The organism is Olsenella sp. SW781, assembly GCF_012027725.1.
Classification (GTDB): domain Bacteria; phylum Actinomycetota; class Coriobacteriia; order Coriobacteriales; family Atopobiaceae; genus Thermophilibacter.
Map to the genome: position 1 here is coordinate 1 of NZ_SJOU01000018.1, position 50,166 is coordinate 50,166.

Consider the following 50,166-nt stretch of genomic DNA (forward strand, 5'->3'; position numbering starts at 1 on the left):
AGACGCGAGGCTGGCGGCGATGTCGGGCCTTCTGGACGAGCTCTTCTCGTATGCGCGTGCAGCAGATCCGGATACCGTGCTTGAGCTGGGGCCCATTGCCCTGAGGCCCCTGCTGGAACAGGTTCTTCTCGGCCACTATCCCGAGTTTGAGGCGCGTGGCTGGGAGCCCACGCTGGACTGCGAGGGCGTGACCGTCGAGGCAAACGCCGAGGCGCTCTCGCGCATCGTGGAGAACCTCGTGGCCAACGCCCTGCGGCACGGCTCGGGGCCGCTCTCGGTGCGCGCGCGGGCGGCGGGGGCGCCAGGGGGCGAGAGGGACGGCGTCGTCGTGGAGTTCTCCAACCCCGTTGCCGACCCCTCGGTCATCGACGCCGACCGCCTCTTCGAGCGCTTCTATCAGGCGGATGCCTCGCGCGCCACGGTGGGCTCGGGCCTCGGCCTCTCCGTCGCCGCGAAGCTCGCCGAGGCCCAGGGGATGGACCTCTCGGCCCGCCTCGAAGGGGCCGAGCTTGTCGTTACGCTTGTCGCACGAACCGTCTGAAGGAGGACGCCATGATTGTCACCACCACCAACTCCGTTGAGGGCTATCAGATCACGGACTACCTCGGCATCGTTACCGGTGAGGCCGTGAGCGGCATCAACATGTTCCGCGACATCGGGGCGAGCGTGCGCAACATCTTTGGTGGCCGCTCTGCCGGCTACGAGGACGAGCTCCAGAGCGCTCGTAACGAGGTGCTCGAAGAGATGCAGGCCCGTGCCGACGCGCTCGGGGCTGACGCGATCGTGGGTGCCTCCATCGGCTACGAGACCTTCGAGGGCATGATCATGACCTGCTGCTCCGGCACCGCCGTCCGCCTTCGCCGCGCGTGATTCAAAAGGGGACAGACCCCTTTTGAATCATTTGATGAGATCGTCGAGACGGGGCGCGAGCAGGGGCTCGATGGCTTCGGGCGTCTCGCCGAGAAGGGCGAGCGGCTCGGTGAGCGTGGCGCCGGGAAGCGCCTCCCGCATGTCCGTGAGCAGTGCGTCTCCGACCTCGCCCGTGCTGTCGGCAAGCGTGATGACGGGCAGCACGGTGATGCCCGCAAGGTCGTACGGGCCAAACTTCGTGAGCGCCTCGGTGACGATGCCCGGAAGACGTCCGTCAAAGACGGGCGTGGCGAGCACGATGGACTCGTGATACTTGATGACGTCCTTCATGACCGGCCAGGTCTCGAGGCCTCTCCGAAGCGAGGAGATCTCGCTAATCTCCAGCCGGCTCAAGCAGCGCCTCCCGGGAGAAAAGAGCCGCGCCGTGAGGTGCTTCGCGGCAACCTCGGCCACAACGGAGGCAGGGGAGGACTCGGCCTCGACGGGCCGCTTGTCCGGGCCCATCACAAACCCCGCGCGCGAGAGCCAGATGACGCAGACGTGTCGGTCGTCCGGCGTGGGCTTTGAGTCGATGAGGTACATGACGGCCTCCCGTCTTTGCGCCTTGCCCGATTTCTGTGACAATCTGCTCTGAGCAGATTGTCACACTAAAGGAGAGCTGCTTGAGCGACAAAGTTGAGGTCCGAGAGCTTTTGCCCAGCGAGCGGGATTCGCGGTTCATCGAGATTCTCGCCCTGTACGAGACGGTCGGCTGGACGAACTACACTAATCGCCCTGAGAGGCTGCGCACGGGGTATGCGGGCTCCCTCGCGGTCTGGGGCGCCTTTGCGGGCGATAAGCTCGTAGGGATCGCACGTGCCGTGGGCGACGGAGCCACGATCGTCTTTGTGCAGGACCTGATCGTTGTGCCGTCGTATCAGCGCAGAGGCATTGGGAAGCAGCTCATGCAGGCCGTCATTGAGCGATTCTCGGGCGTCTACCAGATGGAGCTCCTCACGGACGATGGATCGGCGGCCTGCACGCTCTACGAGAGGCTCGGATTTACCTGCAGTGACGCGATGGGGTGCGTCGCCTATATCAGGGTCTCCCATAATTGGGGCGCATGAGGACAAGGTGCGCAAAGACGTCGTTCTCTGATTGACATGCCCTTCTGTAGGGTACAATGAGCTCGACGGCGGCCTACGCGTGGTGGCCTAGGCAGCGTCGTCTTTGGGTTCGGGGCCGCTAGTGCAAGCGCTTGCGGCCCCTCGCCGTTTTACGTCGTTGACTACGCACTTTGGGAAGGGTGCCCACCACCGCGGCCGCAAGCCCGACAAGAGCGGTCAGGAGCTTGAGGATTTGAATGGCGAGGTCCATTGGCAACTCACCTCCTTTCGCAAGGAGTGGCGCTGCCTAGTGCGCGGTCCCGCCGCCGAGCGTATGGGTGAGTCTACCCGTATACAGAAAACTTGATTCAGCCAACATTATCGAATGGAGCATTGCTGTGCGTGACTACAGTCCCCGCCGCCAGCGCGTCCCGCGCTCCGTGCGCTCGTAGGGCTCAAAGCCGGCGGCCGAGAAGCACCGCTGGGACGCGACGTTCCAGTCGTAGATCTCGCCCACGAGGACCTCGCGCCAGCCGAGGCCGCGTGCCCGCTCGCAGAGCGCCTCGACCACGCGCCGCCCGACGTGGCGCGACCGCAGGTCCTTCTCGCCTATGACGATGGGGAGGTCATTCGAGCGGAGCGTGACGTCGCCGATCGCTCGCCAACCGCTCTCCGCGCCCTCGTCACGTACCTCGATGTACCAGAGCTCGCCGTGCTCCGTTTGGGTTGTCACGTTTCACGCGCGGCCGTGTGTAGTAGGTGACGGGATGGCGGCCGCATCCCGGATACGAGAGATGAACGTGCGGAGTCGCAGCCTCGGCGTTCTTCTCGACAGAGTCCTGAGCGCTGGAAGCGTCGAGAAGGATTGCCCGACGAGCCCCCCTCGTCGAGGGCTCCGGGGCATGGCGTCTCCGCGTCGGTCGCACCCTGACGGTGCGGTCAAGTGCCACTCTTGTGCCGAAAGACCAGTTCGGTCTCCTCCATGGGCCCCTCGTCGAAGGTGACCCCAGTTCTCACGAACCCTACGTGTTCGTAGAAACCGAGCGCGGCGGCGTTCGAGGAGAACGCGCTCAGCACGACGTCCCGCTCGCCGATGCACCTGAGGGCGGCGTCAAGGAGCGCGCGGCCGACGCCTCGGCCCTGGAATTCCCGGAGAACATAGAGGTTGCCGACCTCGGCCGCTCCGTCGACGCTGAAGTGCTCGCGGCACCGGTCCGACCAGCTGATGTATCCGACGATTCTCCCGTCGATCTTCGCCACGAGCGTGCGAAGGCTGGTGAGCCGGCGCGTGACGTCCTCGGCGAACTGCGGCGTGATTGTGTCGTTGAGCTCGTCCGGCAGCAGTCCCCGATAGGTCTCCTGCCACGTCTGCGCATGGACTGCCGCCTTCTCCGGAATGTCTTCTGGGGCAAGGGGGAGTGTCTGAATCATGGGTGTTCCCTTCGACGCGTCAATCATAGTGAAGGAAAGGCGTTTGGTAACGCCTGCCGGTGGAAGGTCGCTGTGCGGCCGACACATATGAGTGTCGGCAGGTAGCCATTCTGCCGCACGCCTCCACTGGCCGAGCAGGACTTGCCAGTGTCGGAGCTGCATTGTAGGGTGGTAGCGTACTGTACCCGGCGAAGGATCGTCATGCTCTAGGTCCTTCTCGACATATCAGTTCCGCCTGATAGGAGAAGACCATGAAGTCGACCATGTCTGCCGCCGCGCGCGACTACGTCCGCGCGTTCTATCGTGATAACCGTCTCAACCTTGCCGCCGCCCTCGCGCTCACGGTGCTCGACGTGCCCGCCGCGCTCGTGGGATCATGGCTGCTCGGCCGCATCATCGACGTCATCGGCACCGGCGACGCCTCCGCGCTCGCGCACCTGGCCGCGCTCTGCGGCGTGTTCCTCGTCGCGTCGCTCGCCGTGAGCCTGGGGATGTACCGCGCCAAGTGCGCCTTTGTCTACCGCGCGCTCGAGCAGTACAAGTCGCTCGCGTTCGAGCGCCTCTCAGAGAAGGGCGTGCGCGCCTTCGCCCGCGAGAACACGGGCAGCTACCTCTCGCTGCTCACCAACGACGTGGCCTCCATCGAGGAGGGCTACCTCAAGCGCGGCTTCCTCATCGTCTACCACGCGCTTTTGCTCGCGGGGTCGCTCGCGATGATGCTCGCGCTCTCGGCGCAGCTCACGGCGGTGGCCGTGGCGCTCAGCGCGGCGCCGCTCGCGGTGTCCGTTGCCATGGGGCGCGAGATGGGGGAGCGCGAGCGGGCGGTCTCGGCCGGCAACGAGCGCTTCGTCTCCCGCCTGCGCGACCTGCTCGCGGGCTTCTCCGTGGTCAAGGCCTTCCGCGCGGAGGCCGAGGCGCGCCGTCTCTTCGACGCGGCCAACGCCGAGGTTGAGGGCCTCAAGCGACGCCGCTACTGGTGGGAGTGCCTGATCGGCGCGGTGAGCGAGAACCTCTGCGGGTCGCTCCTGCAGTTCGGCGTCTTCCTCGCGGGCGCGTGGCTCGCCGTCACAGGCGAGGTCACGGCCGGCACGGTGCTCGTCTTCGTGAACCTGTGCAACTACATCGTCATGCCCATCAACGTGCTGCCGCAGTTCCTGGCGAGCCGCCGGGCCGCCGCCGGCCTCATCGAGAAGCTCGCGAAGGCTGCCGAGAAGAACGAGGCGCGCCGGGGCGAGAGGGTCGGGCGCGACCTCGCGGGCGGCGTCGTGCTGGACCACGTGGGCTTTGCCTACGACGGCGGGGAGCCGGTGCTCTCTGACGTGAGCCTCACGCTCGCCCTGGGCGGGCGCTACGCTCTCGTGGGCGCATCCGGAAGCGGAAAGTCCACACTGCTTAACCTCCTCATGGGCGGGGAGGACGGCTACGCGGGCAGCATCCGCGTGGGCGGACACGAGCTGCGCGACGTCGACGCGGGGAGTCTCTGCGACCTCATGGGCCTCATCGACCAGCAGGTATTCCTCTTCGACGACACGCTCGGAAACAACGTGACGATGTTCCGGGACTTCCCCGAGGCCACCGTGCTGGATGCGTGCCGCCGCGCCGGCCTGGGCGAGCTCGTCGCCGAGAAGGGCCTGGGGTACGAATGCGGCGAGGGCGGCACCAACCTCTCGGGAGGGGAGCGGCAGCGCGTCTCCATCGCGCGGGCGCTGCTGCGAAAGACACCGGTCCTTCTCGTCGACGAGGCGACGTCGGCGCTGGACGCGAGGACGGCCTCCGAGGTGGCAGGAGCGATCCTGGACCTCGAGGGGCCCACGCGCCTGGTGGTGACGCACCGGCTGGAGCCGGCGCTGCTCGCGCGCTACGACGAGATCTTCGTCCTGCGCGAGGGCCACGTGGTCGAGCGGGGCACCTACGCCGCGCTCACGGCCGCGGGTGGCTACTTCGCCGGCCTCTGCGCCGTGGCGGGGTGATAGCGGGTCTTCGGGGGCTCGTTGTCCGGGCTGATTCTCGCCGGGGAAAATAGATTACAAATTTATTACATGGAAAACCATGTAGCAATCGGGGCCAAATGGGCGGAATCGCCCCCTGGGGGCCTGTTGCTACATGGTTTTGAATGTAATGAATATTCCAATTAACCGAGACGAGGGGATGGAGGACGGTGCTGACGAGAAGGACGATGTGTCCGGAGGATATCAGCCCGAGCCCGCGTGTCGCCAACCGTGCAAAGGGGACAGTCCCCTTTGCACGGTCAAACGATTTCGTGACAAGCTGCCTCAGTGTTCCTGTCACAACCGTGCGACGGAGGCGCTCCTCGTGCATCTCGCGCGGAAAACCATGCAACTCGTGCGGAATCTCGCCGCGCCCGCCTCGCGCGCCGTATCACATACTGGAGGTGAAAGGATGTGATACGACGTGCAAGAGACGAAAGCTGCTGTGGAGGCTCAACGCCGCTACGGCTTTGGGAGCAACGTCGCGAAGCTCCTTCGCTGGCTTGTCCGCATCTGCGGACCGCGTGCGCTTGCCGTGTGCGCGCTGGACGTTGCCGCAGGCGTGACGCAGCCCTTCCTTGCGGCCGCGCTCCCCAGCGTCGTGGTCGCGGCGCTCACGTCCGGCGCGGAGCCGCTCGTCGCGCTTGCGTTCGTGGCCGGCGCGGCTGCCCTGCTCCAGGCGCTCGTTGTGCTCAAGACCTGGACGCAGGCCAAGTCAAACTGGTACTACGTGTTCACTCGCGTCTGGGGCGGTCTCGACCTCTGCCGGGACGCGCTTGCTGCGGACTACCGCTACATAGAGAGCGACGAGGCGCACAAGAAGCTCGACCTCGCCACCCGCGCGTTTTTCAACGACAGCTCCATGGGCGTTGAGGAGGCGCTGCGCCGGCTCTTTGCAGCAGTTGGTGGGGCGCTCGGCATGGTGGCGTACGCGGCTGTCATCGGCGCGTTTGTCCCGTGGCTGCTCGTGCCGCTCGTGCTGCTCACCGTTGCCTCCATCGCGGCAAACCGCTGGGCAAACGAGAAGAGCTATGCCGTCATGGACGACGAGTTCGCCGCAAGCGAGGCCTTCGAGTACCTCAGACGGCAGGCGCTCGATCCCGCCAACGGCAAGGACATCCGCCTCTACCGCATGAGCGCGTGGTTCAAGCGCGCCTTCGCTCAGGTGCTCGATCGCAACGTGGAGCTCAGGGACATCGAGTACGGGGCCTTCGAGCGGGCGGGGTACGTGGCGGCAACCTGTGCCCTCGTCCGCGACGGCGTCTCCTATGCCGCGCTCATCTGGCTTCTCTTTGCGGGTCTGATTGGCCTTCCGGAGTTTCTGCTGCTCGCGGGCATGGTCTCCGGCTTTGGCACCTGGATGCAGGCCGCCTTTGACAGCCTCTCAGAGCTCACGGTCCAGCTGCGTCACGTAAGTGCCTATCGAGAGGTCCACGACGACTGCATCCCCGCCGTCAGCGGCACAAATGCCGCCCCCAATCCCGGACGGGCGCATGAGATTCGTCTCGACCACGTGTCCTTCTCATATGACGGCAAGGCGGACGCGGTACATGACCTCACCCTCACCATCCACTCTGGCGAGAAGATCGCCCTCGTGGGCGTCAACGGCGCGGGCAAGACTACGCTCGTGAAGCTTCTCTGCGGGCTCTATCGTCCCACGTCCGGTGCCATCTACCTCGACGGCGCCGACGTTGCCTCCATCGACTCCCGGAGCCTGTGGCGCGAGTTCTCGGTGGTCTTCCAGGACTGCTTTCCCTTCTCGTTCACGGTCGCGGACAACGTGAGCTGCTCGTCGAGCGAGAAGGACGTGGACTTCGCGCGCTTGGACGCGTGCCTTGCCCACGCGGACCTCGCCGAGAAGGTCGCGGGACTGCCGCACGGCACTGCAACCTACCTTGGGCAGGACGTGGACCCCGAGGGCGTCTCGCTCTCCGGCGGCGAGACCCAGCGGCTCATGCTTTCCCGCGCGCTCTACAAGGACGCGCCCGTGGTCCTTCTCGACGAGCCGACCGCGGCGCTTGACCCCCTGGCAGAGCGTCAGATGTACGAGCGCTACGACGAGCTCACGGCGGGCAAGACGAGCGTCTTCATCTCTCACCGGCTCTCGTCCACGCGCTTCTGCGAGCGGATTCTCTACATGGAGGGCGGGCACGTGGCCGAGCAGGGCACGCACGACGAGCTCATGGCCGCTGATGGCGGCTACGCCCGCATGTTCGAGACCCAGGCGCGCTACTACGAGGACGGCGTGCAAAAGGGACAGTCACTTTTGCACGGGGGAGGCGACGAGGATGCTGAGTAGTCTGGCGTTTCACAGGACGGGCCTTCGGCTGCTCGCCCTCGTGCGCAAGATCGACCCGGCGCTGTTGCCGGTGAGTCTCATCTACGCGCTCACTCAGGTGGCGGGCATCTACGTGGGACTTGCGCTCACGGCTGGGCTCGTGGACGCGCTCGTGGCGCTTGAGCTCCGCAGGACCGTGGTCTATGCTGCGGCGCTCGTGGTGACGTCCTTTGTGATCTCATGCGTCTGCGCGCGCTGCAGGCGACGTGCGACGGTCGGTGGGATGCGGTGTGCCTGGCGCTTCAGCCTCATGCTGCGCGAGAAGGCTCTCTCGCTCTCTTACGAGACCGCCGAGGACCCCAAGCTCGCTGAGCGCATTGCCTACATCGAGCGGACCGCCCAGATGCACGGCAGCATTGGCACGCTCCCGCGCTTTTATCGCGACCTCATTGGGGCCGCCGTCAACATGCTCACCTGCGTTTCGCTCGTGGTGGCGCTTGCGTTTGCGCAGCCCGTGTCGACGGGCGTGCTCGGCGTCGTTGCCTCGCCCGCGGTCTCGGTGCTGTTGCTGGCGCTCGTCCTTCTTGTTGCGCTCGGCGGAAACACGCTGGTGGGCCGCTTTCGCGCGCGTCTTTTGGACTGGGTCACGAGCACGCACTCCTCCGTAGAGAACCGCATCAGGTACCTGCTCAACCTCGTGCTCTTTGACCGGCGCGTCCCCAAGGTGGCCCGCATCTATGACATGGGTGACATGCTTATGCGCAATCTCGAGAAGAACCAGCGGGCCTCGCTGGAGTACTTCGATCGGTGGATTTCCAGTGAGCGACGAATCGACGTGGGGACGAGTGCTGTCAACGCCGTATTCACGGTGGCGTCCTATGCGCTCGTTGCGGTGAAGGTCCTTGCGGGCGCCATCACCGTAGGCGCCTTCACGCAGTACGCGGGAGCGCTCGCGCAGTTTGGCGCGGCGTACACGGCGCTCGTGTCCAACAACGGGGACCTGCGCCAGTGCTGCGGCTACCTGCAGGAGTTTCTCGACTTCATGGACATGGAGGACCCGCGCCCCGCAGGCTCCATCCCGCCGGAGAAGCGCGACGACGGGCAGTTCGAGCTCGCCTTCGAGCACGTGAGCTTCCGCTATCCGGGGACGGACGCCTGGGTGCTGCGCGACGTCAACCTCAGGATTGACACGCTGGGCAAGCTCGCCGTGGTGGGCCCCAACGGCGCGGGCAAGACGACCTTCATCAAGCTGCTCTGCCGTCTCTACGACCCCACGGAGGGGCGCATCACGCTGAACGGCGTGGACATCCGCAAGTACGACGAGGAGGAGTACCGCGACCTCTTTGGCGTGGTCTTCCAGGACTTCAAGCTCTTTGCGTTTCCCGTGTGGGAGAACCTTGCTGCGGGCTATGGGCGCGATGAAGCGCGCCTGTGGAAGGCGCTCGCTCAGGCGGGGGCGGGCGGCTTCGTGCGCGCGTGGCCCGAGGGGCTGGAGACGCGCCTCTACAAGGACCTGGGCGACGGCGTGACGCCGTCGGGCGGCGAGGCACAGAAGCTCGCGCTGGCCCGCGCGCTCTACAAGGACGCGCCGGTCGTGATCCTGGACGAGCCCACGGCGGCACTCGACCCCATCTCCGAGGCAGAGGTCTACGCGGGGTTTGACCGCATGGTTGAGGGTCGTACGGCAATCTACATCTCGCACCGCATGAGCAGCTGCCGGTTCTGCGACGACATCATCGTCTTTGACGGCGGATGCGTCGTGGAGCGCGGCTCGCACGAGGAGCTTCTTGCCGAGCATGGACTCTACGCCCAGCTCTGGGACGCCCAAGCGAGCTACTATGTGTGAAAAGGGGACGTGTTTTTTCGCGCAGAGTTTTTGGGACAGGTCGGCAGGGCGCACGCCACGCTGAACTCCGAGCAAAAACCTGTCCCAAAAACTCTGCGCGAAAAAACACGTCCCCTTTTCACAGGTCGTGAGGGGAGGGGAGAAGGACGTGCTGCGCGTTGCCGTCGTCGATGACGAGGAAGCGGCCCGAGAGCTTTACGGCGCGCTCACGCGTGACTGGGCTCGGCACCGCGGCGTTGAGGCGGAGATCGTGGCCTTTGCGTCCGCCGAGCAGCTGCTCTTCTCGCTCGACGACGCGTCGTGCGACATCGCGCTCCTCGACATCGAGATGCCCGGGCTAGACGGCATGGCCCTCGCCCGCGAGCTGCGTTCCCGCGGCGAGCGCGCGCAGATCGTGTTCGTGACCGGCATCATCGACCACGCGCTCGACGGCTACGACGTGGACGCCGTCTCCTACCTCCTCAAGCCCGTGCGGTCCGAGAAGCTCGACGCGGCGCTCGACCGGGCGCTCGACCGCGTGGGGCGAGAAGAGCCCGTGCTCGTGGTCGAGTCGGCGGGCGAGACGAGCCGCGTTCCCCTCACGCGCGTCTGCTTCCTCGAGGCGCGCGGTCACGACACGCTGGTCACGCTCGCGGACGGCACGCGACTCGTCTCCATGCGGGGCATCGCCCGGCTGGAGGTCGAGCTCTCTCGGATGTCGGGCCTCTTTCTCAAGACGCACCGCTCCTACCTCGTGAACCTCCCGCACGTGCGGCGCATCACGCGACGTGACGTGGAGATGGACACGGGCGACATGCTCCCCATCGCGCGCGGGCGCTGGGAGGAGCTCAATCGTGCGTGGCTCGCGTGGTGTCGGGGGACGCTCGCATGATCGCGCTCGCGGCACAGGTGGCGCTGCTTGTCGTGTACGCCGCATACGTTCGCGGGCTCGGACGCCTTCATGCGGGGCGTTGCGCGTGGGCGGTCGCGCTTGCCATCTGCGCGGCCGCGCTTGCCTGCGGATGGTTTGGCGGTGAGCTCTGGTCCTGGGTGCTCACGGGCACGGCCGCGGACCCGCTCGCCGGCGGCGTCCCCTGGGGCGTCCCCGTCGCATGGGCCGTGACGACGCTTGTCCTCACGCTGCTCGACGCCTTCTTCGACGAGGAGCCCTTCTCGCTCATGTGGGCTCCCGTCGCGGCGCCGGGCGCGCTGGTCTGCGTCCTTCTCGCCTGCGCCGTCGGCCTGGGCGGGGGCGTCGCGTCGGCCGATGTTGCCGCAGCGCTCGTTGGCGCGCCGCTCTGGCTGATGTTCGCGCTCGGCGCGCGCCGGCGGGGGAGCGCGAGCCTCCGCGAGACGGTCCTTCTCGCCTGCGTGCTCGCGCTCTGCTCGGTCGCGGTCGCCCTGGCAGGGCCCATGGTCGCGGCGGGCGCGCTCGCGGTGGAGCTTCTCGTCTACCTGCTGCTCACGGGTGGCTTCGAGCGTCTGCGCCGCGGCTTCGAGACCTCGACGGAGCGCTTCCAGCAGGAGGTCCTCTCGCGCCAGTACGACGAGATCCGCGGCATCTACCTGGACATGCGCGGCTGGCGGCACGACTATCACAACCACCTGCAGGTCATGAAGGCCGACCTTGCGGCGGGGCACCTCGACAAGCTCTCCGCCTACCTTGACGACCTCGAGCGCGACCTCGATCGCGTGGACACCTACGTCAAGTCCGGCAACCTCATGGTGGACGCCATCCTGAACTCCAAGCTCAGCCTTGCCGAGAAGGGCGGCGTGGGCGTGACCTGCAAGGCCGTGGTTCCCGAGTCGCTCACGGTTGACGACGTGGACCTCTGCGTGATCTTGGGGAACCTCCTCGATAATGCGCTCGAGTCCTGCGCGAAGCTGCCTGCGGGCGAGCGCTGGCTGCGCGTCTACCTGGCCGCGCGGGGCGCGCAGCTCTACGTGAGCATCCAGAACTCCGCCGTGGAGGATCCCAGCTTCAACGCGCGCAACTACATCTCGGAGAAGCGCGGCAACCACGGCCTGGGCATGAAGCGCGTGGCGGCCGTCGTAGACAAGTACGAGGGGTTCCTCAACCTGGCCAACGAGCCCGGCATCTTTGCCGCTGAGGTCAGCCTTCCGCTGTAGCGAGCGTTGCCAGTGCGAAACGATGCGGATGATGGCGGTAGCATCGAATCATTTTTTATTACATGGAAAACCATGTAGCAATCGGGGCCAAATGGGCGGAATCGCCCGGCTGGGGCCTGTTGCTACATGGTTTTGAATGTAATAAATTACGCAACCAGCTGAGGGGAGGGGCGGAGGACGGCGGCGGGCGGAGGGCGGCGCCGACGGGAGGACGCCGCCGACGGGAGGGCGGCGCCGAGCGGAGGGCGGCGCTGACGAGAAGGGCGACGCGTCCGGAGGATGCAACCCTGATCCCGCGCGTCGCCAACCGGGCGGTACGGCGTGTGCGACAGTCTTCTCGAGGCGGTCGGCTTGGACTGCCGAGAGGGACCTAGGGGTGACCGTCATGGAGCTGACGAGGAGCCACCGTCGGGTGGTTGTTGCCGCGCTCTGCGGGCTGGCCGCGCTCGCGTGCCTTGTCTGGTGCGTCGCGTCTCCGGTCCGCCGTCCGCTCGAGGACCTCCGCGTCGACGAGGTGGCGTCCGTGCGCCTCACGGATAACCACGGCCTCACCGAGGTCACGCTTGGCAACGAGGACCGCGAGTACGTCGCCGGCCTGATCTCGGACCTGGCGGGCACGCGCTTTGGCGGGCGGCTGCGGGACATGTCCGGCACCGAGCCCGTCTTCATCGTCGAGACCACGACGAGGGGCACGATCGAGGTGACTGTCGTCGCTGGGTTGTCCTACTTCACGGTCGGAGGGACGCCGTATCACGAGGCCTTCGGGATGTCTGTGGTCCAGAGGCTCGAAGAGGTATACCGGAGGTACTGCGACTGGTAGGCGGCACCTATACGTGCCGGCAGGGAGTGCCGGCCGAATTGACGCAAGGCGACGAGAAGTGCCGGGTTCTTCTCGTCATTTGTCGAGAAGTGCCGGCTTGAGGTGCCCGGCATGCCGACACTCATACGTGCCGGCGGGGGCGGCCTGCATGCTGGCGGATGGTCGCCGGGCTGTCGGCACGGGGTGTCGTCCGTGGTGTCGTCCGTGGCGGGTCTCGCGAGAAAGGCTGTCAGGTTCTGCCGGGGCGCGTGTGGTATAGGTGACGGGGCAACACCGGTTGCGCCCCGCCGGCCGTATCCGAAGACCCGAATGAAGGAGGTGGGCCGTGACCGACGTGCCCGCCGCGCCAGACCGCGACCCAGAGCGGCTCGTGCGCGCCTATGCGGACCTCGTGCTGCGGGTGTGCTACACCTACCTGCGCTCGACGGCCGATGCCGAGGACGTCTGCCAGGACACCCTCATCAAGCTGGTGTGCCGCGAGGAGCCGTTCCGGGATCTCGACCACGAGCGCGCCTGGGTGGTGCGCGTGGCGTCCAACGCGTGCAAGAACCTGCTGCGCGACCGCGGTGCCCATCCGGAGGTGAACCTGGACGAGGTGCCCGAGCCGCCCTCCGGCGACGCGGTCGACGAGAGGGCGCTCCGACGGCGCGACGGCCGAGTGCTCGACGCCGTCATGGCGCTCCCGCTGCCGCAGCGCGAGGCCGTGTTCCTGCACTACTACGCGGGCTATGGGGCCCGTGCCATTTCCGAGCTGGCGGGCGTGAGCGAGAACGCCGTCCACCAGCGCCTGAGCCGCGCGAGGGCGCAGCTCAGGGAGACCCTGAAGGGAGACTACGATGAGTTCCCCGCTTGATTCCTACACCTCGTCCCTCGACGAGCTCCGCTTTTCCAATGAGGCCAAGGCTCGCATGGCCGACGACCTGCGCGCCGTCGCCTGCGAGCGCGACGCCCGGTCCGGGCGCGCGGCGGAGGTGCTGAGCATGCCCGCCGCGCCCCGCGCCCATCGTCGCGGCCGCTGGCTGCGCGTCGCCGCCGTGCTCGCCCTGGCGCTCGTGCTGGGCGGGGGAGGGACCGTCGCCGTGGCGGCGGGCGTCATCCCGAACCCCGCCAACGTGCTCTCCGACATATTCGGAGGCGCGCCGGCCCAGACCGAGCTACTCGACGACGTGGGGCATCCCATCGGCGCGAGCGCGACCTCCAATGGCGTCACCGTCACCGCGGAGGCCGTGATCGGCGACCGGGCCAACTACACCGTCGTCTACGCCATCGAGCTCGACGACCCCTCCGTGCTGGAGGGCCTGACGCCCAACGAGAACGGCCTGCTCCCCCTCATCGCCGACGCGTCGACCTACGTGGACGGAGCCATGTCGGGCGGCGGAGGTGCCTACTTCTACGATGCCGACCCCTCGGACAACGTCATCCAGTACGTCGAGACGATGTCCGTCAACACGTGGGACGGCTCCGGGATCATCGGGCGCACGGCGCGCTTCTCGATGCGCGGCATCCGCGCCTTCACCGAGGAGGGCGACAAGGGCACCATCGCGTCCGGCGAGTGGGACCTCAAGTTCGAGATGAACTACGTGGACACCACCGTCGACCTGCCCGCGGGGCAGACGACCACCTGGCAGGGATCCGACGTCACGGTCGACGCCGTGACGGTCTCCGCCGTCGGCGTCACCGTGGACTACACGATCGACCGGCAGATGGGCGACCTCGGCCCCTCGGGGCAGCTGAGCGACGCCGCGGAGGCGGAGCAGGACGCGGTCATCGGGCTTCCCATCATGGTGACCTTCGCGGACGGCAGCACGTTCGACGCCACGGGCGCCAGCTCCACCGCCGAGAAGCGCGACGACGGCACGAGCGCCGTCGCGAAGAGCGCCACCTACGACCGCATCGTGGCCGCGGACGACATCGTGAGCGTGACGGTGGGCGACGTGGTGATCCCCGTCGGCGCGGCGTAGCGCATCCGGTCGCGGGCGGGCCGTCCTTCTCGGCCCGCCCGCACTTCTCGCCCGCTCCTCTCTTCGCGTCGAGCGGGCCAACATCAAATCTCTCCGCGGCGTTCTGGCACTTTCGGGGTCTCCTGCGGCCTTGAAAGTGCCAGAACGCCGCGGAGAGATTTGATGCGCCGGACCGGGCGCGCGGCGAGAAGAACGTGGAGACGCGTGAATTATCCAGCGCTGACGGGGTATCCTCTAGAAGTTTGGTATATTCATAAGGCTGTGCAACCTGCGGGCGTGGTGGAACTGGTAGACACGCTGGATTTAGGTTCCAGTGGGGGAGACCCCGTGAAGGTTCGAGTCCTTTCGCCCGCACCAGCACAAACGGCACGCACGGCGGGGCAAGCCCGCCCGCACGAGACACTGGAGGAACGTTGAAGATCACCGTCACCGCTGAGAAGCCGATCGACGACAAGATGGCCGCCACGGTCACCGTCCCGGCTGCCGATGTCGACAAGGCCATCGCCAAGACCTACAAGGACATCGCCAAGAAGTACAACTTCCAGGGCTTCCGCCGCGGCCACGCGCCGCGCCCGGTGATCGACGGCATCATCGGCCGCGAGTCCGTGCTCGCCCAGGCCACCAACGACCTGCTGAACGTCGTTGAGCCCATGATGCTCGAGGAGCTCGACGTCACCCCCGTCGGCCGTGTGAGCTTCGGCGAGGAGGGCGCTGACCCCCAGCTCGCCTCCCAGGGCTCCGACTACGTCATCACCGCCACCATCGGCGTGCGCCCGACCTGCGAGCTCGAGAGCTATGACGCCCCCGAGATCAACCTCCCGCCCGAGGAGGCCACCGAGGCCGAGATCGACTGGCAGATCAACCAGCTCCTCACCTATCAGGTGACCTACGAGGACGTCGAGGAGGACCGCGCCGCCGAGCCCGGCGACGTCGTCTCCGTTGACATCGAGAACGTCGATGGCGCGGGGCACCTCGCGGGCAAGAACCGCCTGCTCGCGCTTGACGGCCAGCAGGTTCCCGAGCAGCTCCAGGAGGGCATCGTCGGGATGAAGAAGGGCGAGGAGAAGGCCATCGAGTGGACGCACACCCACGTCCACGAGGGCGAGGAGCACTCCCACACCTTCTCCGTCAAGGTGACCCTCAACGGCATCAAGAAGGCCGTCACCCCCGAGCTCGACGACGAGGTCGCCAAGAAGTTCGGCTTCGATGACGTCGCCGCGTTCCGCGCCGCCGTCAAGGAGGAGATCGAGGGCGACAAGAAGACCACGATCCCCAACCTCAAGGAGGACCGCGTCGTCGAGGCCATGGGCAAGGTGCTCAAGCTCGAGACCGTGCCCGAGGCCTATCAGAACGAGATCTTCAACGAGCTCGCCTCCGAGTTCCTCGCCCAGCTCCAGCGCCAGAACGTCTCCCTCGACATGTTCCTGCGCGCCCGCGGCCTGAAGTCCGACGACTTCATCGCCGACCTGCGCGTCCAGGCCGAGGAGCGCGCCCGCCAGTCGCTCGCCCTCGACGCCGTGGCCGCCAAGCTCGGCCTCGAGGCCACCGAGGACGACGTCCGCGCCGAGTTCGAGCGCGCGGGCGTGGAGGACGTCGACGCCTCCGTCAAGCAGTGGCGCGAGGAGGGCCGCCTCCCGGCCATCCGCGACTCCATCCGCCGCACCAAGGCCCTCGACTGGCTCGTCGAGAACGCCAAGGTGAACGTCGTTGACGAGGTTGCCGAGCGCGCCGCGGAGGGCGAGAAGGACGACGAGGCCGCCGACGCCGAGTAAGTCCCGCTCATCAGGCATCGAAGCGCCCCGGGCGAGCACGCCTCGTCCGGGGCCTTCTACAAGAAACGGAGACCACATGCACCAGCCCACCAACATCCCGCTCATCCCGTACGTGGTCGAGCAGACCCCGCGCGGCGAGCGCAGCTACGACATCTACTCGCGCCTGCTCAACGACCGCATCGTGTTTCTCGGCGAGGAGGTCACGCGCGACTCGGCGAACCTCGTGATCGCCCAGCTCCTGCATCTCGAGAGCCAGGACCCCGACAAGGACATCGCGCTCTACATCGACTCCCCGGGCGGCGACGTCTACGCCGGCCTTGGCATCATCGACACGATGAACTTCATCAAGCCCGACGTCTCCACCATCTGCGTGGGCATGGCCGCCTCCATGGGCGCCGCCATCCTGGCCTGCGGCGCCAAGGGCAAGCGCCTGGCGCTCCCCAACTCGATGGTCCTCATCCACCAGCCGAGCTCGGGCGTCTCCGGTCAGCAGACCGACATCCAGATCGTCGCCGACGAGACCCGCTGGATCCGCCAGCGCCTGAACGAGATCCTCTCGGAGGCCACGGGCCAGCCCATCGAGAAGGTCAACGCCGACACGGAGCGCGACAACTACATGCGTGCCTCCGAGGCGTGCGCCTACGGCCTCGTCGACAAGGTCATCTCGTCCCGCGCCGACCAGACCCAGGAGTAGCTCGATGCCTAGCTTTGATCAGGGAGGCCCCGGCTTCTCCAACGAGATGCACTGCTCGTTCTGCGGCAAGAGCCGCAGCCAGGTGAGCAAGCTCATCGCCGGCCCGGGCGGCGTCTTCATCTGCGACGAGTGCGTGCACGCGTGCACCGACATGATCGACGAGGCCGACGTCGAGGCCGCGGAGGCCCTCGAGGAGGTGCCCGAGGAGGCTCCGATCAAGAACCTCCCCACGCCGCATGAGATCTACGACGAGCTCTCGCAGTACGTCATGGGCCAGGAGCAGGCCAAGCGCGCCATGAGCGTGGCGGTCTACAACCACTACCGCCGCATCCTCTCCGGAAACGACGAGGTCGCCGAGGGCGAGGAGGAGGTCGAGATCGCCAAGAGCAACATCTTGCTCCTGGGCCCCACGGGCACCGGCAAGACGCTGCTCGCGCAGACGCTCGCGCGCTTTCTCGAGGTGCCCTTCGCCATCGCCGACGCCACCACCCTCACCGAGGCCGGCTACGTGGGCGAGGACGTGGAGAACATCCTGCTCAAGCTCATCACCGCCGCCGACGGCGACGTGGAGCGCGCGCAGGTGGGCATCGTCTACGTGGACGAGATCGACAAGATCGCCCGCAAGGCCGAGAACCTCTCCATCACGCGCGACGTCTCGGGCGAGGGCGTGCAGCAGGCGCTCCTCAAGATCCTCGAGGGCACCGAGGCGAGCGTTCCCCCGCAGGGCGGCCGCAAGCACCCCCAGCAGGAGCTCATCCGCATCGACACCACGAACATCCTCTTCATCTGCGGCGGCGCCTTCGTTGGCCTGGACAAGATCGTGGCCGACCGCATTGGCAAGAAGGGCATCGGCTTTGCCGCCGAGGTCGGCCGCAACGCCGAGAAGGACGAGGACTACCTCATGGAGCAGGTCATGCCGCAGGACCTGCACAAGTTCGGCATGATCCCCGAGTTCCTCGGGCGCATCCCCGTGATCACCGCCACGCGCGAGCTCACCGAGTCCGACCTCGTGAGCATCCTCACGCAGCCGAGAAACGCCCTCGTCAAGCAGTATCGCCGCATGTTCGAGCTCGAGGGCGTGGAGCTGGTCTTCGAGGACGACGCGCTCGAGGAGATCGCCCGCCAGGCCATCGCCCGCGGCACGGGCGCCCGCGGCCTGCGCGCCATCTGCGAGGCGACGCTCCAGGACACGATGTTCGACCTGCCGAGCGACCTCGACATCACCAAGGTCATCGTCACCAAGGAGTCCGTCGGCGGGGGAGAGTCGCCGAGGATCGTGACCACCGCTCACGGCAAGCACCGCATCGCGTAAAAGGGGACGGGTTTTTCCTCTCAGAGCTTTTGGGACAGGCCCGGGGCGATACAGCCCCGGGCCTGTCCCAAAAGCTCTGAGAGGAAAAACCCGTCCCCTTTTACAGGTTGGCGCCACCGAGGCGCATGTAGGTCTTGATGACGGCGCCGCGCCGCTTGGTCCCGGCGGGGCAGGTCTTGTCGAACGCCGGCATGATGCCCTTGTAGAGCACGATGACCTGCAGGCGCTTGGCGAGCCCCGCCGCCGAAGCGCGCGACTCCTCGAGCTGCCCGCGGATCTCGTCAAGATAGGGCGAGTGCATCGCGTATCGCCAGAAGAGGTCGGCCCCGTCCGCGTCCGGGTAGAGCCAGGGGCGGTTGTCGGGTCCCGCGAAGTGGACGATCGAGGGGTCCGACGCGGCCTCCTCGTACTCGGCGCGCACGTCGGCGGGCGCGTTGGCGACGATGTGGGTGCGGCGCAGGTGCTGCCAGTCCATGAGGTAGTTCCAGCGCATGTGCACGCGCACGTAGTTGCCGTTCACCACCTTGTTGAGGACGTCCTGGTCGAGCCAGCGCCACATGCGCTCGGTCGAGAGGGAGAGGAAGCGCTCGGGGGAGACGGTGCGACGCAGCTCGGCGAGGTTCATGAGGATGACGCCCGCCTGGAAGTAGTCGTGCGGGTCGTCCATCCCGAGCTCGTTCTTGAGATAGGGACCGACGGACGGGTCGTAGCCCTCGATCTGGCCGATCGTGTCCGCGTCGCGCGTCGCGGCGAGCGGGTAGCCGGTGACGTCGACGTCGAAGAGCTTGGCAACGTCGTCGTCGACGATGAGGTCGGAATCCAGGTAGATTGCCTTGTCCACATTGGGGAGAAGCTGCGGGGCGAGCAGGCGGAAGTAGGTCTCGGGCCTGAAGTGCCCGTGGTGGGGGAGCTTGATGTCGCCGAGCGCGGCGTCGACGTCAAGAAAGCCGATGCCCACGTTATCCGAGGTCGCCTGGCGCGTGAGCGTGATCATGCTCGCCGGGGAGATGTTTCTCGTGAGCACCACGATGTCGTAGCGGCGCTCCGGACTCGCGTTCTCGATGATCGACTGCGTCGCGACGGAGAGGTAGGGGACGAAGTTCTCGCTGCACGCGAAGACGATGACGACGTCGGTCAGCGGCAGGTCGAGGTCCCCCGACGTGCTCGCAAGCATGGTCGAGGAAATGGGGTTCTTGACGTGCGGGTTCCTCACGCGCGTCGTCTTGCGGAGTGGTCTCATGGGCCTTCCCGTCAGGTCGGCAAATTCGCTCCGTCAACTCTACCATGGGCGTGCCACCGGCGTCAGGCTTATTTGGCACGCGCACGAGGCGCGCCAAATAAGCCTGACGCCGGTGGCACGCCCAGGGCGGCGCCGTTGGCGGCGAGAAGAACGCGCAGCTCGCTCGCTTCCATGCCGCGCGCCAAGGCGATGGCGGCCACGGAGGGCCCGAGCGAGCCCACGATGTCAGAGGCGCCCTCGGCCGAGCCCTCGGAGGGAGGGAGGTCCGTCTCCGTCAGCAGGCGCTCTATGGGCAGGACCCGCGCGTACTCACGCCCGCGTCGCGTCGCGAGCGCGCGCTCGCCGAACGAGAAGAGGCAGCCCAGCCGGACCGCGCGCCAGAGCTCGTCCGACGAGCCGGAGAACCAGTGCAGCACGCAGCGACAGCTCTCGGCAGCGCCCGTTCGCTCGAGAACGTCCAGCGCCGCACCGGCCGAGCGAACCGCGTGCACCGAGAGGACCTTGGGGGCGTCGAGCGGGCTCGTATCGGCGCAGACGCGGCAGACGCGCTCGAAGGCCCCGAGTTGCGCTTCCCACGTCGCCGCATGGCGCGGTGCGGCGTCGAGCCCCACCTCGCCGACCCAGCGGATTCCCGGAAGCAGCTCGCAGAGCGCATCGGCGTCCGAGGCGTCGCGCACCCACCAGGGATGGAGCCCGGCCGCAAGCGCCACGTTCTTCTCGCTTCCCAACGTGGCGTGGCAGGCGCGGAACTCGTCAGGCGTCACCGTGACGGCAAGAAGGCCAAGGTCCTTCTCGGCGGCCGCGCGCGCCACGGCGGCGGGGTCGGAAAACCATCCCAGATGGCAGTGTGCGTCAATCCACATGCGCGCCCTCCTCCCTGCGATGATACCTCCCGCGTTTGCTCGTGCAAACTCGGGGCGGGAGCTCCGGGCGGGACGCGGGCGCCAGGGGGGGCGCTCCGGGATGGGGCGCAGCTCGCCGCCGGCGCCGGGTCGGTGGGAGTCGCCGCAGCGCAGGGCGGCCGCCACCGCCCTCCCGAACGCCCGCGTGCTATCCTGTACGTTTGACATGAACGCGACCGGGAGAGGAATGCCCCGTGGAAGAGATGCCCAAGAACTACGACCCCCAGACCGCCGAGCCCGAGCTCATCGAGCGCTGGATGAGCGCCGGCTGCTACCAGCGCTCCAAGGGAGTGGGGGACTGCACCGTCGTCATCCCGCCGCCCAACGTGACGGGCATCCTGCACATGGGCCACGCGATGGACGACTCCATCCAGGACACCTACGTGCGCTACAGCCGCATGCGCGGGCGCTCCACGCGCTGGATCCTGGGCACCGACCACGCGGGCATCGCCACGCAGACCAAGGTGGACAAGAAGCTCAAGAGCGAGGGCGTGAGCCGCCTGGAGATCGGGCGCGAGAAGTTCCTCGACGCCTGCTGGGACTGGACGCGCGAGTACGGCGGCACGATCGTCTCGCAGATCAAGCGCATGGGCTGCTCGATCGACTTCTCCGACGAGAAGTTCACGATGAGCCCCGAGTTCAGCCGCGCCGTGCGCAAGGTCTTCTGCGACTGGTACCACGACGGCCTCATCTACCGCGGCAAGCGCATCGTCAACTGGTGCCCGAGCTGCTGCACCGCCATCTCCGACGACGAGGCCGAGTACCAGGACGAGAAGGGCCACCTGTGGTACCTCCAGTACCCGCTCGTCGAGCCCGTCGACGGCATCGACCACATCACGGTTGCCACCACGCGCCCCGAGACCATGCTCGGCGACACGGGCGTGGCCGTCTCCCCGCAGGATCCCGAGAAGGCCAAGCTCGTGGGCAAGATGGTGCGCCTGCCCATCGTGGACCGCGAGATCCCGATCTTCTCCGACTGGCACGTGGACGCCGGCTTTGGCACGGGCTTCGTCAAGGTCACGCCCGCGCACGACCCCAACGACTACGCGATGGGCCAGGCCCACGACCTCGAGCAGATCAACATCTTCGACGAGCATGCCGTCGTCGTGGACGGCTACGGCGAGTTCTCCGGCATGAACCGCGACCAGTGCCGCGAGGCCGTGGTCGCGTGGTTCGAGGAGCATGGCCTGCTCGAGAAGGTCGAGGAGCTTGACCACTCCGTCATGCACTGCTACCGCTGCAACACCGCGCTCGAGCCCTGGCTCTCCGAGCAGTGGTTCGTTGCTGTGGACAAGCTCAAGGAGCGCGCCACGCAGGTCGTGCGCGACGGCGAGGTCAAGTTCCACCCCGAGCGCTGGACCCAGACCTATCTCACCTGGATGGACAACCTCAAGGACTGGTGCATCTCGCGCCAGCTCTGGTGGGGCCACCGCATCCCGGTCTTCTACTGCGAGGACTGCGGCTGGGAGGACGCCCTCATGGAGGACACGGACGTCTGCCCCAAGTGCGGCGGTCGCCACGTGCGCCAGGACGAGGACGTGCTCGACACGTGGTTCTCGAGCCAGCTGTGGACCTTCGCCACGCAGGGCTGGCCGGATGACACCTCCGAGCTCGCCGATCACCATCCCACCAAGGTCCTCGTGACCGCGCGCGACATCATCGCCCTCTGGGTGGCGCGCATGATCATGAGCTCGCTCTACTTCACCGGCGAGGTGCCTTTCCACGACGTCTACATCTATGCCACGATCCTGGCCAAGGACGGCAGCCGCATGTCCAAGTCCAAGGGCAACGGCGTCGACCCGATGGAACTTATGGAGAAGTACGGCGCGGACGCCATGCGCTACAACCTTCTCACGCTCATCACCAACAACCAGGACGTCAAGTTCGACGCCAACATCGACAAGAAGACGCACAAGCTCATCGACAGCCCGCGCACCGAGCAGGCTCGCGGCTTTGTGACCAAGATCTGGAACGCGAGCCGCTTCGTCCAGATGAACCTCGTGGGCTACGAGCCGGGCGCGCCCGCCGCCGTGACGCCGGAGGACGCGTGGATGCTGTCGCGCCTGGCGCGCGCCGTCGCGCACGCCACCGAGCAGCTGGAGACCTACGCCTTCGGCGACTACGCCCGCGAGATTCAGAGCTTCTTCTGGGGCGACGTCTGCGACTGGTACATCGAGCTCTGCAAGAGCCGCCTGCTCGACGGCGCGCCCGCCGAGCGCCTGCAGGTCCAGCGCAACCTCGTCTTCGTGCTCGACACGTGCATGAGGCTGCTGCACCCGGTCATGCCGTTCGTGACCGAGAGCGTGTGGGACGCCCTGCCCGCGAGCGGGCTTGACGATCACTCCGCCGAGTTCCTCATGGTGGCTGCCTGGCCGGGGCCCGAGCGCTTCGCCGAGTTCGTGAACGAGAAGGCCGAGAAGGACTTTGAGCTCGCCAAGCGTGTCATCTCCTGCGTGCGCTCCACGCGCGCCCGCTACCGCCTCTCGCCGCGTGCCGAGCTCGACGTCTGCGTGCGCTGCGGCGCCGAGGACGCGGCGGTTCTCGTCGGCCAGGAGGGCTTCGTGCGCTCCGTGGGCCACGTGGGCGCGTTTGTCGCCGCCGCTGACGCTCAGAAGCCGGAAGGCTGCGTCTCCGTGGCGGACGGCTCGCTCGAGATCTTCGTCCGCGTCGGTGACCTTGTGGATCTCGCCGCCGAGTCTGCGCGTCTCAAGAAGGAGCTCGCCAAGGCCGAGAAGGACCTTGCGGGCGTGGAGCGCACGCTTGCCAACGAGGGCTTCGTCGCCAAGGCAGCGCCGGCCGTCATCGAGAAGAAGCGCGCCCAGGCCGCCGAGCTCACCGCCACGATCGAGCAGCTCAAGGCCCAGATCGAGGACTTCGCGTAGGTCCTCGCGCGCCGGGAGCTCCGCCGTGCTTCTCGCAGGCTCACTTCGCTTCGCTCAGAAGTCGCCTGCCGAGAAGTGCGGCGGAGCCCGCGTCTCGGTCCGCGCGATTGGAGAAGAAATGGGTTCAACGGAGTGCGGGGCTGAGTCGTATACGGACGTGAACGCGCGCGTCGTGGACGCGTGGGTGGCTGATGGCTGGGAGTGGGGAAAGCCCATTTCGCACGAGCGCTACGAGGCGGCGCTGGGCGGTGACTGGTCGATGGTGCTCACGCCCACGCGCGAGGTCCCGCGCGACTGGTTCTTTGACGACATGCGCGGCAAGCGCGTGCTCGGGCTGGCTTCCGGTGGCGGCCAGCAGATGCCGATCTTCGCGGCGATGGGCTGCGCGTGCACCGTGCTCGACTACTCCGAGGCGCAGATCGCGTCCGAGGTTATGGTCGCCGAGCGCGAGGGCTACGAGATCCGTGCCGTGCGCGCGGACATGACGCGCCCGCTGCCCTTCGAGGACGACGCGTTCGACCTCATCTTCCACCCGGTCTCCAACTGCTACGTGGAGGAGGTGCTCCCCATCTGGCGCGAGTGCTTCCGCGTGCTGGCACCGGGAGGGCGTCTGCTCGCCGGGCTGGACAACGGCTTCAACTACGTCATGGACGACGGGGAGGAGCGCGTCGTGCGCGGCCTGCCGTTCAACCCGCTCCGCGATCCCTCGCTCATTCCCGAGAAGGACCTCCCGGAGTGGGGCATGCAGTTCTCGCATACTTTGGACGAGCAGATTCGCGGACAGATCCAGGCCGGCTTCCGGATCCTGGACCTCTACGAGGACACCAACGGCGAGGGACGCCTCCACGAGCTGGGCATCCCCACGTTCTGGGCCACCTGCGCCGAGAAGCCCACGGCCTGATGTGCAACAACTCGACTTTCTTAAGCGGCACTCTACCTGCAGAAACTTAAGAAATAGCAGGTAGATAACCTGTTTCTGGCGCTTAGATATTCGCGCTCGTTGTAGGCCGTGGCTCACGGCGCAGCGACCCTCTCAGCCCACGCGCCGCTGAGCGGCAATCCATTCGAAGAGCCGCAGCGCGAGGTCGGTCGCATCGGTGCGCACGACCGCATAGAACGTCGCACGCGCCTCAGCGTCCTCGAGCGGGACGACGGCGCGCCCGGGGATGGGGTCGTTCTCCAGGTACGGGGCGTCGGTCGTGAAGGTGCAGTGCGGCGTCGTGCGTGCGAGCTGCGAGAAGACCGTGCGGTCGCTCTGTTCGATGAGGGTCGCGTGCGGCAGGGCCCGCTCCACGAGCCCACGCCAGAAGCCGATGTCCGAGAAGATGAGGAAGGTGCCGCCATCGAGCTCGGCCAGACGCATCGAGCGCCGCGCTGCGAGCGGGTGGTTGGGCGGCAGCGTGACCGAGATGCGCTCCTGCATGAGCTCGCACGAGCGCAGCAAGGGGCTGGTGGGACGGCTGCAAACGATGCCCAGGTCGAACGTGCCGTCAAGCATGCCGCGAACGACCGCGTCCCCCTCGGTCATGCGGGAGGTGAGCGTCTCCTGGGGGAAGGCCTCGACCATGAGGCCGGTGAGGCGCCAGAGCGGGGCCGGCGCCACCGTTCCCACGCGCAGCGACCGGGCGCGCCGTGCGACGGCGTCCACTGCGTCGCGCATGAGGCGCTCGTCGCGCAGGATCTGCCGCGCCCAGTCCACGGCGGTGTGTCCCGCCTCCGTGAGGTCCACGTGGCGGTGTTCGCGCGAGAAGAGCGTCACGCCGAGCTCGGCCTCAAGGCGCTGGACGGACCGGCTGAGCGCCGGCTGCGAGAGGTGCAGCTGACGGGCAGCCGCCGTCATGGTCCCCGTTTGCTCGATGGCGTCGAGTTGTCTCATCTGTTCGAGCTCCATGGGCACCTTTCTTCTAAGTCATGCGTTTCATGCATGAAAGCTTCCAAATTCGGCATTTTACAACAGGTGATTATCGCATGAGACTATGCACAGGTTAACGATTGAGAGGAGCACCCCATGCATTCGCTCACGCTTGCCAACGGCCGTCAGATCCCGCAGTTGGGCTACGGCGTCTTCACTATGAGCTCGGAGGAGGTCGCGCGCTGCCTGCCCGAGGCGATCGCGGCCGGCTATACCCACATCGACACCGCCAACGCCTACTTCAACGAGGTGGCGGTAGGCCGGGCCGTGCGCGCGTCCGGTGCAGACCGCGAGAGCCTCTTCGTCACGACCAAGCTCTTCCCGCAGAGCTACCCCTACGCGCAGTGCGGCCCGGATATCGACGCCTCGCTCGAGCGCTTGGGCATGGACTACGTGGACCTCATGCTCTTCCACCAGCCTTACGGCGACTACGTGGAGGGTTGGCGTGCGATGGAGGAAGCCGTGGACTCCGGCAAGGTGCGCGCCATCGGCCTCTCCAATTTCCCGGTGCGCAAGGTCGAGCAGATCCTTGAAGTCGCGCGCATCAAGCCGGCTGTGATCCAGGTGGAGATTAACCCCTACTGGAACCAGCATACGTACAAGGCGGCGCTCACCGAGCGCGGACTTGCAGACGCGGTCTTCGAGGGATGGTACCCGCTCGGCCACGGTGACAAGGCGCTGCTCGCCGAGCCCGTCTTCCGGGAGTTGGCCGAGAAGTACGGCAAGACGCCGGCACAGGTGGTGCTGCGCTGGCATCTCCAGGAGGGCAACGTGGTCTTCCCGACCTCGCGCAACCCCGAGCACATGCGCGAGAACCTCGACGTCTTCGACTTCGAGCTCACTGCGGAGGAGATGGCGCGCGTGAACGCCCTGCCCCAGCACGCCTACTACACCGTGCCCGAAGAGCCGCCCGCCTTTGTGCTCGTGCACAACGACTACAGCAAGCAGGCGTAAAGATCATTTCGGCGACGCTAGCGGGGCCCAGTTGCGCCGTCTCGCAGAAGGAGGATCTCCCATGGAGTACAAGGTTCTGAACAACGGCGTGCAGATGCCCGTGCTCGGTTTCGGCGTGTTCCAGACACCGCCGGCCGATACCGAGCGTTGCGTGGCCGAGGCGCTGGCCGCAGGCTACCGCCTCATCGACACCGCGCAGGCCTATGGCAACGAGGAGGGCGTGGGCGCGGCGGTGGCCAAGTCCGAGGTTCCGCGCGATGAGGTTTTCATCACGTCCAAGATTTGGGTGTCCAACATGAGTTACGAGCGCGCCGTCGCCTCGATCGACGCGTCGCTCGCCGCGCTCGGCACCGACCACATCGACCTCATGTTGCTCCACCAGATGATGGGCGACTACACGGGCGCCTACCGTGCGATGGAGGAGGCCTACTACGCCGGCAAGCTACGGGCCATCGGCGTCTCCAACTGCTATCCAGAGCGTCTCGTCGACCTGGCGTTGCTCGCCGAGGTGCCGCCTGCGGTGAACCAGGTCGAGACGCACCCCTTCCGCCAACAGCGCGCCGCACACAAGAACATGGTCTCGCTCGGCGTGGCGCATGAGGCATGGGCGCCCTTCGCGGAGGCCAAAGGCGGGATCTTCAAGAACCCGACGCTTCTCGCCCTGGCCGAGAAGCACGGCAAGACCGTGGGCCAGGTTATTCTGCGCGCGCTCATCCAGTCCGACGTCATCGTGATTCCCAAGACCGTGCGACCCGAGCGCATGGCAGAGAACATTGACGTGTTCGACTTCGTGCTGGACGCCGAGGACATGGCGGCATTCGCCACGGTGGAGGACCCTGACTTCCCGCCGATCTTTGACCACTTTGACGTGAGCACGGTGAAGTGGATGCTCGGCGAGCTTGTGCGCAAGCAACAGCTTGGCGGCGCGCCGCTGTACTAGGGGCGGGACGCGAGGCAGAACGCAAGACGCAAGGTGAAGAAAGGGGAGACGCCCATGCAATCGTTCGCCTACGACTATCCTGTGAGGAACTACTTCGGCGAGGGCGCCGTGGATTGGGCGCTTGACGTCGAGCTCGACGTTATGGGAAAGACCGTCCTTCTCGCCTACGGCGGCGGCTCGGTCAAGCGGACCGGCGTGTACGACCACGTGGTCGAGAAGCTTCGTGCGGCCGGCAAGCGCATCGTGGACTTTGGCGGCATCATGTCCAATCCCACCTACGAGAAGTGCCAGGAGGGCGCCGCGCTCGCCCGCGCCGAGCAGGTTGACTTCATCCTGGCGGTGGGCGGCGGCTCGGTCTTTGACTGCTGCAAGGTGGTCTCCGCCCAGGCGTGCCTCGATGAGGACATCGAGAAGTACGAGCACGCAGACGGCCGTATGCCCACCGAGTTCATCCCCATGGCCTGCATCGTGACGCTTTCCGGCACCGGCGCCGAGCAGAACGACGGCGCCGTCATCACCAACGAGGAGACGCACGTGAAGGGTCCCTTCGCGGGTGCGCTGCCCCGTTGGGCAGCCCTCGACCCGGCGCTCACGCTCACCGTGCCGCACATGCAGTTCATGAGCGGAGCCTACGACACGCTCTCGCACTGCATGGAGAGCTACTTCGGCGCCCCGCGCGAGGCCAACGTCACCGACGACATCAACCTTGCCATCCAACGGAACGTCATCCGCAACATGCGTGCCGTGGACGCGGACGACCGGGACCTCGCGGCGCGCTCGGAGCTCGTCTACGACTCCGCGATGGCCGAGAACGGCGTGCTCAAGGTGGGCAAGGTCACGGACTTCCAGGCGCACATGATCCAGCACCAGTACGGTGCCTACACCCACACCAACCACGGTATGGGCCTCGCGGTGATCCACCCGGCGCTCTACCGCCACCTGGCGCCCGAGGCGCCCGCGCAGTTTGCCCGCTGGGCGCGCGAAGTCTGGAACGTGGCCGAGAAGGACGACCTTGCCGCGGCCATGGCGGGCATCGACGCGCTCGCCGCGTTCACAGCGGAGATGGGGCTGCCGACCACGTTTTCCGAGCTCGGCGGCGATGTCTCCGACGAGACGCTGCGCGCCGTGGCTGACACGTGCCTCCTCATGCCCGGCTGCGCCAAGCAGCTGAGCCGCGACGAGGTCTTCCAGATCCTGACCGAGTGCCGGTAGGACGGTCCTTCTCGTCCTGTCGCCTTGCAACAACCCTAATTGTCTAAGCACTTAAAACTAGGCATCTACCTGCGAGTCTTTACGTTTCCACAGGTAGATGGCTGCTTAGGAATTGGCGCCCGTCGTATGTTGCGGCGTCAACCTGACCCGTGATGTGCGGTTATCATCCTGCATGTGATGAGGGGGCGACATGCGAGGAGGAGCCATGAACTACCGCAAGCTGGGCAACACGGGGCTCGAGGTGAGCGAAATCGGCTTTGGCGGCGAGTGGATGGACCGCTCGCCCGAGGAGACGCTTGCGGTGGTGCGCGCCGCGGAGGAGGCGGGCATCAACATCCTCGACTGCTGGATGAACGACGCCACGCGCCGCTCCAACCTGGGTGACGCGCTCCGGGAGCTCGACAGCCGCGAGCGCTGGGTCATCCAGGGGCACCTGGGGTCGGTCACGGTTGACGGGCAGTACACGCGCACGCGCGACCTCGACCTGGTGAGGCCGGCCTTCGAGGACCTTCTCGCCCGCTTTCACACCGACTACGTCGACCTGGGCATGATCCACTACGTGGACAAGGTTGAGGAGTACGAGCGGATCGTTCTGGGCGACAGCCCCTTCATGCGCTACGTGCGCGAGCTGCGCGCGGCGGGCACCATCCGCCACATCGGTCTCTCCACGCACAACACCGAGGTCGCGCGACGCGTTGCCGAGAACCCCGAGATCGAGACGATGCTCTTCTCGGTGAACCCGGCCTTTGACATGATGCCCGCGACCGAGAACCTCGACGACCTCTTTGGCGACTACACGGGCGTGGGGGAGGGCGGCATCAACGCCGACCGCGCCGAGCTCTACGCGCGCGCCGAGGAGACGGGCACGGGCATCACCGTCATGAAGGGGTACGCCGGCGGCCGTCTGCTCGACGCGGCGACCTCGCCCTTCGGCGTGGCGCTCACGCCCGTGCAGTGCATCCACTACGCGCTCACGCGCCCGGCGGTAGCGAGCATCATGGTGGGCTTCTCCACGCCCGCGCACGTGGTCGAGGCCGTTGCCTACGAGACCGCCTCTGCCGAGGAGCGCGACTATGCGAGCGTGCTCGCCGGGGCGCCGCGCCACGCCTACCTGGGTCAGTGCACCTACTGCGGCCACTGCGCGCCGTGCCCCAAGGGCATCGACATCCCCACGGTCAACAAGTTCTACGACCTCGCCGCCCTGCACAACGAGGTACCCGATTCTGTGCGCGACCACTATCGCGCGCTCGATGCCCATGCGGGGGATTGCATCGCCTGCCACGCGTGCGAGGGCCGCTGTCCCTTTGGCGTGAAGGTTGCCGACAAGATGGCCGCGGCGGCGGGGCTCTTCGGGCTCTAGCGAGAGGCGCAACGAGTGCGCGCGGGGAGGGGCTCAGCGAGAGAGCCGTGGTAGCTCGCGCTCGACGACGTCGCGCCAGAAGCCGATGTTGGCGTATACAAGGAACGCCTCACCGTCTATGTCCCTGAACCGCAGCGCCCGCTTCGTTGCAAGGGGGTGCGTGCGCGGCAGGAGCGCCGAGAGGCTCTCGGTCATGATGGGCTGCGAGATAAAGCTGGGGAGCACGAGCGGGTTGAGCGTGATGGTGGCATCGAGCGTGTCCTCCATAAGTCCGCGGCGCAGATGCTGCTCATCAAGGGATTCCGAAGCGACGATGGTGCCGGGCGTTGTCTCTACCACGAGCTGCGTGACGCGCCAGAGCGGGGCTGGAGCGCAGGCTGGGACATATGGAGCTCGGCGGCGGCGCGGGATATGGATCCCGTTCGTGCGACGCAGGCTATGTGCTCGAGCTGCTCGATGGTCATGGGTGTCTCCCGTGTTCTGGTGTGTCCTTCTCAGTATGCACGTTATGCATGCTAACTGCTCGAATGCGTAGGGCGCGGCATTCGCTTTTCGCAGCATGATGGTGGGGTCAAAGGACGGTGCGATTAGGCGAGAAGGGAATCTACCATGGCAAACGTTCAGGCCGTGACGCTCAACAACGGTATCGAGATGCCGTGCGAGGGCTTCGGGGTGTTCCAGGTACCCAACCCTGCGGTATGCAAGCAGGCGGTGCTCGACGCCATCGACTGCGGCTATCGCCTCATCGACACGGCGGCGGCCTACATGAACGAGGAGGCGGTGGGCGCCGCCATTCGCGAGAGCGGCGTGCCTCGCGAGGAGCTCTTTGTCACCACCAAGCTCTGGGTGCGGGACGCGAGCACGCGGGTGCCAAGGCGGCACTCCAGACCTCGCTCGACAAGCTCGGTCTTGACTACCTGGACCTCTATCTCATCCACCAGCCGCTCGGTGACTACGTTGGGGCCTGGCGCGCCATGGAGGAGGCGTACCGCGCTGGCACCATCCGCGCCATAGGCGTGTGCAACTTCTATCCGGCGCGCTTGGCGGACTTCTGCGAGACCGTCGAGGTGACGCCTGCCGTGAACCAGGTGGAGCTGCACCCGTTCTTCTCACAGGAGGCGGCGCTTGCCACGATGCGCGAGTACGGCGTGGTGCCCGAGGCGTGGGGTCCCTTCGCAGAGGGCAACCACGGCATCTTCACGCACCCCGTCCTCACTGCGATCGGCGAGAAGTACGGCAAGACTGCGGCGCAGGTGGCGCTCAGGTGGAAGATCCAGCGCGGTGTGGTGGTTATCCCCAAGTCCGTGCACCGCGACCGCATGGAGCAGAACATCGACGTGTGGGACTTCGAGCTTACCGCAGATGACATGGCGCAGATTGCCGAGCTCACCCTTGACCACAGCGAGATTGTGAACCACGACGACCCGGCGTTTGTGAAGATGCTCCACGGCGTGAGCAGCGTGAGGACTCGTCTTTAGCGACGCGGGCGGACAGGGGACGCTTTGCTGGGAGCATCGATGCTGCCGGCAGAGCGCCCCTTTCCGGAACGTGTGAATCGTTTGAGCTACACGCGCACCACGTAGCCTTCCTTGCGCGGGGCGGCGGTGGGCTCGGGGCCGTCGGCGTAGCCGAGCGCGATGGCTCCCACGCCGCGCAGCGTCTCGGGAAGGCCCCACTCCTTGAGGAGCGCCTTGCCCTCCTCGCTGTCGAAGATCTCGCGCTCGCGATGGATCCAGCAGCTGGAGAGGCCCACGGCGTGCGCCGCGAGCATGAGGTTCTCGAGCACGCAGGAGCCGTCCTCCACGAAGGTGCCGCGTCCACCGTCGGCGAGCACCACCACGATGGCCGGCGCGCCGTAGTACGGGTCGGTTTCCTTGCCCATGACGGCGGCGTTGAGCGCGCGCAGGCGCTCGCGGGTCTCGGGGCTCGTCACGGCCACGATCACCGGCGACTGGTGCCCGCCGCCCGTGGGCGCGTAGGTGCCCGCCTCAAGCACGGTGTCGAGCAGCTCTTGGGGGACGGGGTCCGCCTTGTAGCTGCGCACGCTCCTGCGCGTCTTGATGAGGTCGATGAGATCGCTTGCCATACGCTGCCCTTTCTCTCGCCGGAAACCGCGATATAGAAAAACCGCCCATCTGCCCAAGGACAGGTGAGCGGCGAAAAGATGATGGCGGCATCCGGAAAAATCCGCTGGGATTTTCGAGTCCCATTATGGGCACTCCCCACGCCGTGTCAAGCGTCGACAAGAACTTCTCGCCCCTGCTTGACTTCCGCAACCAAGGCCCGTACAGTCAATTCGTCTAAAATCGTGTGGACTTTTCTGGGCGCAAGCCACCTTTTTGCCGCACAACGGAGCTCCGGTTGTGCGGCTTTTTGCGCCGTCAATCACGTGATGACGCGCCAGCCTCCCTCCGAGAGCCCGAGACGCACAGGGCCGAAGCCTCGCGTTGCGGGGCGAGAGGAGGAACGGCTATGGAAAACGTGATCGATCGGCCGATGCCGTCTGCGGGGATGGCGCCCTCGGGACGCCGCCGGGCGGTGGCGGCGCTCCAGGTGTTCGCGGGCGGCGCCTGCTATGGGGCGATGGCGACCACCTACAAGCTCGCCTACGCGGCGGGCTTCACCTCCGCGCAGGTGGTTGCAAGCCAGGCGTGGTTCGGCTTCCTGTTCTTCGGGCTCGCGGTGCTTCTCGGCCGTCTGCGCGGTGTGCGGTGGCAGCGTCTTTCCGGCAAGCAGGCGCTCAAACTCATGGGGCTCGGTGCCCTCACCTGCACGACCTCGATTCTGTACTGCTACGCCATGAGCGTGCTGCCCGCACCGGTGGCGCTCACGCTGCTCTTCCAGTTCACGTGGATGGGGCTCGTCTGGCAGACCATCATGACGCGCCGAGCTCCGCGCTTCGTGGAGGTCGCCTCGGCGGCGGTAATCGTGCTCGGCACCGTGTTCGCGAGCGGCGGCTACAGGACGGGGCTTGCGGGCTACGACCCGGTGGCCCTCCTCTGCGCGCTCGGCGCCGCCGTGACCTGCTCGCTCTTCGTGACGCTCTCCGGTAAGGTGAAGGCCCTCTGCTCCAACGAGCAGCGCGGCCTCGTCGTGTGCCTGGGGGCGGGCGTCATGTCGCTCACCGCATGCCCGGACTACCTGGTGTCGGGCGTCGTCTTCCAGGGCATCCTGCCCTTTGCCGCGGTCGCGGGCTTCTTCGGCCTCATGTGCCCCGTGCTGCTCTTTGGCCTGGGGTCGCCACACCTGCCCGCCGGCCTCTCAACCGTCATGGCCGCTGCGGAGCTTCCCGCGGGATTGTTCATCGCCATGGTCGTGCTCGGCGAGCCGCTCGGCGTCGTCGAGTGGCTGGGCGTGGTGGTGATTCTCGCGGGCGTGTGCCTCGCACAGGCTCCGAGCCTTCTCTCACGGCATACAATGCGGTGAGGCCATGCCGGAGGGTCCCGAGCGCGATGCCGTGGGGTTCCGTCGGTGGCCCGATCTGCCGGGAGAGCTGCGGGCGCCCGCTTACGCGCAGACTGGCTCCGCGAGCACCGTCCCCTCAGGGAACGCGCGGCGGAAGACCCAGCGGGAGAGCGGGCCCGCAACCAGCAGGTTCCACGGCAGCGCGGCGACGAAGTTCCACGGGATGCTCGCGATCCACGTGGGCAGGATCATGGCCGGGTCGCCCACGTGCGTGAACGCCTCGAGCGCGCCGTAGAGCGACATGAAGAGCACCATGGGGAAGACCATCATCGTGCTGATGGCCAGCGTGATGGCAAGGCGGCTGCTCTTGCCCGGCGTCACCAGGAAGCGGAAGGCAAACCACTTGGCAAAGCGGCTGGCTACGAACACGTCTAGGGGGGTGGAATATCCAGCGCGGCGTGGTGGTCATCCCCAAGTCCGTGCGCAAGGATCGCATGGAGCAAAACATCGACGTGTGGGATTTTGAGCTCACCGACGAGGATATGGCGAAGATCGGCGAGCTCACCCTCAGCCACAGCGAGATCGTCAACCACGACGACCCGGCGTTTGTGAAGATGCTTCACGGCGTGAGCAGCGTGAAGACTCGTCTATAGCGACGTAGGCGGACAAGGGGCGCTCTGCCGGGGGCATCGATGCTGCCGGCAGAGCGTCCCCTTCCGGAGCGTGCGAATTGTTTGCGCTACACGCGCACCACATAGCCGTCCTTGCGCGGAGCGGCGGCGGGCTCGGGGCCGTCGGCATAACCCAGCGCGATGGCGCCCACACCGCGCAGCGTCTCGGGTAGACTCCACTCGCGCAGAAGAGCCTTGCCCTCCTTGCTGTCGAAAATCTCGCGCTCGCGGTGGATCCAGCAGCTCGAGAGCCCCACGGCATGCGCTGCGAGCATGAGATTCTCGAGCACGCAGGAACCATCCTCTACGAAGGTGCCGCGCTCACCGTCGGCGAGCACCACCACGATCACCGGTGCGCCGTAATACGGGTCGGTGTCCTTGCCCATGACGGCGGCGTTGAGCGCGCGCAGGCGCTCGCGGGTCTCGGGGCTCGTCACCGCAACGATCACCGGAGACTGGTGCCCGCCGCCCGTGGGCGCGTAGGTGCCTGCGTCCAGCACGGTGTCGAGTGGCTCGGCGTGGCGGTGATCCTCGCGGGCGTGCGCCTTGCTCAAGTGCCGTCGCTTTTTGCGCGACATGCCCACAGCGATTAAACTAGTGCGCGGGTACGCTGCATGAAAGGGAGGGCAATGGGTGCCGAAACAACGAAACCCTTCGCGAATTGCGAGGATGTCCTAGCGTGTCCTGTCTGCGGGGAGCCGCTGAGCTTGTCCGGGACATCCTTGCGTTGCGTACGCAACCATTGCTTCGATTTGGGTCGCCAGGGGTACGTTAACCTGCTTGCGCATCATAAGGCGGCGGGACCGTATGATCGGGACTCGTTTCTCAGCCGACGCGCGGTCTTTTCAAGCGGGCTGTACGATGCGCTCGCTGCCGAGCTGTGCGACATCATGGTTTCACTCGACATCGAGGGCGTCGTTGTCGATGCGGGCTGCGGCGAGGGTTTCTTCTCGAGACGTTTGGCGGAGCGTTTCGTGCCGCCGATCCGGCTCTTCTCGTGTGATATCTCCAAAGATGCCGTTCGCCTCGCCGCAGGTGCGGACCGCGAGGGCTCCGTTGCATGGCTCGTGGCAGACTTAGCCGCGATTCCCCTGCGCGTCCACTGTGCGAGCTGCGTCCTCAACATCTTCTCGCCGGCAAACTATGGGGAATTCCAGCGCGCGCTCAAGCCCGGCGGCTTTCTCATCAAGGTGGTGCCGACCCCAAACCATTTTCGTGAGATTCGTGAGCGGGTCAGCGACAAGGCGCCTGAGCGAGGAGATTACTCAAACGAGCGGGTGATCCGGCACCTCTCCGATATTTGCGGGATACGGGAGAGGCGCGTGGTAACCTCCACGATCCGCATGACGCAAGAGCAGCTCGCCGCAGCGGTTGAGATGTCACCGATCATGTTTGGGATCGACGGCTCGACTCTCGACTGGACGTCAGTCGATACGCTCACCATGGATGCGGAGATCCTGGTGGGGACGTTTGATCAAGCCGCCCGCCTCTAGGCGGATGCAGGCTCGGCGAGCACCGTGCCTTCGGGGAAGGCGCGGCGAAAGACCCAGCGCGAGACGGGACCCGCGACAAGCAGGTTCCACGGCAGCGCGGCGATGAAATTCCACGGGATGTTGGCGATCCACGTGGCCAGGATCATCGCAGGGTCGCCCACGTGGGTAAATGCCTCGATGGCACCGTAGAGCGACATGAAGAGCACCATGGGAAAGACCATCATGGTGCTGATGGCGAGTGTGATGGCAAGGCGGCTGCTCTTACCGGGCGTCACCAAAAAGCGGAAGGCAAGCCACTTGGCAAAGCGGCTCGCCACAAACACGTCCAGGAGCATGGCGACGATGTAGGCAGGCGGGAAGCCAAGCCATGCGTCGGCCAGCGTTCCGGAGCCGAAGCTCCAGCCATGCACGCGAGCGACGTTGTAGACGGACATCCAGAGCACCATGCAGAAGCACATGATGATCGTAAAGATGAGGCTCTCGCGTTTGTTGGTGGGCATGGGGGCAGACCTTTCTCGACGGGACCCGCAGGGCGGGCGAATGCGAGGAGCCAGCCTACCAAGTTTTTCTTGGTGGCATAAGCGTTTAGTTTGTGGAGGCCGGGCGTGTGGTCGGGCCATCCTCGGGCACACGGTCCTTCTCGCCCATGTTGCGCCCCAGCCCCAGGCGGATCGAAATAACGCGCATGATCCGACTTTTTCGAAGAGCCACCCTGCGGAGATATGAAACGAAAACTGATTATGCGCGTTAATCGTTCGGCGCCTGGAACCCAGCGCCCCGCGTGCGGCGAGAAGAACCGGCGGGGCCCTACGCCCACCCCAAGAGGTCGCGGATCACGCGGCTGGCGAGCATCTGACCCATGATGGGGGGCAGGTAGCTCATCGTGCCCAGGAGCGACCCCTCGCTCATCCACTGCTCGTCTGAGATGCGCTCCATGCGGACCGGCTTCTCGTCCGAGAAGAGCACGCGCAGGCCGTGGATGCCGCGGCGGCGGCACTCCTTGCGCATGATGCGCGCGAGCGGGCAGTTGACGGTGTCCTCGATGCGGGCGAAGCGCAGGCGGCACGGGTCGAGCTTGTTGGCGCCGCCCATCGCGGAGAGCTCGGGGACGCCGCGCTCCTGGCACCAGGCGGCGAGACGCAGCTTCTGGGCCACGGTGTCGATGGCGTCGACGACGTAGTCGAGGGGGCCGAGCTCGTCCATCTGCTGGGGGAGCGCGTCCTTGTCCAGGAACGCCGTCACGGCGGTGACGTCGGCCGTGGGGTTGATGTCGAGCGCCATGGCGCGCATGACCTCGGCCTTGGGGCGTCCGATGGTGCTCGTGAAGGCGAGGGCCTGGCGGTTGATGTTGCTCGGAGCCACCACGTCGCGGTCCAAGAGCGCGAGGTGGCCCACGCCGCCGCGGGCGAGCGCCTCCGCGCAGCTCGAGCCCACGCCGCCGAGGCCGATCACGGCGACACGCGCCGCCGCGAGCCGCGCGAGCCCCTCGTCGCCGACGACGAGCCTCAGCCTGTCCGTTGCCTTCTCCGCCACTCAACCTCCCGAAAAGGGGACGCGTTTTTTCTCTCAGAGATTTTGGGACAGGTCTGATTCTGCCGCAATAGGCCTGTCCCAAAATCTCTGAGAGAAAAAACGCGTCCCCTTTTGCGTTACCGGTCTGCGACGCCTTTCGCGCGGGGTACTCCACTCTGATAAAGTGCGGCCAGTGAGATCCGAGGGGGTTCGCATGCACAGAGAGTTCCTGATGGGCAACGAGGCCATGGCCGCAGGCGCGCTCGCTGCGGGCGTGAACGTGGTGGCCGGCTATCCGGGCACGCCGTCGACCGAGGTCCTGGAGACCGTGGCGCGCCGCCGTGGCGAGGGCGTCTACGTGGAGTGGTCGGTCAACGAGAAGGCCGCGCTCGAGGTCGCCGCCGGCGCCGCCTACGCAGGGGCACGCGCGCTCGTCACGATGAAGCAGGTGGGCCTCAACGTCGCCTCCGACCCGCTCATGAGCCTGTCCTACATCGGCGTCAAGGGCGGCATGGTCGTGCTCGTGGCGGACGACCCAGGCCCCATCTCGTCCCAGACCGAGCAGGACACGCGCACCTTCGCCGCCTACGCAAAGCTGCCGATCCTCGACCCGTCGAGCCCGTCCGAGGCCTATGAGATGATGGGGGAGGCCTTCGTGCTCTCCGAGGAGCTCGGCTGCCCCGTGATCGTCCGCCCGACCACGCGCGTGGACCACGGCTACGAGGACGTGGAGGTGGCCGATCCCGAGGAGTGGTCGCGCAACGAGCCCGAGGGCTTCGTCCGCGACCCGTCCCGCTGGGTCATCTTCCCCGCGCTCTCCGTGCGCGCCCATGCCTCCATCGAGAGGCGCGACGCCCTTCTCGCCAAGCGGCTCTCCGGCTACGCGAGAAACACGATGACGCAGACGGCGGGACCTGCCGCCCGCCCGCGCCTCGGCGTTGCCACCCAGGGCATCAGCGCGACCTACGTTGCGGAGAACCTTGGCGAGAAGGACGACGTGCGCGTGCTCCGTGTGGCGACCCCGTACCCGTTCCCGGAGGACCTGGCCGCCGACTTCCTCGACGGCCTGGACGAGGTCCTCTGCGTCGAGGAGCTCGACCCCGTGATCGAGCGCGCCCTGGTGGCGGCCTGCGGCCGCCGCGGCCTTAGCGTCAAGATCCGCGGTAAGCTCACCGGCGACATCCAGCCGTCAGGAGAGAACACCGTCGAGTCCGTAGGACGCGCCATCGACGCATTTCTCGGTAAGGGAGAGGCCAACGAGATCGAGGCGCCGGGCATTTCCCCGCGCGCAGTTTCGCAGGCCGAAGGCCGAGAATGTTTGAGCACGGAGAAATGCCCGGCGCCCCCCACGCTCCCGATTCGCCCGCCCGTCCTCTGCGCCGGCTGCCCGCACCGCGCGAGCTTCTACGCCGTTAAGAAGGCGATGCGCGGGCGCAAGACGCTCTTCTGCGGCGACATCGGCTGCTACACGCTCGGCAACGCCAAGCCGCTCGACATGGTGGACACGTGCCTGTGCATGGGCGCGGGCATCAACATCGCGCAGGGCGTGACGCACGTGGAGCCAGACACCGCGGCCTTTGCGTTCGTGGGCGACTCCACGTTCTTCGCCTCGGGCATCACCGGCGTGGTGAACGCCTTCTACAACCAGGCAAACATGACGCTCGTCGTGCTCGACAACTCCACCACGGCCATGACGGGCCACCAGCCGCACCCGGGCACGGGCCGCACGATGATGGGCCAGGTCGTGGAGAAGGTCTCGATCGAGCGCGTTCTTCTCGCCATCGGGCTCGCGGTGGTGGAGACCGTGGACCCGCTCGACCACGAGGCAGCCGTCGAGACCGTGCGCCGCGTCGCGGACGAGCCGGGTGTCAAGGCCATCATCTTCCGGAGCCCGTGCGTGGTTCTCGCCAGGCCGCGGGCCACGAGCGCGGTGGACGTCGAGAAGTGCGTCGGCTGCCAGCGCTGCGTGCGCGAGCTGGGGTGCCCCGCCCTTGTGCCGGACGCTACGACGGGCAAGGTCCGCATCGACGCGACGCAGTGCACGGGCTGCACCCTCTGCGAGCAGATCTGCCCCACGCACGCCATCTCGGGAGGTGAGCGCCTGTGAGCGCCAACGTCATCCTCGCCGGCGTGGGCGGCCAGGGCGCCGTCCTCGCATCGAAGCTCCTCGCCCGCGCCGCAATGGGGCGCGGTCTTCCCGTCAAGACGGCCGAGACCATCGGCATGGCGCAGCGCGGCGGCTCCGTGTTCAGCCACGTGCGGGTGGGGGAGGGCACGCACTCTCCGCTCATCGGGCGTGGCCGGGCGGACGCGATCGTTGCCTTCGAGCCTGCGGAGGCCGTGCGCCAGCTGCCGTTTCTCCGTCCGGGCGGCATGGTCGTCACGAGCGACGCGCCCGTCGTCCCCGTCTCGGCCGCCACGGGCGGCCCGGCGTACGACCTGCCCGCCATCATGTCCTACCTGCAAGAGTGCGTGGGCGAGAAGAACCTCGTCGTCGTGGATGCCGCCGCCGCGGAGGCCGAGCTCGGAACGGCCAGGGCGCTGAACGTCGTCCTTCTCGGCGCCGCGGCCCGGGCCGGCGCCCTCGGCCCCGTCACCGTTGACGACCTTGCGGACGCCGTCCGCGCCACCGTGAGCCCCCGCTTCCTCGACCTCGACCTTGCCGCCCTGTCAATTGGGGACGTGTTTTTTCGCGCAGACAAAATGGGACAGGCTTGCCCGCGCGCGTACGGCACGTCATCCCGAGCCATCTGGCCCATTGGCCCCCTTCAATAACCTGTCCCATTTTGTCAGCACGAAAAAACACGTCCCCAATTGACGCCCAATTGACGGAGGAGCCAAGCATGAAGATCAGCGAGTCCCAGCTCAAGCTCGTGAACGACCAGGTCCAGCGTCTCGTGGCGTCGGGCAACTACTTTGGCCGGCGCCTCGAGGAGGCGGGCGTCACCGAGGTCACTTGCGAGGAGGACTTCCTCGCGCTGCCCTTCTCCGAGAAGGAGGACCTGCGCAACTGCTACCCGCTCGGCGTCTCTGCCGTGGACGAGCGCGAGATCGTGCGCATCCACTCGAGCTCGGGCACCACGGGCACGCCGGTCATCATCCCCTATACCGCCAAGGACGTCGACGACTGGGCGGAGCAGTTCCGCCGCTGCTACGAGCTCGCCGGCATCACGGCGGACGACCGCATCCAGATCACGCCCGGCTACGGTCTCTGGACCGCGGGCATCGGATTCCAGGCGGGTGCCGAGAAGCTCGGCGCCATGGTCGTTCCCATGGGCCCCGGCAACACCGAGAAGCAGCTGCAGTTCATGGTGGACCTCCAGACAACGGTCATCGGCGCCACGTCCAGCTACGCGCTGCTCCTCGCCGAGGAGGTCGAGAAGCGCGGCCTGCGCGACAGGATAGCCCTCACCAAGGGCGTCATTGGCTCCGAGCGCTGGGGCGAGAAGATGCGCGAGCGCGTGAAGGCGGGCCTCGGCATCTCCATCTACGACATCTACGGCCTCACCGAGGTGTACGGCCCCGGCATCGGCATCTCCTGCGACGCCGAGGACGGCATGCACTACTGGGACGACTACCTCTACATCGAGATCGTCGACCCCGCGACGGGCGAACCGCTTCCGGACGGGGAGTGGGGCGAGATCGTCATCACCACGCTCGTCAAGGAGGGCGCGCCGCTCATCCGCTTCCGCACGCACGACCTCAGCCGCATCATCCCCGGCACCTGCTCCTGCGGCTGCCCCTTCCCGCGCATCGACGCGCTTCAGGGCCGCTCCGACGACATGGTCAAGATCCACGGCGTCAACGTCTTCCCGCGCCAGATCGAGGAGGTGCTTCAGGGATACCCGCAGCTCTCGAGCGAGTACCAGATTCGCCTGTCGCACCTCGAGGGGCGCGACACCATGCGCATCTACGTCGAGACGGACGGCACGCAGGACTTCCTCGAGCTCGCGGACGAGGTCGCGCACGAGGTCAAGCGTCGCATCGGCTTCACGCCGCTCGTGAAGGTGGTCGAGCTCGGGGTGCTGCCCAGGAGCGAGAAGAAGACCCGTCGCGTCTTCGACGAGCGCTACGACTAGGCGGCGGGCGCACGCGCCGCGGCTGACATCAAATCTGGTCGCGGGTTTCTGGCAGTTTTCGGGCCCCCAGGGGACCCCGAAATGCCAGAAACCCGCGACCAGATTTGATGCAACGCCCTGCCTGATCCGACAAACGACCCCGCCGCCCCTGTCGGGTCGCCCCTGCTAGGTCGTCGAGAGGCGGTAGACGATTGTGGACTCCCAGGGGCTCCCGGGATCGCAGACGGGCTGCGGCCACTCGGGGTGGTGGATCGCGTCGGGGTAGAACTCGGGCTCGAAGGCGAACCCCGACCGCGGGGCGTAGTCGAAGCCGCCTTTGGCCCCCTTGTCGCCCAGCCAGTTGCCGGTGTAGAGGTGCGCGGCCGGCGTGGTGAGAAGGACCTCGAGCCGCCGCCCGCTCGCGGGGTCGTGGGCGAGAAGGGCGCGGCGGGGAAGGCCTCCCGGGACGTAGCCTCGCACGCAGAGGCAGTGGTCGTAGCCCCGGCCGCGCCGGAGCTGCTCGTCGTCCGCGTCGATGTCGGCGCCGAGCGCCTTGGGCCGGCGGAAGTCGAACGGCGTTCCCGCCACGTCCGCGACCTCGCCGGTGGGCACCGAGTCCTCGCGGACCGGGAGGAAGCGCTCGGCGTCCACCTGGACCACCTGGTCGAGGACGTCCCCCGACCCGTTCCCCGCGAGGTTGAAGTAGGAGTGGTTGGTGATGTTCACGTACGTGGGGGCATCGGTCTCGCACCGGTACGTCACGCGCAGCTCGACGGCCCCGTCCTTCTCGCCCAGCGCGTAGGTCGCGTGGAAGGTGCGGCCGCCCGGCAGGCCGAGCTCTCCGTCGGCGAGGCGACAGGTCAGGCGGACGGCGTTCGCCGCCTCGTCGGCCTCCGCGTCCCAGAGCCGCTTGTGGAGGCCGTGCTCCGAGCTCGTGTGGTTGTTGTTCCGCCCGTCGGGCCCGTCGTTTCCGGGGAGGCGGTAGGTGACGCCCGACAGCGGGACCTCGGCGCGGTCGGTGCGGTTTGCGACGGGGCCCACGGTCCCGCCGAAGAACGCCGGGTTCTCACCGGCATAGCCCTCGACCGAGTCGAAGCCGAGAAGGACGTCCGCCAGGGCGCCGTCACGGTCCGGCAGCTCGAGGGCCAGCAACGTGGCGCCGAAGTCGGACACGGACGCGCGCACGCGCCCTGCCTCGAGGACGAAGCGCGTCGCCTCGGCGCCGTCAGGCGTGGTCCCAAAGGGGCGTCTCTCGATCATGGTGCACCTCCGCTTCTGGTCGTGGCCCCAGTGTAGCGCGCCGCGGCCAGTCGGCGGGCCACCGTCCGGCGGGCGACGGCACGGGCCCAGTGACGGGTTCTGGACGGACGGGGCGCGTTTGGGACGCTCGTCCGTCCAGAACCCGTCACTCTCCCGCGGGGCGCGGACGGACGCGGGACGCGCGCCCGCCGCGCGGCGCTGGCGGGCGCACGGGTCAGATGGACGCGAGACGCAGACGGGACCGGACGCGGCGCGGCCCGCCCGCTGCGCTATAGTAGGTGTTCCTATGGCTCGTACGGAGGGGAGCGGATATGGCGGACTACAAGTCGGACATCGAGATCGCGCAGGAGGCGGAGATGCTGCCCATCACGGAGGTCGCCGCGCGCGCGGGCCTCACGGAGGACATGCTCGAGCCCTACGGGCGCACCAAGGCCAAGGTCGACATCCACTCGCTGGCGGACCGCCCCTCCAAGGGCAAGCTCGTCCTCGTGACGGCCATCAACCCCACGCCCGCGGGCGAGGGCAAGACCACCACGTCCGTCGGCCTCGCCGACGCGATGAACCGCCTAGGCCACCAGACGATGCTCTGCCTGCGCGAGCCCTCGCTCGGCCCGGTCTTCGGCATCAAGGGCGGCGCCGCGGGCGGCGGCTACGCGCAGGTCGTCCCCATGGAGGACATCAACCTCCACTTCACGGGCGACTTCCACGCCATCGGCGCGGCCAACAACCTCTGCGCTGCCATGCTCGACAACCACATCAAGCAGGGCAACGCCCTCGGCATCGACCCGCGCCGGATCGTGTGGAAGCGCTGCGTGGACATGAACGACCGCCAGCTCCGCAACGTCGTGGACGGCCTCGGCGGCGTGGCGGACGGCATGCCGCGCCAGGACGGCTTCGACATCACGGTGGCCTCCGAGGTCATGGCGGTCTTCTGCCTCGCGACGGACCTCGCCGATCTCAAGGCGCGCCTCGGGCGCATGGTGATCGCCTACACCTACGACCGCAAGCCCGTCACCGTCTCCGACATCCACGCCGAGGGCGCCATGACGGCCCTGCTCAAGGACGCCATCAAGCCCAACCTCGTGCAGACGCTCGAGGGCAACCCCGCCTTCGTGCACGGCGGCCCCTTCGCCAACATCGCCCACGGCTGCAACTCCGTCGAGGCCACGACGACGGCCCTCAAGCTCGCCGACTACGTGGTCACCGAGGCCGGCTTCGGCGCCGACCTCGGCGCCGAGAAGTTCCTCGACATCAAGTGCCGCGCCACGGGGCTCGCGCCCTCCGCGGTGGTGCTCGTGGCCACCGTGCGGGCGCTCAAGTACAACGGGGGCGTCCCCAAGGCCGACCTCACCACGGAGAACCTCGAGGCGCTCGAGGCCGGCCTGCCCAACCTGCTGCGGCACGTCTCCAACATCAAGGACGTCTGGGGCCTGCCCGTCGTCGTGGCCATCAACGCCTTCCCCACGGACACCGAGGCGGAGCTCGCCCTCGTCGAGCGCCGCTGCAACGAGCTCGGCGTCAACGTCGCGCTCTCCGAGGTCTGGGCCAAGGGCGGCGAGGGCGGCGTGGCGCTCGCCAACGAGGTCGTCCGCCTCTGCGACGAGCCGTCCGACTTCCGCTACGCCTACGAGCTGGAGGGCGGCATCGCCGAGAAGGTCGAGGCCATCGCGACCAAGGTCTACCACGCCGACGGCGTCGACTTCACCGGACCGGCCAGGCGCCAGCTCGCCCAGCTCGAGGAGCTCGGCTACGGCGGCCTGCCCATCTGCATGGCCAAGACCCAGTACTCCTTCACTGACGACCAGACCAAGCTCGGCGCGCCCGAGGGGTTCCGCATCACGGTGCGCAACCTCCGCGTGTCCGCCGGCGCGGGCTTCATCGTGGCGCTCACGGGCGACATCATGACCATGCCCGGCCTGCCCAAGGTCCCGGCCGCCGAGAAGATCGACGTCACGCCCGACGGCAAGATCGTCGGCCTGTTCTGACGGCGTTCATGGCAAGGGTGACGGGGTCGTCTGTCAGGTTTTGAGGAAGGGGCGCCTTGGACGAGAGGTACACGGAGCTGAGCTGCGAGGAGTTCTCCGACCGGCTCGCGGCGCGCGAGAGCGTTCCCGGCGGCGGGGGCGCGGCCGCGCTCGTCGGGGCGCTCGGGGCGGCGCTCTGCTCGATGGCGGGCTCCTTCACCGTGGGAAAGCCCCGGTACGCGTCCGTCGAGGACGAGGTCCGCGCCCTCGTGGACGAGGCCGAGGACGTGCGCTACCGCCTGCTCGAGCTCGTGGAGGAGGACGCGGAGGGGTTCGCGCCCCTCGCCGCGGCCTACGCCATCCCGCGCGATGACCCCGGCCGCGCGGAGGCGCTCGAGCGCGCGACGGAGGCGGCCGCGATGGCGCCGCTCGCCATGGTGGGGGAGTGCTGCCGCGCGGTCTCCCTCCTCGAGCGCATGGGGGAGCGCTGCTCGCGCCTGCTCGCGTCCGACGTGGCCTGCGGAGCGCTGCTCGTGCGCGCGGCGCTCGGGGCGGCGAGCGTCAACGTCTACGTGAACACCGCCTCGCTCGCGGACCGCGCGCAGGCGGCGGCCATCGAGTCCGCCTGCGAGGAGCTCGTCGAGGAGTACGTCCCGCGCGCCGAGCGGCTCGCCGAGTCGGTCCTCGAGGGCATCCGCGGGAGGTCTCGCTGATGGCGGAGCTGCTCAGGGGCGCCCCCGTCGCCCGCGCCATCGCGGAGGGCCTTGCCCCCCGCGTCGACGCCCTGCGCGCGCGGGGGGTCGAGCCCCGGCTGGCCGTCGTTCGCGTGGGCGAGCGCGAGGACGACCTCGCCTACGAGCGGGCGGCGGAGAGGCGCTGCCTTGCGGCCGGCATCGCGTTCCAGAGGGTCGTCCTCGAGGCCGACGGCGTCGACCAGGCGTCGCTCGAGGGCGCGCTCGACGCGCTCGGCGCCCGGGGCGACGTCCACGGCATCCTGCTCCTGCGGCCCCTGCCGGCGCCCCTCGACGACGCGGCCGCGGCGGCGCGCGTCCCCGCCGAGAAGGACGTGGACTGTGCGGGCCCCGCGGGGCTTCTCGCCACGCTCTCCGGGCGCGGCGGCGGCTTCGCCTCCTGCACCGCGGAGTCCGCGCTCGCGATCCTGGACCACTACGGCGTGCCGCTCGACGGCGCCAACGTGACCGTCGTCGGCCGCTCCCTCGTGATCGGGCGCCCCGTCTCCGCCCTCCTCCTGGCGAGAGACGCCACGGTGACCACCTGCCACACGCACACGCGCGACCTCGCGGCCGCCTGCCGTGCGGCGGACGTGATCGTTGCCGCGGCGGGGTCGCCCGCCGCCATCGGCCCGGGCTGCGCGCGGCCGGGCCAGGTCGTCGTCGACGTCGGCACCAACTGGGACGCCGCCGCGGGCCGCCTCGTCGGCGACGTCGATTTCGACGCCGTCGAGCCCATCGTCTCCGCCATCACGCCCGTGCCCGGCGGCGTGGGCGCCGTAACAACCGCCATCCTGGCCCGGCACGTCGTCGAGGCCGCAGAGAGGACCTGCCGATGAAGCTGACCGAGAAGCCCTCCTCGTCCTACAGCGGGGCGATGACCCCCGCGTCGATGGAGCTCAAGAACGAGCGCGTCGCCGAGACCAAGGCCGGGACCGACCTCGCGAGCGCCCTCGTGCTCGCCGTCATGTCGGGGGCGTTCATTTCGCTCGGCGCCACGTTCATGCTCGTGGTGAAGTCGGACGCCACGCTGCCCTTCGCAGCCACGCAGCTGCTCGGCGGCTTCTCCTTCACGCTCGGGCTCTTCCTCGTCCTCGCGGCGGGCGCGGAGCTCTTCACCGGGAACTGCCTCATGGTCATGGGCCCGCTCTCCGGGCGCTTCTCGTGGGGCAAGCTCCTCTCGAGCTGGCTGGTGGTGCTCGCGGGCAACCTCGCGGGCGCCCTGCTGGCGTCCGCCGCCATGCTCGCTGCGGGCGTCGCGTCCGCCAACGGGGGCGCCCTCGGGGAGGCGGCCATCGCCGTGGCGGAGGGCAAGGTCGCGCTTGGCTGGGGGACCGCCTTCGCGCGTGGCATCCTCTGCAACATGCTTGTCTGCCTTGCCGTCTGGGTCGGCCACTCCGCCAACTCGGTCACCGACAAGTTCTTCTCGGCGCTGCTGCCGGTCATGGGGTTCATGGCGGCGGGCTTCGAGCACTGCGTGGCCAACATGTTCTTCCTGCCCTATGCGATGATGCTGCAGGCGACGGGCGTCGCCTCGGGCTCGGTCGACCTTGCGGGCGTCCTGCACAACCTGAGCGCGGCCACGCTCGGCAACCTCGTTGGCGGCGTCGTGCTGGTGGGCGTGTCCTACTGGTTCGTGTACGGCAGGGGAAGGGATCGCGCGTGAGCGACAAGAGCACGTCGGGCGAGAAGAACGTGAACGCCCAGGGCTTTGGCCCCATCGACAAGCCCCGCGTGGAGGCGGCCGTCCGCGAGCTCCTGCTCGCCATCGGCGAGGACCCCGACCGCGAGGGGCTGCTCGGGACGCCCGACCGCGTGGCGCGCGCCTGCGAGGAGATTCTCGGCGGCACGCAGGAGGACCCGGGGGCGCACCTGCGCCGCCAGTTCCACGAGCCGGGAAACCAGGAGATGGTGATCGTCAAGGACATCCCGTTCTCCTCGCTCTGCGAGCATCACATCCTGCCCTTCACCGGCCGCGCGCACGTCTGCTACATCCCGCGCGACGGCCGCATCACGGGCCTCTCCAAGATCGCGCGCTGCGTCTCGGGGTATGCGCGCCGCCTCCAGGTGCAGGAGCGGCTCACCGGGCAGATCGCCGACGCCATGGTGCGCGAGCTCGACCCGCTCGGCGTCCTCGTGGTGCTGGAGGCCGAGCACACCTGCATGACCATGCGCGGGGTTCGCGCGGCGGGCGCGCTCACCACCACCTCGGCGGTGCGCGGGTGCCTGCGCGACCTCAAGACCCGCCAGGAGGCCCTTCGCCTCCTCGGGCTGTAGCTCGCCTATTTGGGCGCCCATTTGGGGACAGGCCCCTTTTGGGCAAGTTTTCAAGCATACAAACTTGCCCAAAAGGGGCCTGTCCCCAAATGGGCGCCCAAATAGGCGAGGGAGCTAGTTGCAAGGGAGACACTGTGTACCAGCTGCCGTTCGAGGTTCCGGAGATCACGTACGAAGAGGCGCTCGACGTCCTGCACGGGGCGCTGCGCTTCGGGATCGAGCCCCTGCTCGAGACCGTGGAGGACATGCTCGCCGAGCTCGGCGATCCCGACCTCGCGTTCGAGTGCGTGCAGGTCGCCGGCACCAACGGAAAGACGTCAACGAGCCGCTTCACGGCCGCCATCCTGGCGGGGGAGGGCCTCTCCACGGCGCTCTACACGTCGCCGGAGCTCGTGAGCTACACGGAGCGCATGGAGGTCGGCGGCGCGCCCGTCTCCGAGGAGGCCTTCGCGCACGGCATCTCCGCCGCGCGCGAGGCGGGCCGTCGCGTGAACGAGCGCCGCGCCGCCCAGGGCCTTCGCCCCTACGACGTGACCGAGTTCGACACCCTCACGGTGGCCGCCATGGTCGTCTTCGCCGAGGCCGGGGTCGACGTGGCCGTGCTCGAGTGCGGCATGGGGGGCCGCTGGGACGCGACCTCCGCCGCCAAGTCCATCCGCGCCGTGGCGGTGACCGGCATCGGGCTCGACCACATGCGCGTCCTCGGGGACACGCTCGAGAAGATCGCCGGCGAGAAGGCCGCCATCATCAAGCCCGGCCGCACCTGCGTGCTCGGGGTGGGGACCGCCACCCCCGACAGCGTCGAGGACGTGTTTCTCGCCCAGGCGCGCGCGGCCGGCGTGACGCCCGTGCTGCTGCGCCCCGAGTGCCTCGAGGACGCGGCGGGGGAGATGCACCCCGGCGTGCCACGCCGGCACGACGACCTCCCGCGCGCGAGCTACCGGATCGTGCGGCGCCCCGCGCGCATCGGGGCGCCCCTCGAGCTCACGGTGGCCACGCCGCGCGCCACCTACGAGGAGCTCGCCTGCCTCAAGCCCGCCTACCAGGCCGCCAACGTGGCCTGCGCCGTGGCGCTCGCGGAGGGCTATCTCGGCCGAGCGCTCGACGCCGACGCGCTCTTCACCTCCGTCGTCCAGTGCCCGACGCCCGGTCGCTTCCAGCTCCTGCGACCGGAGCCACCCGTCCTCATAGACGCCTGCCACAACCCGCAGTCGGTGGCGGCGTTCCTGACCGCCGTCGATGCCGTGGCGCCCGTCCGGGAGGAGCGGCCGACGCTCCTGGCGGCCGTCCTCGCCGACAAGGACGTGGCGGGCATCGTGGCCCTTCTCGCCCGCGCGTTCCCGCGCGTCGCCGTCACGCAGACCGCGAGCCCGCGCGCCCTCCCCGCGGCCGAGCTCGCCGCCCTCTTCGCCGACGCCGGCGCGGAAGTGACCGGGACGTATCCCACGGTTGAGGCCGCAACGTCGGCATTGTGTGGAGAATCCTACGTTGGATGCGGTTCCATCACGCTCGCGGGCGAGCTTGCGGCCCTTCTCGGATAGCTTTTGTTACAATTCAGCTGTCTGTGGCGTCGCACCGTGACGTTTTCCGATGGCAGAAGGAGTCCCCGTCATGCAAGAACTTTTCGACCAGCTCATCACGCCCGAGGTCCGCATGGTCCTCTACCTCATGGTCGTGTGCGTCGTCATGCTCTACATCCTCTCGATCGTCTACGTGATCCGCGACGCCCAGCGCCGCGGCGCGGAGCCTTGGTGGATGTGGGCGATCATCTCCGTGATCCCCATCGTGGGCCTGCTCGCCTACGTCATCCTGCGCCCGAGCTCCTACCTCATCGACCGCGAGGAGCAGGACCTCGACATCGCCCTGCGCGAGCACCAGCTCTCCCACTACGGCATCTGCCCCAAGTGCGGCGCCCCCATCGACCGCGACTTCGTGGTCTGCCCGATCTGCAACACGCAGGTGCGCAACGTCTGCCCCACCTGCCACCGCCCGCTCAACGCGGACTGGAAGGTGTGCCCCTACTGCCGCACCCGCATCCAGTAGCGACGCGAAGGTTCTTCTCGGCACGCAAGGCCCCGCCCCGGCGGGGCCTTTTTCGTTTGGCAGGCCCAGGCAGGGCGATATACTGAGAACATCACGACCTCGGTGGAGGGGGCTCGCATGGGCGTATCACGCCGTCTGGCTGCACTGCTCTCGGTGCTTGTGGCCCTTGTCTGTGGCGTCATCCCCGTGCGATCAGCCGCCGCCCAGCTCGCTGATGATGACCGGGAGGGGATAGCCGAAGCCCTCGCGTCCGTCTATCTCGACCGCGACTCGTTCGGACTTGACGATGTCGACTTCGAGGCGCTTGAGGTGGGTGAGCCCCTGCCGGCCTACGAGGCACTCCACTCAGGGCCCGAGCGCGTGGCGCTCGACTACTTCCCTCTCTTCCAAGATGGCGAGCTCGTGGCGTTTGCCCTGCGTACCGAGGGCGGTATGTTCCAGCTGGATACCGCGCTCGCCCGAGGCGTGGGCTCGCTGGGACCTGATCAAGCCGCCCTTGTGTTCGACCGCGGCGCGTGCTGGGTGTGGGACGGGGCGTCGCTCGGCACGGCCTTCGAGACCGCCGAGCCCGTCGACGGCCGGTCGGACCTCTCCGAGGGGGTGAGTCCATCCTATTTCTCGGGCGTCGAGTCTGTCGAGCTTGGCCCTGCGGAGCCGCTTGGCTTCTCGCTGGCGCGGGACCTGACCGCACGGCCCTCGGGAGGGGCTGGGGAATCGGCGCCCCTTGTCAGCGACGGCTCTTCCGTGTCCCTTGTTGCTGCCGGTGCCGTCGTCTTGACTTGTGTTGTGGTTGCGGCGCTTGTGGTTCGCTTTAGGGCGAGGAGATAGTTCTGATCTTGCGTGGTCTTCCTCCCGTCCGCCTTGAGCATGCCTCGACGCACGGTTTTGCCTGAAATAGAGTCGGTTCCGTGCATGGGGGCATGCTCGGCAGAGCTGTGCGCAGAGGCATGCTCGGAGGACGCGTTGGCGAGAAGAACCTGCCCTCCGGGCCCATCGAACATGCCCCTGCGTATGGATATGGCTCCGCACGCGATGATGCTGGGGCTACGGTGTTTGCGTGCGCGGAGGCATGCTCGTGGCGCTTCCGACGCGTTCTTCTCGCCAGCTTCGTGGCCTCGAGCATGCCCCGGCGCACATTCCAGTCGAGCATGCCCTGGCGCACGGAATCGTGCGGAATCCGGCTC

At 67.5% G+C, this 50,166-nt stretch carries 49 protein-coding genes, 1 tRNA gene and 1 pseudogene; 36 read left to right on the forward strand and 15 right to left on the reverse strand.

All coding sequences use genetic code 11. The features are described 5' to 3' along the window. Window positions 1-541: sensor histidine kinase (locus E0L17_RS09575; RefSeq protein WP_167931015.1), on the forward strand; the 541-nt coding region annotated here is incomplete at its 5' end. A gap of 11 nt (window positions 542-552) precedes the next feature. Next, entirely contained in the window at window positions 553-870 is a 318-nt protein-coding gene (locus E0L17_RS09580) for a YbjQ family protein (protein ID WP_167931016.1), read from the forward strand. A 27-nt stretch (window positions 871-897) separates the two neighbouring features. On the opposite strand, the gene E0L17_RS09585 is transcribed toward E0L17_RS09580, so the two are convergent. Continuing rightward, on the reverse strand, window positions 898-1,452 hold the full coding sequence (locus tag E0L17_RS09585) for a hypothetical protein (RefSeq protein WP_167931017.1): 555 nt from the start codon (window positions 1,450-1,452) through the stop codon (window positions 898-900). An 80-nt stretch (window positions 1,453-1,532) separates the two neighbouring features. Here E0L17_RS09585 and E0L17_RS09590 point away from each other — a divergent pair, with 80 nt between their 5' ends. Further along, window positions 1,533-1,976 carry a GNAT family N-acetyltransferase gene (locus tag E0L17_RS09590; RefSeq protein WP_286163420.1) on the forward strand — a complete coding sequence of 148 codons (444 nt, stop codon included), beginning with the start codon at window positions 1,533-1,535 and terminating at the stop codon, window positions 1,974-1,976. A gap of 118 nt (window positions 1,977-2,094) precedes the next feature. Here E0L17_RS09590 and E0L17_RS11135 read toward each other — a convergent pair whose 3' ends face one another. The 3 genes from E0L17_RS11135 to E0L17_RS09600 form a co-directional block, all read right to left on the reverse strand. Next, window positions 2,095-2,226, reverse strand: a complete 132-nt coding sequence (locus E0L17_RS11135; protein WP_286163421.1) for a hypothetical protein — start codon at window positions 2,224-2,226, stop codon at window positions 2,095-2,097. Window positions 2,227-2,361: 135 nt separating this feature from the next. After that, a complete protein-coding gene (locus E0L17_RS11285) occupies window positions 2,362-2,688 on the reverse strand; it encodes a GNAT family N-acetyltransferase (protein ID WP_167931018.1) in 327 nt (108 codons plus the stop codon). Between the two features lie 206 nt (window positions 2,689-2,894). After that, a complete protein-coding gene (locus E0L17_RS09600) occupies window positions 2,895-3,386 on the reverse strand; it encodes a GNAT family N-acetyltransferase (protein ID WP_167931019.1) in 492 nt (163 codons plus the stop codon). Between the two features lie 251 nt (window positions 3,387-3,637). Between E0L17_RS09600 and E0L17_RS09605 the strand changes: the two genes are divergently transcribed. From E0L17_RS09605 to clpX, 12 genes are all read left to right on the forward strand, one after another. Beyond that, on the forward strand, window positions 3,638-5,356 hold the full coding sequence (locus tag E0L17_RS09605; protein ID WP_167931020.1) for an ABC transporter ATP-binding protein: 1,719 nt from the start codon (window positions 3,638-3,640) through the stop codon (window positions 5,354-5,356). A gap of 463 nt (window positions 5,357-5,819) precedes the next feature. Then, window positions 5,820-7,673 carry an ABC transporter ATP-binding protein gene (locus E0L17_RS11290; protein ID WP_167931021.1) on the forward strand — a complete coding sequence of 618 codons (1,854 nt, stop codon included), beginning with the start codon at window positions 5,820-5,822 and terminating at the stop codon, window positions 7,671-7,673. Beyond that, window positions 7,663-9,498, forward strand: a complete 1,836-nt coding sequence (locus E0L17_RS09615) for an ABC transporter ATP-binding protein (protein ID WP_167931022.1) — start codon at window positions 7,663-7,665, stop codon at window positions 9,496-9,498. Before E0L17_RS11290 ends, E0L17_RS09615 begins: the two co-directional genes overlap by 11 nt. A 127-nt stretch (window positions 9,499-9,625) precedes the next feature. Next, window positions 9,626-10,369: a LytR/AlgR family response regulator transcription factor gene (locus tag E0L17_RS09620; protein WP_167931023.1), complete on the forward strand. Its 744-nt coding sequence runs from the start codon at window positions 9,626-9,628 to the stop codon at window positions 10,367-10,369. Further along, window positions 10,336-11,607, forward strand: coding sequence for a sensor histidine kinase (locus E0L17_RS11295; protein ID WP_206109106.1), 1,272 nt, complete (start codon window positions 10,336-10,338; stop codon window positions 11,605-11,607). The genes E0L17_RS09620 and E0L17_RS11295 overlap by 34 nt, the downstream gene beginning before the upstream one ends. 385 nt (window positions 11,608-11,992) lie before the next feature. Continuing rightward, window positions 11,993-12,427 carry a hypothetical protein gene (locus E0L17_RS09630; protein WP_167931024.1) on the forward strand — a complete coding sequence of 145 codons (435 nt, stop codon included), beginning with the start codon at window positions 11,993-11,995 and terminating at the stop codon, window positions 12,425-12,427. Window positions 12,428-12,752: 325 nt separating this feature from the next. Further along, window positions 12,753-13,280 (forward strand): RNA polymerase sigma factor, encoded by a 528-nt coding sequence (locus E0L17_RS09635; RefSeq protein WP_353652977.1) that lies wholly within the window; start codon window positions 12,753-12,755, stop codon window positions 13,278-13,280. Beyond that, the gene (locus E0L17_RS09640) at window positions 13,264-14,388 is read left to right on the forward strand and encodes a DUF4179 domain-containing protein (protein ID WP_167931025.1); all 1,125 of its coding nucleotides are present in this window, start codon (window positions 13,264-13,266) and stop codon (window positions 14,386-14,388) included. Before E0L17_RS09635 ends, E0L17_RS09640 begins: the two co-directional genes overlap by 17 nt. Window positions 14,389-14,658: 270 nt before the next feature. After that, window positions 14,659-14,745 (forward strand) — tRNA-Leu (locus E0L17_RS09645). A gap of 56 nt (window positions 14,746-14,801) precedes the next feature. Continuing rightward, complete coding sequence (gene tig, locus E0L17_RS09650; RefSeq protein WP_206109107.1) at window positions 14,802-16,160, forward strand: trigger factor; 1,359 nt, start codon at window positions 14,802-14,804, stop codon at window positions 16,158-16,160. A 76-nt stretch (window positions 16,161-16,236) separates the two neighbouring features. Further along, window positions 16,237-16,854, forward strand: coding sequence for an ATP-dependent Clp protease proteolytic subunit (locus tag E0L17_RS09655; RefSeq protein ID WP_075280307.1), 618 nt, complete (start codon window positions 16,237-16,239; stop codon window positions 16,852-16,854). 4 nt (window positions 16,855-16,858) lie between these two features. After that, the gene (gene clpX / locus E0L17_RS09660) at window positions 16,859-18,166 is read left to right on the forward strand and encodes an ATP-dependent Clp protease ATP-binding subunit ClpX (protein WP_167931026.1); all 1,308 of its coding nucleotides are present in this window, start codon (window positions 16,859-16,861) and stop codon (window positions 18,164-18,166) included. 100 nt (window positions 18,167-18,266) lie between these two features. On the opposite strand, the gene E0L17_RS09665 is transcribed toward clpX, so the two are convergent. Continuing rightward, window positions 18,267-19,406 carry a glycosyltransferase family 8 protein gene (locus tag E0L17_RS09665; RefSeq protein WP_286163423.1) on the reverse strand — a complete coding sequence of 380 codons (1,140 nt, stop codon included), beginning with the start codon at window positions 19,404-19,406 and terminating at the stop codon, window positions 18,267-18,269. Window positions 19,407-19,474: 68 nt separating this feature from the next. Next, window positions 19,475-20,269 (reverse strand): TatD family hydrolase, encoded by a 795-nt coding sequence (locus tag E0L17_RS09670; protein ID WP_167931027.1) that lies wholly within the window; start codon window positions 20,267-20,269, stop codon window positions 19,475-19,477. Window positions 20,270-20,502: 233 nt separating this feature from the next. Between E0L17_RS09670 and E0L17_RS09675 the strand changes: the two genes are divergently transcribed. Next, on the forward strand, window positions 20,503-23,190 hold the full coding sequence (locus tag E0L17_RS09675; protein ID WP_167931028.1) for a valine--tRNA ligase: 2,688 nt from the start codon (window positions 20,503-20,505) through the stop codon (window positions 23,188-23,190). Between the two features lie 118 nt (window positions 23,191-23,308). After that, window positions 23,309-24,091, forward strand: a complete 783-nt coding sequence (locus E0L17_RS09680; RefSeq protein ID WP_167931029.1) for a class I SAM-dependent methyltransferase — start codon at window positions 23,309-23,311, stop codon at window positions 24,089-24,091. A 132-nt stretch (window positions 24,092-24,223) separates the two neighbouring features. Here E0L17_RS09680 and E0L17_RS09685 read toward each other — a convergent pair whose 3' ends face one another. Next, entirely contained in the window at window positions 24,224-25,081 is an 858-nt protein-coding gene (locus E0L17_RS09685; protein WP_167931030.1) for a LysR family transcriptional regulator, read from the reverse strand. Window positions 25,082-25,198: 117 nt separating this feature from the next. Between E0L17_RS09685 and E0L17_RS09690 the strand changes: the two genes are divergently transcribed. The 4 genes from E0L17_RS09690 to E0L17_RS09705 all read left to right on the forward strand — a co-directional run bounded on the left by E0L17_RS09690 (window position 25,199) and on the right by E0L17_RS09705 (window position 29,568). After that, window positions 25,199-26,056: an aldo/keto reductase gene (locus E0L17_RS09690; protein WP_167931031.1), complete on the forward strand. Its 858-nt coding sequence runs from the start codon at window positions 25,199-25,201 to the stop codon at window positions 26,054-26,056. A gap of 61 nt (window positions 26,057-26,117) precedes the next feature. Continuing rightward, window positions 26,118-26,996 (forward strand): aldo/keto reductase, encoded by an 879-nt coding sequence (locus tag E0L17_RS09695; RefSeq protein ID WP_167931032.1) that lies wholly within the window; start codon window positions 26,118-26,120, stop codon window positions 26,994-26,996. A gap of 54 nt (window positions 26,997-27,050) precedes the next feature. Continuing rightward, window positions 27,051-28,208: an iron-containing alcohol dehydrogenase gene (locus tag E0L17_RS09700; RefSeq protein ID WP_167931033.1), complete on the forward strand. Its 1,158-nt coding sequence runs from the start codon at window positions 27,051-27,053 to the stop codon at window positions 28,206-28,208. Between the two features lie 205 nt (window positions 28,209-28,413). Further along, window positions 28,414-29,568, forward strand: coding sequence for an aldo/keto reductase (locus E0L17_RS09705; protein WP_167931034.1), 1,155 nt, complete (start codon window positions 28,414-28,416; stop codon window positions 29,566-29,568). A 33-nt stretch (window positions 29,569-29,601) separates the two neighbouring features. Here E0L17_RS09705 and E0L17_RS11300 read toward each other — a convergent pair whose 3' ends face one another. After that, complete coding sequence (locus tag E0L17_RS11300) at window positions 29,602-29,907, reverse strand: LysR family transcriptional regulator substrate-binding protein (protein WP_167931035.1); 306 nt, start codon at window positions 29,905-29,907, stop codon at window positions 29,602-29,604. Then, a complete protein-coding gene (locus tag E0L17_RS11305) occupies window positions 29,901-30,032 on the reverse strand; it encodes a LysR family transcriptional regulator (protein ID WP_167931036.1) in 132 nt (43 codons plus the stop codon). Before E0L17_RS11305 ends, E0L17_RS11300 begins: the two co-directional genes overlap by 7 nt. Before the next feature lie 187 nt (window positions 30,033-30,219). On the opposite strand from E0L17_RS11305, the pseudogene E0L17_RS09720 reads away from it, so the two are divergent. Beyond that, window positions 30,220-31,046, forward strand: a pseudogene (locus tag E0L17_RS09720) (aldo/keto reductase). A gap of 86 nt (window positions 31,047-31,132) precedes the next feature. Here E0L17_RS09720 and E0L17_RS09725 read toward each other — a convergent pair. After that, entirely contained in the window at window positions 31,133-31,654 is a 522-nt protein-coding gene (locus tag E0L17_RS09725) for a nitroreductase family protein (RefSeq protein ID WP_167931037.1), read from the reverse strand. Between the two features lie 386 nt (window positions 31,655-32,040). Here E0L17_RS09725 and E0L17_RS09730 point away from each other — a divergent pair, with 386 nt between their 5' ends. Further along, window positions 32,041-32,994: a DMT family transporter gene (locus E0L17_RS09730; RefSeq protein WP_206109108.1), complete on the forward strand. Its 954-nt coding sequence runs from the start codon at window positions 32,041-32,043 to the stop codon at window positions 32,992-32,994. 81 nt (window positions 32,995-33,075) lie between these two features. Here E0L17_RS09730 and E0L17_RS09735 read toward each other — a convergent pair whose 3' ends face one another. Then, window positions 33,076-33,402, reverse strand: coding sequence for a DUF2798 domain-containing protein (locus E0L17_RS09735; protein ID WP_286163427.1), 327 nt, complete (start codon window positions 33,400-33,402; stop codon window positions 33,076-33,078). Between the two features lie 32 nt (window positions 33,403-33,434). Here E0L17_RS09735 and E0L17_RS09740 point away from each other — a divergent pair, with 32 nt between their 5' ends. Beyond that, a complete protein-coding gene (locus tag E0L17_RS09740; protein ID WP_206109109.1) occupies window positions 33,435-33,626 on the forward strand; it encodes a hypothetical protein in 192 nt (63 codons plus the stop codon). 86 nt (window positions 33,627-33,712) lie between these two features. On the opposite strand, the gene E0L17_RS09745 is transcribed toward E0L17_RS09740, so the two are convergent. Next, window positions 33,713-34,198 (reverse strand): nitroreductase family protein, encoded by a 486-nt coding sequence (locus E0L17_RS09745; RefSeq protein ID WP_206109110.1) that lies wholly within the window; start codon window positions 34,196-34,198, stop codon window positions 33,713-33,715. 75 nt (window positions 34,199-34,273) lie between these two features. On the opposite strand from E0L17_RS09745, the gene E0L17_RS09750 reads away from it, so the two are divergent. Then, a complete protein-coding gene (locus tag E0L17_RS09750; protein WP_286163430.1) occupies window positions 34,274-35,137 on the forward strand; it encodes a putative RNA methyltransferase in 864 nt (287 codons plus the stop codon). On the opposite strand, the gene E0L17_RS09755 is transcribed toward E0L17_RS09750, so the two are convergent. Beyond that, window positions 35,134-35,637 carry a DUF2798 domain-containing protein gene (locus E0L17_RS09755; protein WP_167931040.1) on the reverse strand — a complete coding sequence of 168 codons (504 nt, stop codon included), beginning with the start codon at window positions 35,635-35,637 and terminating at the stop codon, window positions 35,134-35,136. The genes E0L17_RS09750 and E0L17_RS09755 overlap by 4 nt on opposite strands. 307 nt (window positions 35,638-35,944) lie before the next feature. Continuing rightward, window positions 35,945-36,670: a tRNA threonylcarbamoyladenosine dehydratase gene (locus E0L17_RS09760; protein ID WP_167931041.1), complete on the reverse strand. Its 726-nt coding sequence runs from the start codon at window positions 36,668-36,670 to the stop codon at window positions 35,945-35,947. A 193-nt stretch (window positions 36,671-36,863) separates the two neighbouring features. On the opposite strand from E0L17_RS09760, the gene iorA reads away from it, so the two are divergent. From iorA to E0L17_RS09775, 3 genes are all read left to right on the forward strand, one after another. Then, the gene (gene iorA, locus E0L17_RS09765; protein ID WP_167931042.1) at window positions 36,864-38,756 is read left to right on the forward strand and encodes an indolepyruvate ferredoxin oxidoreductase subunit alpha; all 1,893 of its coding nucleotides are present in this window, start codon (window positions 36,864-36,866) and stop codon (window positions 38,754-38,756) included. After that, window positions 38,753-39,424 carry an indolepyruvate oxidoreductase subunit beta gene (locus E0L17_RS09770; RefSeq protein ID WP_167931043.1) on the forward strand — a complete coding sequence of 224 codons (672 nt, stop codon included), beginning with the start codon at window positions 38,753-38,755 and terminating at the stop codon, window positions 39,422-39,424. The genes iorA and E0L17_RS09770 overlap by 4 nt, the downstream gene beginning before the upstream one ends. A gap of 68 nt (window positions 39,425-39,492) precedes the next feature. Next, window positions 39,493-40,728 carry a phenylacetate--CoA ligase family protein gene (locus E0L17_RS09775; RefSeq protein ID WP_167931044.1) on the forward strand — a complete coding sequence of 412 codons (1,236 nt, stop codon included), beginning with the start codon at window positions 39,493-39,495 and terminating at the stop codon, window positions 40,726-40,728. Window positions 40,729-40,893: 165 nt separating this feature from the next. On the opposite strand, the gene E0L17_RS09780 is transcribed toward E0L17_RS09775, so the two are convergent. After that, window positions 40,894-41,967: an aldose epimerase family protein gene (locus E0L17_RS09780; protein WP_167931045.1), complete on the reverse strand. Its 1,074-nt coding sequence runs from the start codon at window positions 41,965-41,967 to the stop codon at window positions 40,894-40,896. Between the two features lie 311 nt (window positions 41,968-42,278). On the opposite strand from E0L17_RS09780, the gene E0L17_RS09785 reads away from it, so the two are divergent. The 8 genes from E0L17_RS09785 to E0L17_RS09820 all read left to right on the forward strand — a co-directional run bounded on the left by E0L17_RS09785 (window position 42,279) and on the right by E0L17_RS09820 (window position 49,810). Then, a complete protein-coding gene (locus E0L17_RS09785) occupies window positions 42,279-43,952 on the forward strand; it encodes a formate--tetrahydrofolate ligase (RefSeq protein ID WP_167931046.1) in 1,674 nt (557 codons plus the stop codon). A gap of 56 nt (window positions 43,953-44,008) precedes the next feature. Then, window positions 44,009-44,644: a cyclodeaminase/cyclohydrolase family protein gene (locus E0L17_RS09790; RefSeq protein WP_167931047.1), complete on the forward strand. Its 636-nt coding sequence runs from the start codon at window positions 44,009-44,011 to the stop codon at window positions 44,642-44,644. Further along, complete coding sequence (locus E0L17_RS09795; RefSeq protein ID WP_167931048.1) at window positions 44,644-45,501, forward strand: bifunctional 5,10-methylenetetrahydrofolate dehydrogenase/5,10-methenyltetrahydrofolate cyclohydrolase; 858 nt, start codon at window positions 44,644-44,646, stop codon at window positions 45,499-45,501. The genes E0L17_RS09790 and E0L17_RS09795 overlap by 1 nt, the downstream gene beginning before the upstream one ends. Next, the gene (locus E0L17_RS09800; protein WP_167931049.1) at window positions 45,498-46,328 is read left to right on the forward strand and encodes a formate/nitrite transporter family protein; all 831 of its coding nucleotides are present in this window, start codon (window positions 45,498-45,500) and stop codon (window positions 46,326-46,328) included. The genes E0L17_RS09795 and E0L17_RS09800 overlap by 4 nt, the downstream gene beginning before the upstream one ends. Further along, on the forward strand, window positions 46,325-46,939 hold the full coding sequence (folE, locus tag E0L17_RS09805; RefSeq protein ID WP_445332253.1) for a GTP cyclohydrolase I FolE: 615 nt from the start codon (window positions 46,325-46,327) through the stop codon (window positions 46,937-46,939). The genes E0L17_RS09800 and folE overlap by 4 nt, the downstream gene beginning before the upstream one ends. A gap of 134 nt (window positions 46,940-47,073) precedes the next feature. Further along, on the forward strand, window positions 47,074-48,480 hold the full coding sequence (locus tag E0L17_RS09810; RefSeq protein WP_353652978.1) for a bifunctional folylpolyglutamate synthase/dihydrofolate synthase: 1,407 nt from the start codon (window positions 47,074-47,076) through the stop codon (window positions 48,478-48,480). A gap of 70 nt (window positions 48,481-48,550) precedes the next feature. Further along, a complete protein-coding gene (locus tag E0L17_RS09815) occupies window positions 48,551-48,982 on the forward strand; it encodes a zinc ribbon domain-containing protein (RefSeq protein ID WP_075280274.1) in 432 nt (143 codons plus the stop codon). Between the two features lie 117 nt (window positions 48,983-49,099). Continuing rightward, window positions 49,100-49,810 (forward strand): hypothetical protein, encoded by a 711-nt coding sequence (locus E0L17_RS09820; protein WP_167931051.1) that lies wholly within the window; start codon window positions 49,100-49,102, stop codon window positions 49,808-49,810. Window positions 49,811-50,166: the final 356 nt, after the last annotated feature.

Excerpts from the sequence above, each read along its gene's own strand:
- E0L17_RS09580 (WP_167931016.1), top strand. The coding sequence starts at position 553 with ATGATTGTCACCACCACCAACTCCGTTGAGGGCTATCAGATCACGGAC.
- E0L17_RS09585 (WP_167931017.1), bottom strand. The coding sequence starts at position 1,452 with ATGTACCTCATCGACTCAAAGCCCACGCCGGACGACCGACACGTCTGC.
- E0L17_RS11135 (WP_286163421.1), bottom strand. The coding sequence starts at position 2,226 with ATGGACCTCGCCATTCAAATCCTCAAGCTCCTGACCGCTCTTGTCGGG.
- E0L17_RS09600 (WP_167931019.1), bottom strand. The coding sequence starts at position 3,386 with ATGATTCAGACACTCCCCCTTGCCCCAGAAGACATTCCGGAGAAGGCG.
- E0L17_RS09605 (WP_167931020.1), top strand. The coding sequence starts at position 3,638 with ATGAAGTCGACCATGTCTGCCGCCGCGCGCGACTACGTCCGCGCGTTC.
- E0L17_RS09615 (WP_167931022.1), top strand. The coding sequence starts at position 7,663 with ATGCTGAGTAGTCTGGCGTTTCACAGGACGGGCCTTCGGCTGCTCGCC.
- E0L17_RS09630 (WP_167931024.1), top strand. The coding sequence starts at position 11,993 with ATGGAGCTGACGAGGAGCCACCGTCGGGTGGTTGTTGCCGCGCTCTGC.
- E0L17_RS09640 (WP_167931025.1), top strand. The coding sequence starts at position 13,264 with ATGAGTTCCCCGCTTGATTCCTACACCTCGTCCCTCGACGAGCTCCGC.
- E0L17_RS09655 (WP_075280307.1), top strand. The coding sequence starts at position 16,237 with ATGCACCAGCCCACCAACATCCCGCTCATCCCGTACGTGGTCGAGCAG.
- clpX (WP_167931026.1), top strand. The coding sequence starts at position 16,859 with ATGCCTAGCTTTGATCAGGGAGGCCCCGGCTTCTCCAACGAGATGCAC.
- E0L17_RS09665 (WP_286163423.1), bottom strand. The coding sequence starts at position 19,406 with ATGAGACCACTCCGCAAGACGACGCGCGTGAGGAACCCGCACGTCAAG.
- E0L17_RS09670 (WP_167931027.1), bottom strand. The coding sequence starts at position 20,269 with ATGTGGATTGACGCACACTGCCATCTGGGATGGTTTTCCGACCCCGCC.
- E0L17_RS09680 (WP_167931029.1), top strand. The coding sequence starts at position 23,309 with ATGGGTTCAACGGAGTGCGGGGCTGAGTCGTATACGGACGTGAACGCG.
- E0L17_RS09685 (WP_167931030.1), bottom strand. The coding sequence starts at position 25,081 with ATGGAGCTCGAACAGATGAGACAACTCGACGCCATCGAGCAAACGGGG.
- E0L17_RS09690 (WP_167931031.1), top strand. The coding sequence starts at position 25,199 with ATGCATTCGCTCACGCTTGCCAACGGCCGTCAGATCCCGCAGTTGGGC.
- E0L17_RS09695 (WP_167931032.1), top strand. The coding sequence starts at position 26,118 with ATGGAGTACAAGGTTCTGAACAACGGCGTGCAGATGCCCGTGCTCGGT.
- E0L17_RS09700 (WP_167931033.1), top strand. The coding sequence starts at position 27,051 with ATGCAATCGTTCGCCTACGACTATCCTGTGAGGAACTACTTCGGCGAG.
- E0L17_RS09705 (WP_167931034.1), top strand. The coding sequence starts at position 28,414 with ATGAACTACCGCAAGCTGGGCAACACGGGGCTCGAGGTGAGCGAAATC.
- E0L17_RS11305 (WP_167931036.1), bottom strand. The coding sequence starts at position 30,032 with ATGACCATCGAGCAGCTCGAGCACATAGCCTGCGTCGCACGAACGGGA.
- E0L17_RS09725 (WP_167931037.1), bottom strand. The coding sequence starts at position 31,654 with ATGGCAAGCGATCTCATCGACCTCATCAAGACGCGCAGGAGCGTGCGC.
- E0L17_RS09730 (WP_206109108.1), top strand. The coding sequence starts at position 32,041 with ATGGAAAACGTGATCGATCGGCCGATGCCGTCTGCGGGGATGGCGCCC.
- E0L17_RS09750 (WP_286163430.1), top strand. The coding sequence starts at position 34,274 with ATGGGTGCCGAAACAACGAAACCCTTCGCGAATTGCGAGGATGTCCTA.
- E0L17_RS09755 (WP_167931040.1), bottom strand. The coding sequence starts at position 35,637 with ATGCCCACCAACAAACGCGAGAGCCTCATCTTTACGATCATCATGTGC.
- iorA (WP_167931042.1), top strand. The coding sequence starts at position 36,864 with ATGCACAGAGAGTTCCTGATGGGCAACGAGGCCATGGCCGCAGGCGCG.
- E0L17_RS09775 (WP_167931044.1), top strand. The coding sequence starts at position 39,493 with ATGAAGATCAGCGAGTCCCAGCTCAAGCTCGTGAACGACCAGGTCCAG.
- E0L17_RS09780 (WP_167931045.1), bottom strand. The coding sequence starts at position 41,967 with ATGATCGAGAGACGCCCCTTTGGGACCACGCCTGACGGCGCCGAGGCG.
- E0L17_RS09785 (WP_167931046.1), top strand. The coding sequence starts at position 42,279 with ATGGCGGACTACAAGTCGGACATCGAGATCGCGCAGGAGGCGGAGATG.
- E0L17_RS09795 (WP_167931048.1), top strand. The coding sequence starts at position 44,644 with ATGGCGGAGCTGCTCAGGGGCGCCCCCGTCGCCCGCGCCATCGCGGAG.
- E0L17_RS09800 (WP_167931049.1), top strand. The coding sequence starts at position 45,498 with ATGAAGCTGACCGAGAAGCCCTCCTCGTCCTACAGCGGGGCGATGACC.
- E0L17_RS09815 (WP_075280274.1), top strand. The coding sequence starts at position 48,551 with ATGCAAGAACTTTTCGACCAGCTCATCACGCCCGAGGTCCGCATGGTC.
- E0L17_RS09820 (WP_167931051.1), top strand. The coding sequence starts at position 49,100 with ATGGGCGTATCACGCCGTCTGGCTGCACTGCTCTCGGTGCTTGTGGCC.